Origin of the sequence: Sulfitobacter sp. AS59, from assembly GCF_038899995.1 — a bacterium.
In the GTDB taxonomy this organism is placed as follows: Bacteria; Pseudomonadota; Alphaproteobacteria; order Rhodobacterales; family Rhodobacteraceae; genus Sulfitobacter.
On sequence record NZ_JBBMQK010000003.1, the window covers coordinates 228,349 to 286,019 of the forward strand.

52 protein-coding genes (2 of these 52 only partly in view) are annotated in these 57,671 nt (G+C 56.6%); 29 read left to right on the plus strand and 23 right to left on the minus strand.

Going from position 1 to position 57,671, the window contains the following annotated elements; translation table 11 throughout:
- Both argE and WNY39_RS08590 read right to left on the minus strand, forming a co-directional pair.
- On the minus strand, positions 1–370 hold the beginning of the coding sequence (gene argE, locus WNY39_RS08585; RefSeq protein WP_342845152.1) for an acetylornithine deacetylase. Its footprint begins 785 nt before the window's first position; only the first 370 of its 1,155 coding nucleotides appear in the window; the start codon lies at positions 368–370; the stop codon falls past the left edge of the window.
- Positions 367–1,548 (minus strand): M24 family metallopeptidase, encoded by a 1,182-nt coding sequence (locus WNY39_RS08590; RefSeq protein WP_342845153.1) that lies wholly within the window; start codon positions 1,546–1,548, stop codon positions 367–369. Before WNY39_RS08590 ends, argE begins: the two co-directional genes overlap by 4 nt.
- A gap of 253 nt (positions 1,549–1,801) precedes the next feature.
- Here WNY39_RS08590 and WNY39_RS08595 point away from each other — a divergent pair, with 253 nt between their 5' ends.
- From WNY39_RS08595 to WNY39_RS08610, 4 genes are all read left to right on the plus strand, one after another.
- Positions 1,802–2,902: an ABC transporter ATP-binding protein gene (locus tag WNY39_RS08595; RefSeq protein WP_219580187.1), complete on the plus strand. Its 1,101-nt coding sequence runs from the start codon at positions 1,802–1,804 to the stop codon at positions 2,900–2,902.
- A gap of 111 nt (positions 2,903–3,013) precedes the next feature.
- A complete protein-coding gene (locus WNY39_RS08600; RefSeq protein WP_341232698.1) occupies positions 3,014–4,129 on the plus strand; it encodes an extracellular solute-binding protein in 1,116 nt (371 codons plus the stop codon).
- 99 nt (positions 4,130–4,228) lie between these two features.
- Positions 4,229–5,926, plus strand: coding sequence for an ABC transporter permease (locus WNY39_RS08605; RefSeq protein ID WP_342845154.1), 1,698 nt, complete (start codon positions 4,229–4,231; stop codon positions 5,924–5,926).
- A 4-nt stretch (positions 5,927–5,930) separates the two neighbouring features.
- A complete protein-coding gene (locus tag WNY39_RS08610) occupies positions 5,931–7,109 on the plus strand; it encodes an ABC transporter permease (protein ID WP_342845155.1) in 1,179 nt (392 codons plus the stop codon).
- 72 nt (positions 7,110–7,181) lie between these two features.
- Here the strand turns inward: WNY39_RS08610 and WNY39_RS08615 are convergent, their stop codons facing one another.
- The 5 genes from WNY39_RS08615 to dapE form a co-directional block, all read right to left on the minus strand.
- The gene (locus tag WNY39_RS08615; RefSeq protein WP_342845156.1) at positions 7,182–8,411 is read right to left on the minus strand and encodes a lytic murein transglycosylase; all 1,230 of its coding nucleotides are present in this window, start codon (positions 8,409–8,411) and stop codon (positions 7,182–7,184) included.
- 82 nt (positions 8,412–8,493) lie between these two features.
- Positions 8,494–10,761: a ribonuclease R gene (rnr, locus tag WNY39_RS08620; protein ID WP_342845157.1), complete on the minus strand. Its 2,268-nt coding sequence runs from the start codon at positions 10,759–10,761 to the stop codon at positions 8,494–8,496.
- A gap of 3 nt (positions 10,762–10,764) precedes the next feature.
- A complete protein-coding gene (locus WNY39_RS08625; RefSeq protein WP_342845398.1) occupies positions 10,765–11,346 on the minus strand; it encodes a TIGR04282 family arsenosugar biosynthesis glycosyltransferase in 582 nt (193 codons plus the stop codon).
- Positions 11,347–11,366: 20 nt separating this feature from the next.
- Positions 11,367–11,789: a GNAT family N-acetyltransferase gene (locus WNY39_RS08630; RefSeq protein WP_342845158.1), complete on the minus strand. Its 423-nt coding sequence runs from the start codon at positions 11,787–11,789 to the stop codon at positions 11,367–11,369.
- A complete protein-coding gene (gene dapE, locus WNY39_RS08635; protein ID WP_342845159.1) occupies positions 11,786–12,931 on the minus strand; it encodes a succinyl-diaminopimelate desuccinylase in 1,146 nt (381 codons plus the stop codon). The genes WNY39_RS08630 and dapE overlap by 4 nt, the downstream gene beginning before the upstream one ends.
- Before the next feature lie 365 nt (positions 12,932–13,296).
- On the opposite strand from dapE, the gene WNY39_RS08640 reads away from it, so the two are divergent.
- Positions 13,297–14,391, plus strand: coding sequence for a Hint domain-containing protein (locus WNY39_RS08640; RefSeq protein WP_342845160.1), 1,095 nt, complete (start codon positions 13,297–13,299; stop codon positions 14,389–14,391).
- Here WNY39_RS08640 and WNY39_RS08645 read toward each other — a convergent pair whose 3' ends face one another.
- The 3 genes from WNY39_RS08645 to dapD form a co-directional block, all read right to left on the minus strand.
- Positions 14,392–14,730: a hypothetical protein gene (locus WNY39_RS08645; protein ID WP_341232706.1), complete on the minus strand. Its 339-nt coding sequence runs from the start codon at positions 14,728–14,730 to the stop codon at positions 14,392–14,394.
- 61 nt (positions 14,731–14,791) lie between these two features.
- Complete coding sequence (locus WNY39_RS08650) at positions 14,792–15,043, minus strand: GlsB/YeaQ/YmgE family stress response membrane protein (protein WP_342845161.1); 252 nt, start codon at positions 15,041–15,043, stop codon at positions 14,792–14,794.
- Positions 15,044–15,107: 64 nt separating this feature from the next.
- On the minus strand, positions 15,108–15,935 hold the full coding sequence (gene dapD / locus WNY39_RS08655) for a 2,3,4,5-tetrahydropyridine-2,6-dicarboxylate N-succinyltransferase (RefSeq protein WP_342845162.1): 828 nt from the start codon (positions 15,933–15,935) through the stop codon (positions 15,108–15,110).
- Between the two features lie 140 nt (positions 15,936–16,075).
- Here dapD and WNY39_RS08660 point away from each other — a divergent pair, with 140 nt between their 5' ends.
- Entirely contained in the window at positions 16,076–16,918 is an 843-nt protein-coding gene (locus tag WNY39_RS08660) for an LOG family protein (RefSeq protein WP_342845163.1), read from the plus strand.
- Between the two features lie 15 nt (positions 16,919–16,933).
- Here the strand turns inward: WNY39_RS08660 and WNY39_RS08665 are convergent, their stop codons facing one another.
- From WNY39_RS08665 to WNY39_RS08675, 3 genes are all read right to left on the minus strand, one after another.
- Entirely contained in the window at positions 16,934–17,146 is a 213-nt protein-coding gene (locus tag WNY39_RS08665) for a hypothetical protein (protein ID WP_341232710.1), read from the minus strand.
- A gap of 205 nt (positions 17,147–17,351) precedes the next feature.
- Positions 17,352–18,527 (minus strand): 23S rRNA (adenine(2503)-C(2))-methyltransferase RlmN, encoded by a 1,176-nt coding sequence (gene rlmN / locus WNY39_RS08670; RefSeq protein ID WP_342845164.1) that lies wholly within the window; start codon positions 18,525–18,527, stop codon positions 17,352–17,354.
- Between the two features lie 169 nt (positions 18,528–18,696).
- Positions 18,697–19,227 carry an invasion associated locus B family protein gene (locus WNY39_RS08675; RefSeq protein ID WP_342845165.1) on the minus strand — a complete coding sequence of 177 codons (531 nt, stop codon included), beginning with the start codon at positions 19,225–19,227 and terminating at the stop codon, positions 18,697–18,699.
- Between the two features lie 174 nt (positions 19,228–19,401).
- Here WNY39_RS08675 and WNY39_RS08680 point away from each other — a divergent pair, with 174 nt between their 5' ends.
- Positions 19,402–20,382, plus strand: a complete 981-nt coding sequence (locus tag WNY39_RS08680; RefSeq protein ID WP_342845166.1) for an asparaginase — start codon at positions 19,402–19,404, stop codon at positions 20,380–20,382.
- Between the two features lie 70 nt (positions 20,383–20,452).
- Here WNY39_RS08680 and serB read toward each other — a convergent pair whose 3' ends face one another.
- On the minus strand, positions 20,453–21,328 hold the full coding sequence (serB, locus tag WNY39_RS08685) for a phosphoserine phosphatase SerB (RefSeq protein ID WP_342845167.1): 876 nt from the start codon (positions 21,326–21,328) through the stop codon (positions 20,453–20,455).
- Between the two features lie 156 nt (positions 21,329–21,484).
- Between serB and WNY39_RS08690 the strand changes: the two genes are divergently transcribed.
- The 3 genes from WNY39_RS08690 to WNY39_RS08700 all read left to right on the plus strand — a co-directional run bounded on the left by WNY39_RS08690 (position 21,485) and on the right by WNY39_RS08700 (position 25,253).
- The gene (locus tag WNY39_RS08690) at positions 21,485–22,624 is read left to right on the plus strand and encodes a phosphoserine transaminase (protein WP_342845168.1); all 1,140 of its coding nucleotides are present in this window, start codon (positions 21,485–21,487) and stop codon (positions 22,622–22,624) included.
- Between the two features lie 81 nt (positions 22,625–22,705).
- On the plus strand, positions 22,706–24,301 hold the full coding sequence (serA, locus tag WNY39_RS08695; RefSeq protein WP_342845169.1) for a phosphoglycerate dehydrogenase: 1,596 nt from the start codon (positions 22,706–22,708) through the stop codon (positions 24,299–24,301).
- Between the two features lie 217 nt (positions 24,302–24,518).
- Positions 24,519–25,253, plus strand: coding sequence for a metallophosphoesterase family protein (locus WNY39_RS08700; RefSeq protein WP_342845170.1), 735 nt, complete (start codon positions 24,519–24,521; stop codon positions 25,251–25,253).
- 59 nt (positions 25,254–25,312) lie between these two features.
- On the opposite strand, the gene tdh is transcribed toward WNY39_RS08700, so the two are convergent.
- From tdh to ubiE, 5 genes are all read right to left on the minus strand, one after another.
- Complete coding sequence (tdh, locus tag WNY39_RS08705) at positions 25,313–26,356, minus strand: L-threonine 3-dehydrogenase (RefSeq protein ID WP_342845171.1); 1,044 nt, start codon at positions 26,354–26,356, stop codon at positions 25,313–25,315.
- Entirely contained in the window at positions 26,353–27,540 is a 1,188-nt protein-coding gene (locus WNY39_RS08710) for a glycine C-acetyltransferase (RefSeq protein ID WP_342845172.1), read from the minus strand. Before WNY39_RS08710 ends, tdh begins: the two co-directional genes overlap by 4 nt.
- Positions 27,541–27,634: 94 nt before the next feature.
- Positions 27,635–28,201 (minus strand): XRE family transcriptional regulator, encoded by a 567-nt coding sequence (locus WNY39_RS08715; protein ID WP_341232720.1) that lies wholly within the window; start codon positions 28,199–28,201, stop codon positions 27,635–27,637.
- A gap of 114 nt (positions 28,202–28,315) precedes the next feature.
- Positions 28,316–29,848 carry a 2-polyprenylphenol 6-hydroxylase gene (gene ubiB, locus WNY39_RS08720; protein ID WP_341232721.1) on the minus strand — a complete coding sequence of 511 codons (1,533 nt, stop codon included), beginning with the start codon at positions 29,846–29,848 and terminating at the stop codon, positions 28,316–28,318.
- Between the two features lies 1 nt (position 29,849).
- Positions 29,850–30,602, minus strand: a complete 753-nt coding sequence (gene ubiE / locus WNY39_RS08725) for a bifunctional demethylmenaquinone methyltransferase/2-methoxy-6-polyprenyl-1,4-benzoquinol methylase UbiE (RefSeq protein ID WP_342845173.1) — start codon at positions 30,600–30,602, stop codon at positions 29,850–29,852.
- A gap of 89 nt (positions 30,603–30,691) precedes the next feature.
- Between ubiE and mutM the strand changes: the two genes are divergently transcribed.
- The 8 genes from mutM to gyrB all read left to right on the plus strand — a co-directional run bounded on the left by mutM (position 30,692) and on the right by gyrB (position 40,216).
- Positions 30,692–31,543, plus strand: coding sequence for a bifunctional DNA-formamidopyrimidine glycosylase/DNA-(apurinic or apyrimidinic site) lyase (gene mutM / locus WNY39_RS08730; protein WP_342845174.1), 852 nt, complete (start codon positions 30,692–30,694; stop codon positions 31,541–31,543).
- A 64-nt stretch (positions 31,544–31,607) separates the two neighbouring features.
- Positions 31,608–32,384, plus strand: a complete 777-nt coding sequence (locus tag WNY39_RS08735) for an enoyl-CoA hydratase (protein WP_341232724.1) — start codon at positions 31,608–31,610, stop codon at positions 32,382–32,384.
- Between the two features lie 169 nt (positions 32,385–32,553).
- A complete protein-coding gene (gene rpsT / locus WNY39_RS08740) occupies positions 32,554–32,817 on the plus strand; it encodes a 30S ribosomal protein S20 (protein WP_093916616.1) in 264 nt (87 codons plus the stop codon).
- A gap of 519 nt (positions 32,818–33,336) precedes the next feature.
- Positions 33,337–34,695, plus strand: a complete 1,359-nt coding sequence (dnaA, locus tag WNY39_RS08745) for a chromosomal replication initiator protein DnaA (protein WP_342845175.1) — start codon at positions 33,337–33,339, stop codon at positions 34,693–34,695.
- A gap of 134 nt (positions 34,696–34,829) precedes the next feature.
- Positions 34,830–35,948: a DNA polymerase III subunit beta gene (dnaN, locus tag WNY39_RS08750; RefSeq protein WP_342845176.1), complete on the plus strand. Its 1,119-nt coding sequence runs from the start codon at positions 34,830–34,832 to the stop codon at positions 35,946–35,948.
- Between the two features lie 60 nt (positions 35,949–36,008).
- On the plus strand, positions 36,009–37,106 hold the full coding sequence (gene recF, locus WNY39_RS08755; RefSeq protein ID WP_342845177.1) for a DNA replication/repair protein RecF: 1,098 nt from the start codon (positions 36,009–36,011) through the stop codon (positions 37,104–37,106).
- Positions 37,103–37,723, plus strand: a complete 621-nt coding sequence (locus WNY39_RS08760) for a LysE family translocator (RefSeq protein WP_342845178.1) — start codon at positions 37,103–37,105, stop codon at positions 37,721–37,723. The genes recF and WNY39_RS08760 overlap by 4 nt, the downstream gene beginning before the upstream one ends.
- Before the next feature lie 78 nt (positions 37,724–37,801).
- A complete protein-coding gene (gene gyrB / locus WNY39_RS08765) occupies positions 37,802–40,216 on the plus strand; it encodes a DNA topoisomerase (ATP-hydrolyzing) subunit B (protein ID WP_342845179.1) in 2,415 nt (804 codons plus the stop codon).
- Positions 40,217–40,273: 57 nt separating this feature from the next.
- Here gyrB and WNY39_RS08770 read toward each other — a convergent pair whose 3' ends face one another.
- Positions 40,274–40,918, minus strand: coding sequence for an acyltransferase (locus WNY39_RS08770; RefSeq protein WP_342845180.1), 645 nt, complete (start codon positions 40,916–40,918; stop codon positions 40,274–40,276).
- A gap of 134 nt (positions 40,919–41,052) precedes the next feature.
- Here WNY39_RS08770 and WNY39_RS08775 point away from each other — a divergent pair, with 134 nt between their 5' ends.
- From WNY39_RS08775 to WNY39_RS08785, 3 genes are read left to right on the plus strand one after another with little or no spacing between them, the layout of a single operon-like run.
- Complete coding sequence (locus WNY39_RS08775; protein ID WP_342845181.1) at positions 41,053–43,551, plus strand: glycosyltransferase; 2,499 nt, start codon at positions 41,053–41,055, stop codon at positions 43,549–43,551.
- Entirely contained in the window at positions 43,551–44,285 is a 735-nt protein-coding gene (locus WNY39_RS08780) for a CatB-related O-acetyltransferase (RefSeq protein WP_342845182.1), read from the plus strand. The genes WNY39_RS08775 and WNY39_RS08780 overlap by 1 nt, the downstream gene beginning before the upstream one ends.
- Positions 44,282–45,043, plus strand: coding sequence for a sulfotransferase family 2 domain-containing protein (locus tag WNY39_RS08785; RefSeq protein ID WP_342845183.1), 762 nt, complete (start codon positions 44,282–44,284; stop codon positions 45,041–45,043). The genes WNY39_RS08780 and WNY39_RS08785 overlap by 4 nt, the downstream gene beginning before the upstream one ends.
- Before the next feature lie 8 nt (positions 45,044–45,051).
- On the opposite strand, the gene WNY39_RS08790 is transcribed toward WNY39_RS08785, so the two are convergent.
- Positions 45,052–45,969 carry a glycosyltransferase family 2 protein gene (locus WNY39_RS08790; protein ID WP_342845184.1) on the minus strand — a complete coding sequence of 306 codons (918 nt, stop codon included), beginning with the start codon at positions 45,967–45,969 and terminating at the stop codon, positions 45,052–45,054.
- A gap of 87 nt (positions 45,970–46,056) precedes the next feature.
- On the opposite strand from WNY39_RS08790, the gene WNY39_RS08795 reads away from it, so the two are divergent.
- The 4 genes from WNY39_RS08795 to WNY39_RS08810 are packed head-to-tail and all read left to right on the plus strand — an operon-like array spanning position 46,057 to position 49,828.
- On the plus strand, positions 46,057–47,406 hold the full coding sequence (locus tag WNY39_RS08795; protein ID WP_342845185.1) for a capsule biosynthesis protein: 1,350 nt from the start codon (positions 46,057–46,059) through the stop codon (positions 47,404–47,406).
- Between the two features lie 10 nt (positions 47,407–47,416).
- Positions 47,417–48,073 carry an ABC transporter ATP-binding protein gene (locus WNY39_RS08800; RefSeq protein WP_342845186.1) on the plus strand — a complete coding sequence of 219 codons (657 nt, stop codon included), beginning with the start codon at positions 47,417–47,419 and terminating at the stop codon, positions 48,071–48,073.
- Between the two features lie 28 nt (positions 48,074–48,101).
- The gene (locus WNY39_RS08805) at positions 48,102–49,016 is read left to right on the plus strand and encodes a sulfotransferase (protein ID WP_342845187.1); all 915 of its coding nucleotides are present in this window, start codon (positions 48,102–48,104) and stop codon (positions 49,014–49,016) included.
- Entirely contained in the window at positions 49,016–49,828 is an 813-nt protein-coding gene (locus tag WNY39_RS08810) for an ABC transporter permease (RefSeq protein WP_342845188.1), read from the plus strand. Before WNY39_RS08805 ends, WNY39_RS08810 begins: the two co-directional genes overlap by 1 nt.
- A gap of 18 nt (positions 49,829–49,846) precedes the next feature.
- On the opposite strand, the gene WNY39_RS08815 is transcribed toward WNY39_RS08810, so the two are convergent.
- Both WNY39_RS08815 and WNY39_RS08820 read right to left on the minus strand, forming a co-directional pair.
- Positions 49,847–52,339, minus strand: coding sequence for a calcium-binding protein (locus WNY39_RS08815; protein ID WP_342845189.1), 2,493 nt, complete (start codon positions 52,337–52,339; stop codon positions 49,847–49,849).
- 123 nt (positions 52,340–52,462) lie between these two features.
- The gene (locus WNY39_RS08820; protein WP_342845190.1) at positions 52,463–53,863 is read right to left on the minus strand and encodes a DUF2793 domain-containing protein; all 1,401 of its coding nucleotides are present in this window, start codon (positions 53,861–53,863) and stop codon (positions 52,463–52,465) included.
- A gap of 142 nt (positions 53,864–54,005) precedes the next feature.
- On the opposite strand from WNY39_RS08820, the gene WNY39_RS08825 reads away from it, so the two are divergent.
- From WNY39_RS08825 to WNY39_RS08840, 4 genes are all read left to right on the plus strand, one after another.
- Complete coding sequence (locus WNY39_RS08825) at positions 54,006–54,779, plus strand: enoyl-CoA hydratase-related protein (RefSeq protein WP_342845191.1); 774 nt, start codon at positions 54,006–54,008, stop codon at positions 54,777–54,779.
- A gap of 10 nt (positions 54,780–54,789) precedes the next feature.
- Complete coding sequence (locus WNY39_RS08830; protein ID WP_342845192.1) at positions 54,790–55,935, plus strand: CaiB/BaiF CoA-transferase family protein; 1,146 nt, start codon at positions 54,790–54,792, stop codon at positions 55,933–55,935.
- Positions 55,936–56,102: 167 nt separating this feature from the next.
- Positions 56,103–56,621, plus strand: a complete 519-nt coding sequence (gene idi, locus WNY39_RS08835) for an isopentenyl-diphosphate delta-isomerase (RefSeq protein WP_342845193.1) — start codon at positions 56,103–56,105, stop codon at positions 56,619–56,621.
- Positions 56,622–56,890: 269 nt separating this feature from the next.
- Positions 56,891–57,671, plus strand: the 5' portion of a protein-coding gene (locus tag WNY39_RS08840) for a carbohydrate kinase (protein WP_342845194.1). 143 nt of this gene lie beyond the right edge of the window; 781 of the gene's 924 nt are visible here — the first part of the coding sequence; its start codon is at positions 56,891–56,893; its stop codon lies beyond the right edge, outside the window.

The window sequence follows — 57,671 nt, forward strand, 5'->3', positions numbered from 1 at the left end:
GCGGCAAGGCGGCATAGTGTTCCGCCATCACAACAGTTGCCGCTATAAACCCCTTCATATCGCAGGTGCCGCGGCCGTAAAGCCGCCCATCGGCCTGACGCATCTGGAACGGGTCGCTTGACCAATCCTGATCGGTCACCGGCACGACATCGGAATGCCCCGACAGCAACACGCCGCCCGGCGCATCCGGCCCCAATGACCCGAACAACGTGGCCTTGGACCCGGTTTCATCGCCAAAGATATGGGTCCGTGCGCCCAGCGATTGCAGCCTGCCGGACAGGTCGATGATCAGTTCAAGATTGCTATCGGTTGAAACGGTCGGGTACGCGATCAGCCGGTCCAGCAGATCAACGGTGGCTTGCAGCGTCATTTTACGAACATCTGCCGGGGTCTGTTGCAGAACGTCTCGGCAGCGCCATCTTCGCGGATACGGATGCTTTCGGTGATCTCGATCCCCCAATCCTTCATCCAAAGACCGGGCATGAAATGGAAGGTCATGTTCGGCTCAAGCACGGTCTCATCCTCGGCGCGCAGCGATATCGTGCGTTCGCCCCAATCCGGTGGATAGCTCAGGCCGATGGGATAACCGCAGCGCGCGCCGCGTTCGATCCCCGCCTTTTCCAGCGGCGCTGCCAGCGCATTTGCAACATCGCAGGCGCGGTTTCCAGCGCGGGCTTTTTTCAAACCGGCTTCCAACCCTTCGACCAATGCCGCCTCGGCGCGCTTCAGGAAATCGGGCGGCGTGCCTAGGAACAGCGTCCGGCAGAACGGTGCGTGATATCGGCGATAGCACCCTGAGATTTCAAAGAATGTCGCCTCGCCCGTCGCAAAGGGTCTGCCATCCCATGTCAAATGCGGCGCGGCGGCGTCTGACCCTGATGGCAGCAAAGGAACGATCGCAGGGTAATCCCCCCACGCCCCGTCAACGCCGCGAATTGCGTCGCGATAAATCTCGGCAACGATTTCATTCTTCGGCACGCCCGGTTCAACCCGTTCAAGCAGCCCATCAACGATTTTTTCGGAAATCAACGCTGCTTTGCGCATAAACGCCAGTTCCGGTTCGGATTTAACCGTGCGCTTCCAATTCACCAACGCCGTGGCATCAACCACCTGCGCCTTGGGCAGGCTTTCACACAGCGATGCATGCGCCTTGGCGGAATAATAGTAGTTGTCCATTTCGACGCCGATGCGCCCCGCCTCTACCCCCGCCGCTGCCAGATGAACCGCGAGGTCTTGCATCGGGTGCCGTTCGGTAGATTGTACAAAGCCATCCGCGTAACCCCGCACAGAATCGGGGCCCATCCACACCGTTCGCAACGCGCCATTGGTGTCTTGGTTGCGGCCCCACCAGATCGGATCGGCGTCCGGCAAAACAATTACGCCTTGATGCACATAAAATGACCATCCGTCGTATCCGGTTAGCCACGCCTGGTTGCTGGGGTCCGTCACAAACAAGGCGTCCAAGCCCCGCGCCGCCATTTCGCTGCGCACCAGCTCTAGGCGGCGGCTATATTCTATTGGGGAAAATGGAAGGTCGATGGCCGGCATTATTGATATCCTTAAACAACGTATCAAAGACCAGCTTGGGCCAGCTTTTCGACAGCAGCAATGAAATAACGAAACCAAACCTGCCTAATCTGCAGTCAGATCAACTGAATTTGCTAAATTTGCGGGAATTTGTCCTGCAATTGCACGGTTTTCCATCAAACCCGTGATAATTGGTTGCAAACTACAACCCGGACGGTTTTAACTTTCTGTCAACAAGGGCGCATGAACGTCAAAATAAACGGGGAGCCAGCTTTTGGCAGATACTTCAGCAACAAATGCGTTTGTCGAATTCGAACGCGTGCAGAAAAGCTATGACGGTGAAAATCTTGTCGTCAAAGACCTGAACCTGTCGATGCCAAAGGGCGAATTTCTGACAATGCTAGGGCCATCGGGGTCGGGCAAGACGACTTGCCTCATGATGCTCGCAGGGTTTGAAACAGCCACCCACGGCGATATTCGCCTTGATGGGAAATCAATCAACAACATCCCACCACACAAACGCGGCATTGGCATGGTGTTCCAAAACTATGCCTTGTTCCCGCATATGACAGTTGCCGAAAACCTGTCCTTCCCGTTGGAAGTCCGCAAGATGGGCAAGTCCGACCGTGAAGAAAAAGTAAAGATCGCGCTGGATCGCGTGCAGATGGGTGACTTTGGCGGTCGCCGTCCTGCGCAGCTTTCTGGTGGTCAACAGCAGCGTGTGGCTTTGGCCCGTGCCTTGGTGTTTGAACCCGAACTGGTCCTGATGGATGAACCGCTTGGTGCCTTGGACAAACAACTGCGTGAAACCTTGCAGTTTGAAATCACGCATCTTGCGCATGAACTGGGCATCACCGTGGTTTACGTGACCCACGACCAAACCGAAGCGCTGACAATGTCAGACCGTGTTGCGGTTTTCGAAAACGGTCGCATCCAGCAACTGGCACCGCCAGATTTGTTGTATGAAGAGCCCGAGAACAGCTTCGTCGCGCAATTCATCGGCGAAAACAACACGCTGGAAGGCGTTGTAAAAGAGATTAAAGGCGGCACCTGTCTGGTGCAACTGGACGGTGGCGGCCTGATCGAGGCCAAACCGATCAACGTGACTCAAGCAGGCGAACGCACCCGCGTATCGATCCGCCCGGAACGCGTTGAGTTTAACAAAGATCGCATGCCAGAAGGCGCGCACACCCTGAAAGCCGAAGTGCTGGAATTCGTCTATATGGGCGACATTTTCCGCACCCGCCTGCGTGTCGCTGGCACCGACAACTTTATTATCAAAACCCGCAACGCACCCGATCAGGTGCGCTTGAAGCCGGGCCAACAAATCGAAATCGGTTGGCTGGCAGAGGATTGCCGTGCGCTTGACGCTTAACGTCGAGAGACGGACTGCGGCCCTGATTTAGGGTCGCACACCAAGAGGCTGTGGTTAAGCCCGTTATCACATCCTCAAGAACTAAACGGGCAATAGTTGGGAGACTATCTAATGAAATTTACAACAACGCTACTCGCTTCTTCTGCGATTGTTGGCGCTGGTACATTGGCCTTTGCCGATGCACACGGCAACATGGCCAAAGAGATGACACTTGTTTCCTGGGGTGGCGCATACCAAGCCAGCCAAGATAAAGCATATGTTCAGCCCTATCTGGAAATGCACCCCGACGTGACAGCCGTTTGGGACGAAAGCTCGGCTGAAGCCGTGGCCAAACTGCGCGCCATGAACGAAGCTGGCAACGTAACATGGGATCTGGTCGACGTCGTAGCGGCTGATGCCATTCGTCTGTGCGACGAAGGCCTTGCCATGGAAATCGATGCCGACGAAGTGCTGGCCGCAGCACCCGATGGCACATCCGCATCCGACGACTTTGGCGATCTGCTGGTCAGCGACTGCTTTATCCCGCAAATCGTATACTCGACCACATTCGGTTACCGCACAGACATGGTAGGCGACACGCCTCCTTCGAAAATCTGTGACGTTTTCGATCTGGAAGCGTACCCAGGCAAGCGTTCCTTGGAAAAGCGTCCAATCAACAACATGGAATGGGCCCTGCTTTGTGACGGCGTAGACAAGGCCGACGTATATGACGTTCTGGCCACACCAGAAGGTCAGGAAAAGGCACTGGCCAAACTGGACACCATCAAAGACGACGTTATCTGGTGGTCCGCTGGCGCTGACACGCCTCAGCTGTTGGCCGATGGCGAAATCGTTATGGGTTCCACATATAACGGTCGCCTGTTCAGCGTGATCGAAGAGCAAAAGCAACCCGTTGCAATGCTTTGGGATGCTCAGGTGTTTGACCTTGACGGTTGGATCATTCCAGCAGGCCTGCCAGATGACCGTCTGGCCCGCGTCATGGACTTTGTAAAATACGCGACAGACACACAGCGTCTGGCCGATCAGTCCAAATACATCAGCTACGGTCCTGCACGTTTGTCCTCCGCTCCTTTGGTGGGTCAGCACGCAGACATGGGCATCGACATGGCACCGCACATGCCAACCGATCCAGCGAATGCTCAAAACACGTTCCTGTATAACTACGAGTTCTGGGCCGACTACCGCGACGATATCGACGCGAAGTTCCAGGCATGGTTGGCGCAATAAGCGTCTAGACCTATCGGAGAGGGCCAGCTTGGCCCTCTCCACCCCAAAACGTTTATACCTTTTCCGATTTTCACGACGATCCAACCCTATGGGGCCGATATGAGCGATGTAAACAACGCGACCACAGCACCAAATTCTGCCCTCGAGGCAGAACGCGCCGAAGAAGAATACACCGGCCCAATGCTTGCCGCCGATGGCACACCGCTCAAGCGCAGCCTGAACCGCGCATTACGCCGCCAAAAGATCAGCGCGCTTTTACTCATCGCGCCTTTGCTGATCTTTGTGTTGGTCACGTTCATTGCACCAATCGCAGATATGTTGTTTCGATCGGTCGAAAACCAGATCGTCCAAGAGACCCTCCCCCGCACCACAACCGAGTTGAAAAACTGGGACAGTGAAGGCGGCGAATTACCCGATCAAACAGTCTATAAATCGCTCTACCAAGACATCTATGTCGCCCAGGAACGCAAATTGCACACGCGTCTGGGGTCTCGTCTTAACTATGAACTGACCGGCGCGTCGTCCTTGTTCCGTAAATCGGGCCGCGGCGTTGATGACATCGGCGAAGTCTACCAAGACCAGTTCGAAGACCTGAACGCCTTTTGGAAAAAGGGCGAAAACTGGAATGATGTTCTAGCGTCTGACGCGTGGCTTGCCGCCATGAAAGACTGGAAGAAAGCCTCAGGCGACGCGCAGCCACTTTTTGAAATGCGCGACGGTATCGCCGATATCCTGCCGGAAACAGCCAGCTACTATCTGCTCTTTGCCGATTTCGTCCAGAACGAGGACGAAGACAACCTGTACAAAGAAGATCCATGGCCGCTGATCTATTCCGCCTTCTATGATGACCTGAACGGGCCAACAGCTGCACAAATCGCCAGCTACGCGGGGCCCGGTGCCACCGAACTGGCCCAAGCCGCCACAGCCGCGCCAAGCTTTGCCACAGTCGATTACATGCAAGCCTTTTCCGATATCGACAAAGACTGGGGAGAGTTGCCGATCTGGCAAACCATTTCGACCTACAGCCCGAAATTTACAAACGGGTATTTCCTGAACGCGGTGGACATGCAGAAAACCCCTGATGGCCCTGCACTGCGCCCCGAAGATGAACGCATCTACTGGACCCTGTTCAAGCGGACGCTGTTCATGTCAGTCTGCATTACACTTAGCTGTATTTTGCTGGGCTACCCTATCGGCTGGATCTTGGCCAACCTGCCCGCACGCACCGCAAACCTGCTGATGATCCTTGTGCTCTTGCCATTCTGGACATCGCTCCTCGTGCGCACCTCCGCTTGGAAGGTCATGTTGCAACAACAAGGGGTCATAAATGATACGCTGGTCTGGCTGGGTGTTGTCGCCGATGACAGCCGATTGGCATTGATCAACAACCAAACCGGCACGATTATTGCGATGACGCATATCTTGCTGCCCTTTATGATCTTGCCTTTGTATTCGGTGATGAAAACCGTACCACCCAGCTATTTGCGTGCTGCGAAATCCCTGGGGGCCACCAACTGGACAGCCTTCTGGCGGGTCTACTTCCCGCAATCTGTACCGGGCATCGGGGCCGGGTCGATCCTCGTTTTCATCCTGTCGATCGGCTATTACATCACACCCGAGATCGTCGGCGGCAGAACCGGTACCTTTATCTCGAACCGCATCGCCTACCACATCTCCAGCTCTCTGAACTGGGGTCTCGCGGCGGCGTTGGGTGCCATCCTGCTCGCGGTCGTTCTGGGCCTCTACTATGCCTATGACAAAATCGTCGGCATCGATAACGTGAAACTGGGGGGCTAAGGACATGGTCGCACTCACACCAATCTCTCGCAAACCCGTTTCATTCTATGTGCCAGTGGTCGCAGCCGCAGGGGCCATCGCCGGTCTCTTTGTTGGTACCGCCAACGGCAGTGGTTTTCTGGGCGTTATCGTCGGGGCCATCCTCGCCGGCGCGCTGGCCTTTGTGCTCACGCAGATCGTTAAACACGAAAAACTTGGTCGCTGGGCCACTACGATTATCGTCGCAATTGTCGGCTATTTCATGGCGGGTATCCCGGGCCTCGTTATCGGTGCTGCTTTTGGGTGGTTCTTTGGCTGGTTCAGTTTCTGGCTATTCGAGGGACGCTACCGCGCCAAAGTCGCCCCCTATCTGACCCCCGGTCAGGTGTTGTGGCACTTTGCATTTCGGGTGATCTGCGGGGCGATCTTTATCTTCCTCATCACACCAATTCTGGTCGTGATGCCCCTCAGCTTCAACGCCGAGAATTTCTTTACCTTCACCCCGGAAATGCTCAGCTTTGATCCGGCTGGTTACTCGCTCAAACACTACCGCGATTTCTTTAACAGCTCCGACTGGCAAGGTGCCGTGATGAACTCGATCAAGATCGCACCGGCAGCGACACTCCTCTCGGTCTCCTTCGGCACGCTTGCCGCAATCGGCCTTAGTCAGCCACACGTGCCGTTCCGCCGTGCGATCATGGCAATCCTGATCTCGCCAATGATTGTACCGCTGATCATTTCCGCCGCTGGCATGTACTTCTTCTACAGCCGCGTTGGCCTGCAAGGCACCTACCTCGGCGTGGTTCTCGCCCACGCGGCCTTGGGCATCCCCTTTGTCATCATCACCGTCACGGCAACACTGGTGGGCTTTGACCGCTCGCTTACCCGCGCGGCTGCAAACATGGGCGCGAATCCCGTCACGACCTTCTTCCGCGTGCAAATGCCACTGATCTTGCCGGGTGTAATCTCGGGTGGTCTCTTCGCCTTCATCACCTCATTCGACGAAGTCGTCGTGGTGCTCTTCGTTGGCTCCGCAGGCCAGAAAACCCTGCCATGGCAAATGTTCACCGGCTTGCGTGAACAAATCAGCCCAACCATCTTGGCGGTTGCAACCATTCTGGTGGGCATCTCGATCTGCTTGCTGACAGTGGTTGAATTGCTCCGCCGCCGTTCGGAACGTCTGCGCGGGATGTCCCCCGCCTAAACTCTTCCAAATGGACTAAAATCCTCGCCGAAGGCATGCCCAAAACCCGCAGGGGTTTTGGGTTTTTCTTTTCTACCGTGCCGCCCGAACACGCTCCAACAGCCGCAGCGACGCATAGCCATCCGGCAATAGCCCCTGCGCTGTTTGGAAATTCCGCACCGCATTGATCGTCAACGGGCCAATTTTGGCGTCAATCTTTACCGTATCGAACCCAAGCGCGGTGAGCTGCGTTTGCAGCTCAATCCGCTCGTCATAGGTCAGCGCCCGATCTTGCAGCGGCCAACTATGCGCAATCGGTGCACCCCCGGCGATCCTGTCGCTTAGATGGCCAACACCGATCACATAGGCATCCGCGGTATTATACCGCTCGATCACCTCGAAATTCGAAAAGATCATGAATGCCGCACCCTCAGCACCACCCGGCAGCAAAATGGACGCAGGGCCATGATCGGGAACGGTGCCGCCGCGGGTATTCGTGACACCAATCGCCGCCCATTCTGCGGGCGTTTTCAGAATTTTGCGGTCCGCCAGCAGATAGTCGAACCCGTCAGGCAGCGTCACCTCAACACCCCAAGGCTGCCCAAAGGTCCAACCGAAATGTTTTAGATAGGCCGCCGTCGATGCCAGCGCATCACGGGGGTCATCGCCCCAGATGTCACGCTTGCCATCTTTGGTGAAATCCACGGCGTAGCGCTGAAAGGACGATGGCATAAATTGCGTATGCCCCATCGCGCCAGCCCAACTGCCGGTCATCTTGGCAGGGCTGGTATCGCCCGCCTGCAGGATTTTCAAAGCCTCCAAAAGCTCGGCTTCAAAGAACGCCTGCCGCCGCCCGTCATAGGCCAAAGACGCAAGCGAACCGATCACGCCATCCCTGCCTCGAAACGTCCCGTAAGCGCTTTCCAGCCCCCAAATGGCGACAACCACTTCTTTATCTACACCGTATTGCGCTTCGATTTCCGCAAGCGCAGCGCCCTGACGTTCAAGCGCCGCTTTGCCGTTTGCGATCCTTAAATCCGAGGTCGCGGTTTCCAGATAATCCCAGATGGTTTTGGTAAATTCGGATTGGTTGCGGTCACGGCGAATGACGTTTTCGTCATATGTGACGCCTTTGATCGCCGCATCGAACACTGCAGCATCGATCCCAGCTGCCAATGCACGTGGGCGAAAATCAACCAACCAGAGTTGGAGGCCCGCATCATCCCCTGCCACACTCTGATCTGCAACTGTTTGCGCCACGACAGGACCAACCCCGGCCCCCAAGGCGAACAACGCGGCCAATACCCAAACCCGAACACTCATTATCAGTTTCCTACCCTGCTTCTGACCTCAAGCGTATCGGCAAACTGACGCCCCAGAAAGCCCCGCCAAGGTCATGCGCAGACTACCGCCGTGTCCGTTTCACCTTGCGTTTGACCTTGTCGGCCTTCCGCTTGGCTTTGACACCTTTGCGCTTCGGGTTGGTTCGCCCGGCTGGCCCGCGCCCACCACGCCCGCCTTGTGGCAGCGCCTTGCCGTCCAGTGTCAGCAGCTCAAGCGCGATACCGCCTGTGACAGGTACAGCTTCGGTCAAACGCACGGTTACACGCTGGCCAATGCCGATCAAAATCCCGGTATCAGACCCCATCAGGGTGTTCGCCTCGGGGTCGAAATGGAAATATTCCCGACCCAAGGACCGCATCGGCAGCAGACCATCCGCACCGGTTTCATCCAGCTTCACAAAGGCCCCGAACCGCGCGATACCGCTGATCCGGCCCGAGAACTCATTGCCCACACGTTCAGACAGATACGCGGCAAGATAGCGGTCGGTCGTGTCCCGCTCAGCCGTCATTGAACGACGTTCGGTGTCCGAGATATGTGCGCCGGTTTGTTCAATTTCTTCAATGTCTTGGGGCGACAGGCCATCCTTGCCCCAGCCATGCGCAGTGATCAGAGCACGGTGAACAATCAGATCGGAATAACGCCGGATAGGCGAGGTGAAATGCGCATAAGACCGCAGCGCCAGACCAAAATGCCCGATATGCGCGGGGCCGTAATAGGCTTGGGTCATCGACCGTAGGGTCGACAGGTTAATCAACTCGGCATCGTCCGAACCCGCCGCATCGTTCAGCAACTTGTTCAGATGGCGCGTATGCAAAACCTGACCCTTGCCCAGCGTGTATCCCGCCGCCTGCGCCGTTTCACGCAAGGCATCCAGCTTGGCCAAAGTCGGTTCTTCGTGAATGCGGAACAGCAGCGGTGTTTTCTTTGCCACCAAGGTTTCGGCGGCGGCGACATTTGCCAACACCATGAATTCCTCGATCAGACGATGTGCATCCAACCGATCCTTGAAATTCACCGATTTAACGGTCCCGTCCGGGTCCAGCTCAATCCGCCGCTCTGGCAGGTCCAGATCAAGGGGCTCGCGCTCGGCTCTAGCCGTTTTCAGCGCGGCATAGGCGGCATAAATCGGCTTTAGAACAGGCTCTAGCAAAGGCCCTGTGCGGTCATTTGGTCGGCCTTCGATGGCCTCCTGCACTTCCTCATAATGCAGCGACGCGGGGGATCGCATCAAACCACGGTGAAAGCTGTGGCTGACCTTTTGACCCTTGGCATCCAGCACCATACGCACAGCGATACAGGCACGCGGCACGCCCTCGTGCAGGGAACACAGATCGCCCGACAAACGGTCGGGCAACATCGGCACCACACGGTCGGGGAAATAGGTGGAATTGCCGCGCTTACGCGCCTCGCGGTCCAGCGCCGATCCGGGTGTGACATAGGCCGACACATCCGCAATCGCGACCCAAACCACATGGCCGCCCTCGTTCTTGGGGTCCTCATCCGCATGGGCATAGCACGCATCATCATGATCCCGCGCATCGGACGGATCGATCGTAATCAGCGGCATATCACGCAGGTCTTCGCGACCTTTCAAGCCTACGGGCTTGGCCGCGTCAGCCTCGGCGATCACATCATCCGGGAAGGCATCTGGGATACCGTGCTGGTGAATGGCGATCAGCGATACGGCCTTGGGCGCAGACGGGTCGCCTAAACGGTCGACGATCCGCGCGCGCGGCAGGCCCATACGGCCCTTGGGGCCAGCTTGTTCGGCCTCGACCAACTCGCCATCTTTGGCCCCGTAAGTCGCGTCGGATGCAACGGTCCATTCCTTGTCGCCACCTTTGTCGATGGGAACAATCCGGCCGCCTTCGGTTGTCTTGCGAAAGATGCCCAGCACCTTTTGCGGGTTAGCCCCGATCCGGCGGATCAATCGTGCCTCGTAATGGTAATCCTCGCCCGTGACCAAGGTCAGGCGCGCCAGAATGCGGTCGCCCGCCCCCAATGCGGGGTCGGATGCACGGGGAATGACCAGCACAACGGGTTCCACCCCTTCGCCTGCCCATTCCATCGGCTTGGCAAACAGATCGCCGTCATTGTCGGGGCCAATGATCTGCAACACAGACACCGGCGGCAGGCGATCAGGGTCGCTATAGCTACGTTTGCGCTTTTCAAGATGGCCGTCGGCTTCCAGCTCTTTCAGCACACGTTTAAGATCGATACGCGCAGCACCTTTGATCCCGAACGCCTTTGCGATGTCACGCTTGGCGGTCAGGGTTGGATTGGCGGCGATCCAATCAAGGATCTCGGGCTTGGATGGTATTTTGCTCATGCTTTAGCAGGTAGCACGCGTACCCCGGTTCGTCATGGGCAAATCGTCGATTGTATCTACGTCTTGCAAGGTCGTGATTATTGCAATGCGGTGATCTGGCAAGGTCGCGATGGTATCGGCCAGCGCATATTCCGACGACCAGCGCACGCCATCAAACAAACCCGGCGGCACAGCGCGGGTGCGTTTCAGCCCGATCAGCCAGTACCCGCCATCCGGCGCAGGCCCGAAAACGGCATCATGCCCGCCCAACGCCTGAAACGCCTTGGCAATTTCAGCGCGGGTAATGCCGGGAATATCCGCACCGATCACACAGACAGGCCCCGCCGGTGCCCCCCGCAACATCCGCGCCATTCGGTCGCCCAGATTGCCGTGGCCCTGCGGCACCCGCGCGATATGGTCGGGCCAAACGCGACTGGTTAGGCCCGCGCGATCAGGCGTCACAGCAAGCACCACGTTCCAGCGCGGGTCTTGGATGGTACGGATCAAGCGGCGGGTTTGATGGCGAAACCACCACGCGGCGGCGGTCATCCCCAGATCACGACCCAAGCGCGTTTTCACCCGACCGGGACGCGGTTCCTTGACCATGATAACCAGTGTGCCCTTTCTCAAAGCGACAGCACCATTTCGCGGTGATCGATCCCTGCATCATCAAAGATCGGCCCCTGCGCGACAAAGCCCAGTTTTTCATAAAAACCCAACGCATGAACCTGCGCGCCCAGTTTGACTGTTTTCACGCTTGAATGTTCACGTGCCACGTCAATCGCGGCGTGGATCAGGGCGGCCCCCAGCCCCGTCCCGCGATGTGATTTCAAGACACAAACACGGCCGATTTTGGCGACATCGCCCTTGATATGAAGGCGGGCCGTGCCAATCGGAATTGCGTTTTCCGTCGCCAAGATGTGAATACCATCAGCATCAAGATCATCCATTTCATCAGCTTCTGAAACGCCCTGTTCTTCGATGAACACGATCCGGCGCAGCAGATGACAACTGGCCAGATCATCGCTGACTGCAATCTCGATACTCATGCGAAATAATCCGTCAGAATCCGTGTGTAGATCGCCTTGAGCTGGTGAATTTGCGCGACTTCGACGTTTTCATCCACGGCATGCATGGATTGCCCGACAAGGCCAAATTCAACGACGGGACAGTGGTTTTTCACAAACCGCGCGTCAGATGTGCCGCCCGTCGTCGATAGTTCGGGCGTCACGCCAGTTTCGGCAGCAACCGCCTTGGACACCAGATCAGACAGAGCGCCCGGAGGTGTGATAAAGCTTTCGCCGGAAATTTTCACTTTCAATTCAATCACCACACCGAAAGCGTCGCGGATGGTGGCAACCTGATCTTCCAGCCACTTGGTCAGGCTTGCGCCGGAATGCGTGTCGTTGAACCGGATATTGACGGTCGCGCGGCACTCGGCAGGAATTACATTGGTGGCCGGATTTCCGGTATCAACCGTGACCACCGCCAGCGTGGACGGGTCAAAATGATCGGTCCCTTCATCAAGGGTGTGCGACGCAAGCTGATCCATCAAACGCATCATCGCAGGCAGCGGGTTATTGGCGCGGTGCGGATAGGCGGAATGGCCCTGCTTGCCTACGATACGGAAATGCGCGTTCAGCGATCCACGGCGGCCAATCTTGATCATCTCGCCCATTTTATTGGGGCATGTGGGTTCGCCCACCAGACAAACATCCATCCGCTCGCCAGCCTGCGCCATATAATCCAGCAAGGCACTGGTGCCATCAATGCCCTCAGCTTCCTCATCTCCGGTGATGGCCAGCACGATCGACCCGTCAGGCGGGGTGTCGCGCACGAAATCCACCGCAGCGGCAGCAAAGGCTGCAACGCCGGATTTCATATCCGTCGTGCCGCGCCCGTACATGACCCCGTCTTTGATTTCTGCGCCAAAGGGCGGATAGGTCCAATCCGTCTCATTCCCAATGGGCACCACATCCGTATGCCCGTTGAACCCGAAGCAGCGCGTGTTGCCCTTGTTGCCCCAGCGGGCGAACAGATTGCGAATACCGCCGCGATCCGCCCACGTACATTCAAACCCAGCGTCGCTTAGCAAATCATGCAGAATGTCCTGGGCCCCTGCATCCGCAGGCGTCACCGAAGGGCATTTCACCAGCTTTGCGGTAAGATCGACGGGGTCAATATGCGTCATTGTGGGATCCTTTAGGTATGATTTCTATTGGTTTCCCTACACTTGTGGCGAAAAAGGCGCGGTGCCAAGGGGGATGACACCGAAAATGATAACAGTCGGCCAATTTCCATGCTACCTTGGCCACAATAATATTACCCGAGGCAGGGCATCAGCAGGCGTGACACCGGAAAACCGGGTCATCCATCAAAACTAAATCTGGCCATTTGCGGGGGCAAACCCTGTGGGTCATGCTGATATCTGTCGCCTCATCTACGCGTTAAGGTGACAGGCATGATGGCAGCGTCAAAACATCCCAGAACAGCGATCCAACGGTATCGTACTGCCGCAGCACCAGTGTTTTGTTCTCTGACATCGTGGCCTGACCGATGACGTGGATCGCGCTGGCACATAACGAAGATCGACGGTTTTCGCCCCTAGGCCTAGGCACCGACAAACGTGACGCCCCCGTCTGCGGCACCGGTCAAGACGACATGCTCACGCGCGGCAGCATCATGTTCGAGACGCAGCAATCGCCCGACGGCAAACCACGGCTGTTACTTGGGTATAAATCAACCTTTCCATGGCTGCGCAGTCTGGCATTTCAGGCCATTCCGGGGGGCGGTGTCGCCTTGGTTCAGGTGCAGGGCGAAGACATCACCCATGCCGCGATCCAACACAAGGACAGCGGCCGCAACGACGTCATGCGCATTACCTATTCGTGGGACAGCACCGCGAAATGGGGCCGCCTCGCGATGGAGGATCCCGAAAGCAGCCACATCGTAACGGTTCCCGTTGCCAACCCAAAACCGATCTTGGTCGATGACCTGCGCAATATGGTGTTGGGCCGGGGCGATCAGGCAATTTCATCCGACGTGATTTTTGCGGCAGTTTCCGACCAGATTGAACCCATTGGCCCGATGCCGTCGCTTTTGCCGTCGACCCCGCTTGCCACGCCGTGGGGGTTCAAACCGCTGTCCACCCTCAAACGCGGCGACACTGTCACCACACAGGATTCAGGTGTCGTGCCAGTGTTGCAAACCGTCTCAAGAACCGTGCCGGCCTGCGGCAGCTTTGCCCCGATCCGGCTGCGCGCGCCGTATTTTGGGCTGCAACAAGACATTATCGTCGCCCCGGATCAACGGTTGGTCATCGATGGGCCCGAGGTCGAATATCTTTTCAGCAAAGAGGCGGTGCTGATCCCTGCACGCCATCTGGTCAACGGCTTTGCCGCCATGCAAGAAACCTGCGGACCGACGATCACCTATGCGCAGATTCTACTGCCCTCTCATGAAACGATGATCGCGGCAGGCACACCAGCAGAAAGCCTGTATATCGGTCGCATACGCCGCCAAGCTGATCAGATGGCCAGCAGTATTCTAGCCGGGTTCGACCGGAGCATGCTGCCCGAACATCATCAGCCTGCTCATACTGTGTTGAAACGGTTCGAAGCGATCACACTGGCCAGTCGCCGCGCGGCGTGATCAGTCGAAAAACGGCGTGATATGCGCAACGATGACCGAATTTTCGTCCAGCGCCCGCGCCATCAAAGCACGTTCATCCTCGTCAATCTCGTGACCTTCGGCCTCGCGTTCAGCCAAGGTGCCATATCCGGTCACATCCAGCGGGTTCGTATCCGCCTGCTTTAGGATCGCCACGGTTTCACGCACGGCCTCAGCCTCGTCTATGCCGGAGGCAAAGCACATCAACGCGGCACCTGTTGCCTTGTCGGGCAGCCCGTCACCGTCTTTGCGCCCGATCTCGACCAGCAAGGTATAGACCTGCTGGCGTGATGGTTTTTTGGGTTTTTTCTGGTCAGACATAAAAAGGGCCACCGCATAAAGATGCGGCAGCCCTAGCGTGTTCTGAAGCCTGTGAAAAGGGTCAGCTGCGCCCGCGCAGGGCACGCCAGGCCCAAATCACCAGACATGCACCGACCAAACCAACGAAAAGCTGGGTCAACCACGCATCAGCGGCATAGATATCCAGCAAACCAAGAATGAAGTTCAGCACAACAGCACCGATGATCCCCAAACCGATATTCGCCAGTATTCCGGTGTTCGCCTTCATGATCATGCTCGCGATCCAGCCCGCCATGCCACCGACGAAGATCGAGCCAATAAAACCTAAACCCATAACAGCACTCCTTTGTCATATGCCCTTGGCGATTGACCCGCCAAAGGCATCGTTTCGTTCCACCTTAGTCGCGCAGCAGTTCGTTGATCGACGTTTTCGAACGGGTCTTTTCATCGACGCGCTTGACGATCACGGCGCAATACAAGTTCACACCGTTTTTCGAAGGCATAGAACCCGCGACGACAACAGAACCTGCTGGTACTTCACCATACATGACTTCGCCGGTGTCACGGTCAAGAATTTTGGTGGACTGACCGATGAACACGCCCATGCCCAAAACGGACCCTTCGCGCACGATACAGCCTTCAACCACCTCAGAACGCGCGCCGATAAAGCAGTTGTCTTCGATGATTGTCGGACCCGCCTGCATGGGTTCCAGCACGCCGCCGATGCCGACACCGCCGGACAAGTGCACATTTTTACCGATCTGCGCGCAGGACCCGACTGTGGCCCACGTATCAACCATCGTGCCGCTGTCGACATAAGCGCCAATGTTCACAAAGGACGGCATCAAAACAACGCCCGGCGCGATATAGGCCGATTTGCGCACAACGCAGTTAGGAACGGCACGGAAACCGGCGGTTTTCCATTCGTCATCGCCCCAGCCTTTAAACTTGCTGTCGACCTTGTCCCACCAGCCTGCGCCTTGCGGGCCGCCGGTTTGGTGTTCCATGTCCTTGATACGAAAGCCCAACAAAACGGCCTTTTTCGCCCACTGGTTCACATGCCAATCACCATTTTCCTGCTTTTCAGCGACGCGCAGTTTGCCGCTATCCAGCGCGGCCAATGTGGCTTCGATCGCATCGCGCTGTTCGCCTTTGGTGGCAGACGTAATCGTGTCGCGGGCATCCCACGCAGCTTCGATTGCGGTTTCAAGTTGGGCGTTAGACATAAGGTTGGCTCCGGAATATGGGGTCAGGTGTTGCGCATGGCTATACCCCCGTCACGTTGTGCACGCAATCATAACGGCTGGCGTGGTCATTTACACCGAACGCAGGCATGCTATCTGCAACGATCAAACCGGAGAATTTGATGACCGACCACACACGCCACCCTTTGCGCGACGCCGTTGCAGACAGCGCCAAAGCAAAGGAAGTCCCCGACACGCCGCAAACCCGCGCACCCGCGTATCGCCTTGCCTTTACCGATCAGGAGTTCATGGGCCATGACGCGCTGCGCCCCGTCAGGTTGCAGCTAGAGCTGCTGAAGCCCGAGATGGGGCTAGACGCCCATGGCGTCACGTCGACAATTGTATTGTTTGGCGGCGCACGCATTCCCAGACCTGCCGACAAAGACAAGGCGCGCACCAAAACGCTGGCCGATCTTTCGCATTTCTATGAAGAAGCACGCGAATTTTCGCGGCTGATGACCCTGAAATCGATGGAGAGCGGGAACCAAGAGAACGTTATCGTCACAGGCGGCGGCCCCGGCGTGATGGAGGCAGGCAATCGCGGTGCATCAGAGGCAGGCGGGCAATCCATCGGGTTGAACATCGTGCTGCCGTTTGAACAGGCCCCGAACGCATATGTCACGCCAGAGCTGTGCTTTAACTTTCACTACTTCGCGATCCGCAAAATGCATTTCCTCATGCGGGCGCGGGCGATTTGCGTTTTTCCGGGGGGCTTTGGCACCATGGACGAAACATTCGAGGCGCTGACCCTTATTCAAACCGGCCGCATGTCGCGGGTGCCGTTTTTGCTGTTTGGTCGCGCCTTCTGGGAAAAGATCATTAACTGGGAAGCACTGGCCGATGCCGGCACCATCTCGGCCGAGGATCTTGACCTGTTCAGGTTTGTTGAAACCGCAGATGAGGCGATGCACGTGATTGATAATTGGGAACCCGCACCCGCGCGGGATGCGTTGCCCGGCAGGTAGTGCGCGGCGCGTCGATCAGGCGCACAGCTCGGGTGGTAAGGTACATACCTTTACGTGATGCGGAAGGGTCTCAAGGATGTGACCATTTTCCGTATCACGTACGTGGTACCCGAACCCTGCCAACCGATGCTTCCACTCGCGAAACGACAGTGCACGCTCGCGTTCACGCATGATCAACGCCATCACTTCGGCGGTGATGAAGGCGTCATTTTGAATGATAATAGCCATTACTGATTGCTCCCGGTTGTGAGGTTGATGGAAGCAATATCTTTGGGGCGATGTTTTAATGTCCCCTAAACGGCGGGGGCGCAATGTTGGGTTAAGGGCAGATGCACCGAAATTAATATCGCCGAATTTAGCAAACTTTCACCACGCAACAGCATTCGCTGCCGCCGCATGGCTGGGCAAACAAGATGTCATCAGCTTTGCAGGCTTACAAACCTGCGTCTGCCTCGATCTGCTTGCGTGATTTGCGGGCGCGCTCGGTCGCTGATTTCAACTGACCGCAAGCCGCCATAATATCCTCGCCCCGTGGTTTGCGAACGGGGGATGCATAGCCTGCCTTATAAACAATCTCGGAAAACGCACGAATCCGGTTATTCGACGACCGCTTGTAAGGCGCGCCGGGCCATTCGTTAAATGGGATCAGGTTGATTTTCGCAGGTATCCCACGGATCAATTCAATCAAGCGATACGCATCCGCGTCGCTGTCATTCACCCCGTCCAGCATCACATATTCAAAGGTGATCCGCTCAGAATTGCTTACCTTTGGGTACACCCGCAACGCCTCGATCAGTTCAGCGATATTCCAACGTTTGTTGATCGGCACCAATGTGTTGCGCACCTCGTCCGTGGTGGCGTGGAATGACACCGCCAACTGGCAGCCGATTTCCTCAGCCGTTCGGGCAATTTCCGGCACCACACCTGACGTCGACAATGTAATCCGGCGCCGCGACAGCTGGATACCTTCGGGGTCCATCGCGATCTTCATCGCGTCGCGCACGTTCTCAAAGTTATAAAGCGGCTCGCCCATGCCCATCAGAACGATATTGGACAGTAAACGGGGCGCTTCGGTAATCGTACCGGGAACAGGCCATTCGCCCAGATCATCGCGTGCCACCATGACCTGGCCGATAATCTCGGCTGCGGTCAGATTGCGCACCAGCTTCTGCGTACCTGTGTGGCAGAACGAACAGGTCAATGTGCACCCAACCTGAGAGCTGACACACAATGTACCGCGCCCTTCCTCGGGGATATACACCACCTCGACCTCGTGCCCGCCTGCAATGCGCACCAGATATTTGCGTGTGCCATCTTCTGACACCTGCTTGGTCACAACCTCAGGCACCGCGATCACGAATTGTTCGGCCAGTTCAGCGCGAAACGCCTTGGACAGGTTGGTCATGTCCGCAAAATCGCGCGTGCCCCATTGGTAAATCCACTGCCAAATCTGACCGACCCGCATCTTGGCCTGCTTTTCTGGCGTACCGTGCGCGATCAAAACCTCACGCATCGCGTCACGTGTCAAACCGACAAGGTTAATCGGCCCGTCCGGCAATTTGCGCGGAATGGTCATAACATCTTGGGTGATCGGCGCGGTCGCAGACATGGGGATTCTCCGGGATGGGTTTCAGCGCTCTATATAGGCATTCGCGCCCAGATCAAAAGGAAAGGCACCTTTCGGCGGCCCTTGGCCGAGCGCGAGCCGACGATTCCGCCCTTAAAACGTGAAAAAGGCCCCGCTGGCGGCGAGGCCCCTTTCATAATCCCCTAAGGTCTTAGCCGCCGCAGCGCTTCGCCGCGTCCTCGACAGCCGCCGTAAAGCCAAGCAGCGAAAATGTATCTTTGGTTTGCGTGCCACGGCCGGAACGCGCGGTCATGATTGCAGTGGCACCGCGCTTCATCGCTGTAATGATTTTCTGGTCATCATCCGCGGTCGCTGGCCACGCCCATTCACCTTCGGTGAACAGCTCGAATGTGGTGCCGCTGATATCCATATTCACAGTTGAACCGGATGCGAACGGATACCCGCCGGTAAACGCAACCTGCCCCTTGGCCCCAGCGCTTGGGCGGTAAAAGACCATCAACAACGTCTGCCCACGGTTCACAGCAACCACACGTCCATCGCGCGAATTCACCATTTCCTTGGGCGTTGAAACGCCCCAGCATTCGGTCGGATTATCCTCGACGAACACGCTCCAGTCGGTTTCCGCGGCAACACGGTTTGTGCTTTGCGACTGCGCCAATACGCCCGTTCCGGCGAGCCCTGCCAACGCCAAGGCAAAGCCAATCGTTCTCAATGTCATCATTTACCTAGGCCTCCAGCCGCCATAATCCTCAACATTTCACCAACTCCACCGGCAGCCCTTCAGAAGGCGCTCTTTAAAGGAACTGTATTTATCTCGACAACAAGCATAATAACGTCAAACAGGCGACCGGCGAAACCCTGATTGGCAGGAATTCGCCCAAGAAAAGGACGAAACATGACCCAACCAGCCCCCTTTGCCGAGATTTGGCGCGGTGCCTTCCTTGAAAGCGTGCATTCCGGCCATGCGGTTGTGTGTGATGACAGCGGTCAAATCGTCCACGCATGGGGCAACCCCGAGGCGGTTATTCTCCCGCGTTCCTCGGCCAAGATGATCCAAGCATTGCCACTTATCCGTTCTGGTGCGGCAGATGCGATGGGGCTGGGCACGCAACATCTGGCCCTTGCCTGCGCGTCACATCAGGCGGCCGATTTGCACACCGGGATCATAGGCAAATGGCTGGATACAATGGGCCTTTCCGACAGCGATTTCCGCTGCGGGGCCGCGGTTCCCGGCGATATCGATGCGCGTGACGCCCTGATCCGCGCGTATGAACAACCCTGCCAAATCCACCACGAATGCTCCGGCAAACATGCGGGCTTTCTGACCGTGAACAAACACTTGGGCGGCGGTGCGGATTACGAAAAACCCGATCACCCCGTTCAACAGGCCTGCCTCGAAGCCTTCGAGGAAGTCACAGACCGCAGCACATTCGGCTATGGCATCGACGGATGTTCCGTGCCTAATTTTTCAACAACTCTGCATGGTATGGCCCGTGCGATGGCGCATTTTGCTGCCGCACCCGACGGCTCAGCCGAGGCACGCCTGCATCAGGCGATGCGCTTGCACCCTGAATTGGTGGCCGGCGAAACCCGTTCCTGCACCGATCTGATGCGCGCCATGGATGGAAAGGTCGCGATCAAAACCGGTGCCGAAGGGTTCTTTATCGCGATCCTGCCGGACCAAAAATTAGGCGTCGCCCTCAAAGCATCCTGTGGCACCCCCCGCGCCGCCGCCTGCGCCATCGCGTCCATTCTGGTGAAACTCGGGGCCCTTGACCCCAACCACCCCGAAGCACTGAAATACCGCAATGCCCCCATCATAAACCGGCGCGGCATTGTCACAGGCAGCCTGAAACCAGCGCCCACATTCGCCTAAAAGGCGCATTGCCCCATTCCAAATGGTCTAAAATCCCGGGGTATGGGGCAGCGCCCCATGCACCTATCGATTATGCGATAAATTCGTCTTTGGCATAGCCTTGCACATATAAAAGCGCCGTCAGATCGCCAAAGTTAATCCGCACATCGCATTCCGCCGCCACAGCGGGTTTGGCATGCAAGGCAACGCCCATGCCCGCACGGTGCAACATACCCAGATCATTCGCGCCATCCCCTACGGCCAGCACGTCGGCCTCGGCCAAACCCAGTTGCGCGGTGATCCCTTCCAACGCATCTACCTTGGCCTGCTTGCCCAAAATCGGATCACGCACATGTCCGGTCAGCTTACCACCTTCAACCAACAGCGTATTCGCCCGGTTTTCATCAAAGCCTAGCGCCTGCGCGACTGAGGCTGTGAATGCCGTAAATCCGCCCGACACCAGTGCGGCATAGGCCCCGTTCGCCTTCATCGTCGCCAGCAGCGTTTTGCCGCCCGGCATATAGGTAATTCGCTGCTCCAGAACCTGTCCGATAACAGCTTCGTCCAAGCCCGCAAGCAGCCCCACGCGTTCCCGCAGCGCCCCTTCAAAATCCAGCTCACCGTTCATCGCCCGCGCTGTGATGTCCTTGACCCGGTCACCAACGCCCGCTTCGTCGGCCAGCTCATCAATGCATTCCTGCTGGATCATCGTGCTGTCCATATCGGCCAGCAGCATTTTCTTGCGCCGCCCTTCGGCGGGCACGATGATCAAATCAACGCCCATCCCCTGACACTCGGCCCAGATATCCCAGCGGTTTGCGGGCATGCGCAACATATCAAAGCTAGCCGCCTCATCCGGGGCCAGCCAAACGGCATCACCACCCCCCCATGCATTGCGCAAACTATCAACCAAAGCGGCATCCAGCCTTGGTTGATCAGGGGAGGTTAACAAAGTCACACTATGCATCGTCGAGTTTCCGATCCGCGTCAGAGCTGTCGTAAAAAGCCAATCAAGCGGCGTTCTAGCGGCATTTTCACGCTTGTGCCAGACCGCGCGCCCCTCTAGACGCAGCGGTGGGACACCCTTCCCCAACGAAGGGCGCTTATCTGAAAGGGTAGCTAAATGGCTATTAAGACTCCGACCTCGCGGCCGATGAATCCGCGTTTCTCCTCTGGCCCGTGTGCCAAACCCCCCGCATATGATCTGACCAAGCTTGCAAGCGCGCCTTTGGGCCGCAGCCACCGCGCTGCACCGGGCAAAGCCAAATTGCTTGAGGCGATCGAAACCACCCGTGAAATTCTGGGTGTACCGGCTGATTATAAAATCGGCATCGTGCCCGCCTCCGATACCGGTGCCTACGAGATGGCCATGTGGACCATGCTGGGCGAACGCCCCGCTGAAATGGTCGCGTGGGAATCGTTCGGCGCGGGCTGGGTCACGGACGCAGTCAAACAGCTGAAAATCGAACATTCTGTCCACACCGCTGATTACGGTCAGATCGTGGATATGGCGTCGCTCAACTATGACAACGATGTTTGCTTTACCTGGAACGGCACCACATCCGGCGTGCGCATGCCCTCAGGTGACGTGATCCCGGCAGACCGCAAGGGCCTGACCCTGTGCGATGCAACATCCGCCGCCTTCGCGATGGATCTGCCGTGGGACAAGCTGGATGTCACCACCTTTAGCTGGCAGAAAGTGCTCGGCGGCGAAGCGGCGCATGGTATGCTGATCCTCAGCCCACGCGCAGTGGAACGCCTCGAAAACTATACTCCCGCATGGCCCCTGCCCAAGATTTTCCGCCTCACCAAAGGTGGCAAACTGATCGACGGCATCTTTAAGGGTGAAACCATCAACACGCCTTCCATGCTCTGCGTAGAAGACTACTTGCTGGCGCTGGACTGGGCGAAATCCGTTGGTGGCTTGCAAGGATTGATCGGCCGCGCCGATGCCAACACCGCAGCAATTGCCAAATTCGTGGAAGACCACGATTGGATCGACTTCCTTGCTACCGATCCGGCGACACGGTCCAACACATCTGTCTGCCTCAAGTTCACGGATGACCGCATTACAGACGGTGCCGCATTCGCCAAAGCCGTTGCAAAACGTCTGGCCGACGAAGATGTGGCGCTTGACGTGGGTGCCTACCGCGATGCCCCTCCGGGCCTGCGCATCTGGTGCGGCGGCACGGTTGAAACCTCGGATATCGAGGCGATGCTGCCGTGGCTTGCTTGGGCGTTTGAGTCCGAAATCAACGCATAATTCCGGGTTCTCCACCCTGCGCAAAACGTAGGGTGGGTGCCAACCCAAACCCCCATTCTATCTTATAAAGGAGCGCCAAACATGGCCCCCAAAGTTCTCATTTCCGACAAGCTCTCGGACGCCGCCGTTCAAATCTTCAAAGACCGCGGCATTGACGTCGATTTCCAACCCGATCTGGGCAAGGACAAAGAAAAACTCGCCGCCGTCATTGGCAATTACGACGGTCTTGCCATCCGCTCGGCGACCAAAGTGACCGAAACGATCCTCGCGAACGCGACCAACCTCAAGGTCATCGCCCGCGCCGGTATCGGCACCGACAATATCGACAAAGACGCCGCATCGAAAAAAGGTGTGATCGTCATGAACACGCCTTTCGGCAACATGATCACCACCGCCGAACATGCCATCGCGATGATGTTCGCTGTCGCGCGCCAAATCCCCGAAGCATCCGCATCGACCCACGCGGGAAAATGGGAAAAATCCAAGTTTATGGGTGTGGAGCTGACAGGCAAAACCCTTGGCGTGATCGGCGCGGGTAACATCGGCGGTATCGTTTGCGATCGCGCACGCGGCCTGAAGATGAAAGTCGTGGCCTATGACCCCTTCCTAAGCGAAGAAAAGGCCCAGAAAATTGGCGTCGAAAAGGTCGAGCTTGACGAACTGCTGGCCCGCGCCGATTTCATCACGCTGCACGTGCCCTATACTGACCAAACCGCCAACATCCTGTCCAAGGAAGCCTTGGCCAAGACCAAGAAAGGCGTTCGCATCATCAACTGTGCCCGTGGTGGTCTGGTGGACGAGGAAGCCTTGGCCGAAGCGTTGAAATCCGGCCATGTCGCCGGCGCGGCATTCGATGTGTTCAAGGAAGAGCCCGCAACCGAAAACCCGTTGTTCGGCCTGCCAAACGTGGTCTGCACCCCGCACCTAGGCGCTGCGACGACGGAAGCACAAGAAAACGTGGCCCTGCAAGTCGCCGAACAAATGTCCGACTATCTGCTGACCGGCGCGGTTTCCAACGCGTTGAACATGCCATCGGTTACGGCTGAAGAAGCCAAAGTTATGGGCCCATGGATCACATTGACCGGCCACCTTGGTGCGTTCATCGGCCAGATGACGGACGAGCCGATCAAGGCGATCAACATCCTGTACGATGGCCAAGTGTCCGAAATGAACCTGAACGCACTGAACTGCGCCGTGGTTGCCGGCATCATGAAACGCGCCAATCCTGACGTGAACATGGTCAGCGCGCCCGTGGTTGCCCGTGAAAAAGGCATCCAGATCAGCACAACGAACCAAGATAAATCCGGCGTGTTCGACGGCTATGTCAAAGTAACGGTGGTGACCGAAAAGCGTGAACGCTCAATCGCGGGCACGGTATTCTCGGATGGCAAACCCCGCTTCATCCAGATCAAAGGCATCAACATCGACGCTGAAATCGGTGCGCATATGCTCTATACCACCAACGAAGATGTCCCCGGTATCATCGGGACATTGGGCCAGACGCTTGGCGCAAACGGTGTGAACATCGCGAACTTTACCCTGGGCCGCTCGGTCGCCAAGGGCGAAGCGATTGCCCTGCTCTATATCGACGATGTGGTTCCCCCAGCGACAATCAAAGCGTTGCAAGACACAGGGCTCTTCACCCAAGTCAAAGAGCTTGAATTCGACGTCGCCTAAACCTTGGCTGACGACTAAAAAATCAAAGCGCCCCCTCAAGGGGCGCTTCTTTGTTTTCATCTATTGGCATCCAGATTGTCGCTCGGGCCAAGGCGTGCGTTCTACACTCCTGTAAACGCCTAAAGGTGCCCCGTTTCTTGCTGCAAAAACGCTGGCTCGGCTTTCCCTTTCCAGGCGGATCAGGCATCATACCCCCAAGCAAAAAGGAAACGCGTTTATGTCCACGCCCATCTATGCCGTCGGCGATATCCACGGCCAACTCGACGATCTGCACCGCGTGTTGGAACTGATCGAAACTGATGGCGGCACAGACGCTGAAATCGTGTTTCTAGGGGACTACGTTGATCGCGGCCCCGACAGCAAAGGCGTCGTTGATCTGCTGATGAACGGCATCACCGGCGGCCGCAACTGGACTGCGATCCGTGGCAATCATGATCGCTATTTCACCCGTTTTCTGGACGATCAAACGGTGTTTGACCCCGCCACACGGGCCGATCTGTTCTGGATGAACCCACGTTTGGGCGGCGACAAAACCCTGCTGTCCTACGGCGTCGAGGGCGAAGATTACGCACCCGTCGATCCCATCCACCAAGCCGCACTTGAGGCGGTTCCACAAGCACACCGCGATTTCCTAGACAATCTGCCAAACATCCACACGACCGAAAATCTGATTTTCGCCCATGCAGGCCTGCGCCACGGTGTCCCGATCGAGGATCAAATCGAAGACGACCTGATCTGGATTCGCGGCGACTGGCTAACGGAATACCATGACTTCGGCCGCCCGGTCGTGCACGGACATACCGCCGTCGACTACCCCGAACACCACGGTTACCGCATCAACCTTGATGCCGGCGCGGGCTATTTCAAACCGCTTCAGGCCGCCGTCTTTGAAGGGTCAGACGTCCATGTCATATCCGACAAAGGCAGGGTTCCCCTTCACCCGAAAAGCTAATTCCAAATGGACCTAAATCCCGGGGGAGACCCGGCAGCGCCGGGGCGGGGGCTGGCCCCCTAAACCCCGGTCCAGTCCAGAACCACCTTGCCGGACAACCCCGATTTCATCGCCGTAAACCCGGCCTCAAAATCATCCGCACCAAAGCGATGTGTTATGATCTTTGATACGTCCAAGCCGTTTTCCAGCATGGCAATCATCTTATACCAGGTTTCGAAAATCTCGCGGCCATAGACGCCCTTGATGGTAATCGCCTTGAATACGATACGGCTCCAATCGACCGGTGATTTTCCGGGTGGGATGCCTAACATGGCGATGCGACCGCCCATGGTCATCGCCTCGAACATTTGATCCAGCGCCATCTGGTTGCCAGACATCTCCATCCCGACGTCAAAACCTTGCTTCATCTTCAGCTTGGCAATGACATCGCGCAGGTCTTCCTGCGCAACGTTCACCGGGGTCACATCTGCGACCTGCGCGGCCAATTCCAGCCTTGCAGGATTAACGTCCGTGATCGCAACATGCCGCGCGCCAACGTGACGCGCGACGGCAGCGGCCATAATCCCGATGGGGCCTGCACCCGTAATCAACACATCCTCGCCCACCAGATCAAAGCTCAGCGCGGTGTGAACAGCATTGCCAAGCGGATCGAGGATCGCCCCGATGTCATCCGAAATCTCGTCCGGCAGAGGCACCACGTTAAAGGCAGGCAAACGCAAATATTGCGCAAAGGCCCCTTGTTCATTCACACCAATACCGCGTGTCGCAGGATCAAGGTGAAACTTGCCAGACCGCGACTGCCGGGATGTTTTGCCGATCAAATGCCCCTCGCCCGAACAGCGCTGGCCGATACTCAGATCAGTCACATTGCGACCAAGCTCCACAATCTCTCCGGCAAATTCATGGCCCGTAATCAGTGGTACGGGCACCGTGTCTTTGGCCCAATCGTCCCAGTTCCAAATATGAATGTCGGTCCCGCAGATGCCGGTTTTATTAATCTTGATCAGCACATCGTCCGGCCCGATTTCAGGCACCGGGGCGCGGGTCATCCACAACCCTTCGCGCGGCTCTGACTTGCACAGCGCTTTCATCTGGTTGCTCATGTCAAAACACCACAAGCTTTGCCCGCCACCTCGAACGCGACCAACGCGCGGTCTAGTTCATCCTTGGTCAATGCCGCATTCATTTGCGTCCTGATTCGGGCCTGCCCCCGTGGAACAACCGGGAAGAAAAAGCCGCTGACATAGACGCCTTCCTCGAACAACTTGGCCGCCATATCCTGCGCCAATTGGGCCTCGCCCAGCATCACAGGAATGATGGGATGTTCGCCGGGCAGCAGATCAAAACCCAACTCCGTCAACCCTTTACGCCAATAGGCCGCGTTCTCGAATAGCTGCGTGCGCAGGTCATCGCCTTGCTCGACCAGCTCCAACGCTTTGATACCGGCCATCACAATCGACGGCGGCAAAGAGTTCGAGAACAGATAGGGCCGTGCGCGTTGGCGCAGCAGATCAATCACGGGCTGCGGCCCAGCAATATAGCCACCGATCGCCCCACCAAGCGCCTTGCCCAGCGTACCTGTCAGAATATCCACATCAACGCCGAAATGCGCCGGCGTTCCCGCACCTTTCGGCCCCATGAACCCGGTCGAATGGCAATCATCGACCATCACCAGCGCCTCATATTTTTCGGCCAGTCGGGTCACTTCGGGCAGATTGGCCAGATAGCCATCCATGCTGAATACACCATCTGTCGCGATCATAATGAAACGCGCACCTTCGTCGCGGGCCAGCTTCAGCTGCCCCTCCAGGTCGTTCATGTCAGAGTTCGCATAGCGATAGCGCTTGGCCTTGCACAGCCGGATACCATCAATGATCGACGCATGGTTCAGACTATCCGAAACGATTGCATCTTCGGGTCCGAAAAGCGGCTCGAACAGGCCGCCATTTGCATCGAAACAAGCAGCGAACAGAATAGAATCATCCTTATCCAAAAACTTCGCCAGTTTCTGTTCAAGCTCGCGGTGGATGTCTTGGGTGCCACAGATAAAGCGGACGGATGCCATGCCGAAACCTTTGGGTTCCATGGCATCTTGGGCGGCTTTAATCAGGTCAGGATGGTCGGCCAAGCCCAGGTAATTATTGGCACAAAGGTTGATGACCTCGTGCCCCCCGACGGTGATATTGCCCGACTGAGGCGAGGTAATGAGCCGCTCGCGTTTCATCATGCCATCGGCGTCGATCTGGGAAAGCGTGGTCGCAATGTGATCTAGATAGGCTTGGGTCATGGCAAAGCTCCTTTTTCAAAGCTTCTACCATAACGGAATGCGATCCGGGAATAGGGGAAATCCTATATGGCGGAAAAATTCCTATATTATGGAATCAGGCGTCCTGAACGACCAAGAATGCGCGCACCGGCCCATCAATCGCCTTGATCACATGCGGCACATCGGCTGGGTAGCGTGCCGTGTCACCGGTATGGATGACGTTTTCGGCATCTCCACTTTGAACGCCAGCCGTGCCTTGGATAACCGTCAGATGTTCGCGCGCGCCACGAGTATGGGGCTGGCTATCCAGAACGCCGCCCTCGTCGATCAACAGCTCGTAAACCTCATGTTTTCCGGCCTCTTCGGGCGGCGAGAGGATTCGAATATGGCAACCTGATCCCAAATTATGGATCGTCGGGACTTCAGCCGCGCGCAGCACTTCGATCTGGGCCGGGCTTTGCGTGTTGTCCAAAAGGCCGGCAAAATCGACCTGCAAGGCGCGTGTCAGGTTCCAAAGCGTGGCAATGGTCGGGCTGCTTTCGCCCCGCTCAATCTGGCTGACCATCGACCGGGACACGCCCGAAAGCTTGGCCACCGCATCAAGGCTGAGACCTTGGCCGGTGCGGGCCGATTTAAGCCGCGCGGGAAGTTGGGTCAAAATGGCGTCAGATTTATCCGTCATAGTGGATAACTGCACATCAGGCATCACCCCTGTCAATGGGAATGTCTTTTGCGAAGCGCCGGGGGCTTTGCGCCCCCGGACCCCCGCAGGATATTTACAAGCCAGAGAAGAGGGTTAGAAGAACCAGTCCGCAAGTGCTGCAACAGCCAATGCGGCCGTGGCACCAAGGATGGCCGCAACCGCGATCCAGCGTTTAAAGCCGTTTCTGGGCTGCTCTTCCTCTTTCTGTTGGCGGATCAAGGCGGTTTCGACCAGGCTGGGCAAGCGGGGGCCGAAACGTGCCAAAACGCGCGCCGTGTTGGCCAGATCACGGATGACGGCCTTGGGACCGATGGATTTAGAAATGTAATCGGACACAATCGGGCTGGAGACTTGCCAGATGTTGATATGCGGGTTGAGCGAGCGCGCCACCCCTTCGACCACAACCATTGTGCGTTGCAGCAGGATCAGTTCGGTACGGGTTTCCATGCCAAAACGTTCGGTGACTTCAAACAGATAGGTCAGCAATCGGGCCATCGAGATGCGCGTGGCGTCCATCCCGAAAATCGGCTCGCCCACCGCACGCAGGGCGCGGGCGAATTCATCGACGTCTTTGTCGGCGGGCACATAGCCTGCTTCGAAGTGAACCTCGGCCACGCGTTTGTAGTCACGGCGGATGAAGCCGAACAGGATTTCCGCGTAAACACGACGGGTGTATTCATCAATATGGCCCATGATCCCGAAATCATAGGCAATGATATTGCCGTTCGGCGCGACCTTGAGGTTGCCCTGATGCATATCTGCATGGAAATACCCGTCGCGCAGCGCGTGATTCAGGAAGAGTTGCAACACACGATCGCCAAGGGCCACACGGTCGTGGCCCGCCGCGTCAATCGCCGCATTATCGCCCATGGGAACGCCATCGGCCCATTCAAGGGTCATCACCCGGCGGGCAGAAAATTCCCAATTGATCGCAGGCAGCTGAAAGCCTGCGTCGTCTTTGGTGTTCGCAGCAAATTCAGACGCGGCGGAAGATTCAAGCCGCAGGTCAAGTTCGCCGCGCACAACGCCATCGAAATGTTCAATCACCTCAGTCGGGTGCAAACGGCGCGACCCGGGAGAGAAAATTTCGACCATGCGCGCGGCAAGATAAAAGGCGTCGATGTCCCTGCGAAAGGCCTTTTCGATACCGGGGCGCAGAACCTTTACCGCGACGTCCTGTCCGGTTTCGGCCACTGTGGCGCGGTGGACCTGCGCAATTGAGGCAGCGGCAACAGGTTCGCTGAACTCGGAAAAAATCGCATCGACGGGCTGGCCCAGCTCTTTTTCGACCTCGGCCTTGGCCTTTTCAATCGAGAACGGCGGCAGCTTGTCCTGGAGCACGCGCAATTGCACGGCCAGCTCATCACCCACGACATCAGGACGGGTCGACAGAACCTGACCGAATTTGATGTAGGCAGGCCCAAGCGCGGTCAGCGCACGGGTCGCGGGCGGCATCGACGGATCACCGGCATAGCCCAAAAACTTGAACGGTTTGCCAAGCGCCTTGGCAACGAAACGCAGCGCCGGGGTGGCATCAAACGCATCCAGCACGACGTTCATCGCGCCCGTGCGTTCCAGCGTGGCGCCCGTGCGGATCAGCCGCCAAATGTTGTGAGGTCCGCGCATGTTACAGTTTCCAGCCAGAGTGCAGCGCCGCAACGCCCAGTGTCAGATTACGGTATTTTGCCTGCTCGAACCCGGCTGCCTTGACCATGCCCAGGAATGTTTCCTGATCGGGGAAGTTTCGAATGGATTCAACGAGGTATTGATAGCTGTCGCGATCATTCGCAATCAACTGGCCCATGCGGGGGATCACATTAAAGCTGTAGAGATCATAAGCTTTTTGCATCATCGGGTTCGGCAATTGGCTGAACTCAAGCACCATCAAACGGCCACCGGGACGCAGCACGCGGTAAGCTTCGTTCAGGGCCTCTTGGGGGCGGGTCACGTTGCGGATGCCAAAGCTGATTGTATAGACGTCAAAGGTATTGTCTTCGAACGGCAGCGCCATCGCGTCGCCCACGACCCAATCGAGGCTGTCGACCATGGCCGCAGCTTCGGCACGTTTGCGGCCTTCGACCAGCATGGGTTCGGTCAGGTCCAACACCGTCGCATGGCCCGACCCAGCACGTTGAAGGAACTTGAACGACACATCGCCCGTACCGCCAGCCACATCTAACAGCTTTTGACCGGCACGCGGGGCCAACCAATCCATCATCGCCTCTTTCCAGATACGGTGGATTCCAACGCTCATCACGTCGTTCATCACATCATATTTACTGGCGACAGAGTTAAAGACACCCTGCACGCGTCCGGCTTTGTCGCCTTCGGCCACGGTTTCAAAGCCAAAATGGGTGGTTTTGTCGCTATCGTTTGTCATGGGGTCTTGTGGTCCTTTGATCTGCACCTTTGTTATAGGGCGTGCGGGGCCGTGTACAATGCGCCCCTTTTGTCACAGGGAAATGAACCATGCCTGAACTACCCGAGGTCGAAACAGTACGACGCGGTCTGTCCCCCGTGATGGAGGGGCAGGTGATCGCACGTGCCGACATCAATCGCCCCGATCTGCGATGGCCCTTTCCACCCGATATGGCCGCGCGGTTGACCGGCTACAAGGTCGAGCGTTTGCGCAGGCGGTCGAAATACATCCTTGCCGATTTATCATCGGGGGAATCACTGCTTATTCATCTGGGTATGTCGGGGCGGATGCTGATTTCGGGCGATCCGTTGGGGCAATTCGTGCATGACCACCCGTCACCCGAAAAGCATGATCATGTGGTTTTGCACATGGCAAACGGGGCGCGGGTGACATTCAATGACCCACGGCGTTTCGGTGCGATGGACCTGCTGGATACCCAGAATGCGGAAGCCCATAAGTTGCTGTCTTCAATCGGGCCCGAACCCTTGGGCAATGATTTTCACGAGGCGCATTTGGTTGCCGCGTTGAGCGGTCGGAATATGCCGATCAAATCCGCGCTTTTGGATCAACGCATCGTGGCCGGTTTGGGAAATATTTATGTCTGTGAAACGCTTTACCGGGCGGGCATTCACCCTGCGCGCAAAGCCGGGCGTATATCGGCAGCACGTGTGGCGGGGTTGGTGCCCATCATCCGCCAAGTGCTAGAAGAAGCCATTGAGGCGGGGGGATCAACCTTGCGCGACTTTAAACAGGCGGATGGCGAATTGGGGTATTTCCAACACAGCTTTGATGTCTATGGCCGCGAGGGGCAGCCCTGCCGCAGCGAGGGGTGCAGCCACCAGATCAGCAGAATCGTTCAGTCGGGCAGATCGTCCTTCTACTGCGCGCAATGCCAAAGATAACTTGAAACGGGCAGCGCCCGTGATATTCACATGTTTCAAAGTGTAACAAGCGAAAGCATTCTTGATGGCTTATGAAACGATCACGGTCGATGTAGAAAATCACGTAGCATTGGTTACGTTGAACCGGCCGGACGCAATGAATGCCTTGAACGACGTGCTCATGAAAGAGCTTGCTGATGCGCTGAAGGCCGCGCAGGACAACGAAAAAGTGCGCTGCATCGTCATCACAGGATCCGAGAAAGCATTCGCCGCAGGGGCCGATATTGCGATGATGCGCGACAAAAGCTTTGTCGATGTGTTTACCGATGATCTTTTCACGCCGGAAACGGATCAGATTATGCGGGTTCGCAAACCGATTATTGCAGCCGTTTCGGGCTATGCCCTTGGCGGGGGCTGTGAACTGGCGATGATGTGCGATTTTATCATCTGTTCCGAGACCGCCAAATTCGGCCAGCCCGAGATTAACCTGGGCGTCGTTGCCGGTATCGGTGGCACCCAGCGTCTGACCCGCGCAATCGGCAAATCCAAAGCAATGGATATGAACCTGACCGGCCGCTTTATGGACGCCACCGAGGCAGAGCGCGCAGGGCTGGTTTCACGAGTCGTACCTGTGAAAAAGCTGATGGAAGAAGCCATGGGTGCCGCAGCCAAAATCGCCGAGAAGTCGATGATCTCGACCATGGTGGTCAAAGAATCCGTGAACCGCGCATTCGAAGTGCCGCTGCGCGAAGGCCTGCTGTTTGAACGCCGCGTTTTCCATTCGCTTTTCGCGACCGAAGATCAAAAAGAAGGCATGTCCGCATTCCTTGAAAAACGCGAGGCGCAATTCCGCGACAAGTAAAAACATCTTGCGGGTTTGCAAAGCCCGCGATGTTCGACTATAGGCCACCTTAATACATGCGCGTGCAGCCCGCTCTGGCTAGAATCACCTTATCGGATAATGGATCCGGTCGTTGGGTTTGTGTCGCGTATCCGCAATTTGAACAGACCTAAGATGAAGGATGATCCTCATGGCAAATACACCACAGGCAAAGAAACGCGCCCGTCAAAACGAAGCCCGTTTCCAAATCAACAAAGCCCGTCGTTCGCGCATCCGCACGTTCCTGCGCAAAGTTGAAGAAGCAATCGAATCCGGTGACAAGGAAGCTTCCGTAGCGGCACTTCGCGCTGCTCAGCCTGAATTGATGCGCGGTGTTACAAAAGGTGTGTTCCACAAGAACACAGCCTCGCGGAAAATGTCGCGTCTTGCGTCACGCGTAAAAGCACTGGGCTAAATCACAAAAATTTCAGCTAAGTTGTTGAAAGAATAAGGCATCGCTTTGCGGTGCCTTTTTTTGATTCTAGCGACACGCATTACGGGAAGGAGATTCTTTTCGACCAATCACTGAGTCAAGTTTGAAGATGTGTTGAACGAACGCCTTTTACATTGCTAGAAGTGTTGAGCGCGATTCACTTCGCATGGGGGGATAGGCCCGGACGGACCGTTGCATTTGCTAGGATGCAGTTGTTCAGACGGGGATATTTCGGAACGCCTTGCTAGGGGCACCCGAATATCTCGCAGATGTTGCTTACCGCACATTTGCCCTGTCTTTGATACTTCGAACGGTGCGTTCGACAGCAGTGCTGGTTTTTTAGGCCGGCAGCCCTGTCGAAATGAACCTTGTAAAATTTGTCCGAAGGACGTTTGACCGGTTTTCTGATGGGACCGGAATGGTGGTCTGATGCCTTCTGATAAGAGTAACACGTGCGGTCAGCCTTTCCGGTTGTCGCTGACGATTGGGACAGTTGGGTAAATGACGCAAGAGCAGTGGGCAAAAATCAGAAATCGCCTATTAAAGACGGTTGGGCAAAATAACTTTACAACATGGATCGATCCCCTTTCCTTGGGCACCACAGAAGACGGCGTAAGCACGCTGTTCGTCCCGACAAATTTTTTCGGCAACTATGTTAGCCAGAATTTTGCCGACCTCATTTTGCATGAAATGCAGAACGAAGAAGACGGAATCACACGTCTGAAATTCGCAGTGGGCAATTGTGAAAAACCCGCCGCGGCCGAGGTTTCGCAACCCGCCGTCAAACCCGCCCCTGTGCAGGCCGCCAACAATAATACCTTGAATACAGCCCCTTTGGACGCCCGATTTAGCTTTGACAACTTTGTGGTCGGCAAACCGAACGAACTGGCACATGCCGCGGCGCGCCGTGTTGCCGAAGGTGGCCCTGTCACCTTTAACCCGCTGTTTTTGTATGGCGGCGTCGGTCTGGGTAAAACCCACCTGATGCACGCGATTGCCCAGGAATTGCACATCCGTAAACCGGAATTGAACGTGCTGTACCTGTCCGCCGAACAGTTCATGTACCGCTTTGTCCAAGCCTTGCGGGATCGCAAGATGATGGATTTCAAGGAAATTTTCCGCTCCGTCGACGTGTTGATGGTGGATGACGTTCAATTCATCGCGGGCAAAGACAGCACGCAAGAAGAATTCTTTCACACCTTCAACGCGCTGGTCGATCAGAACAAACAGATCATCATTTCCGCTGATCGCGCCCCCGGCGAGATCAAGGATCTTGAGGACCGCGTGAAATCCCGCCTTCAATGCGGTCTGGTCGTCGATCTGCATCCCACCGACTATGAGCTGCGCTTGGGCATTCTGCAAAGCAAGGTGGAAAACCAGCAAAAGAACTATCCCGGCCTTGAGGTCGAAGCCGGCGTTCTTGAATTCCTTGCTCACCGCATCACGACAAACGTGCGCGTTCTCGAGGGTGCCCTGACCCGTCTGTTTGCGTTTGCGTCGCTTGTGGGTCGCGAAATTAACATGGACCTGACCCAAGACTGTCTGGCCGATGTTCTGCGCGCCTCTGAACGCAAAATCAGCATCGAAGAGATCCAGCGCAAGGTTTCCGACCATTACAATATCCGTCTTAGCGATATGGTCGGCCCAAAACGTCTGCGCAGTTATGCCCGCCCCCGTCAGGTGGCCATGTATCTGTCCAAAAAGCTGACCAGCCGGTCATTGCCGGAAATTGGCCGCCGCTTTGGCGGTCGCGATCACACGACAGTCATGCACGGCGTAAAACGCATAGAAGAGCTCAAGCTAAGTGACGGCCAAATCGCTGAAGATCTGGAATTGCTGCGCCGCGCATTAGAGGCGTAAACCCTATATCCTTGGCAGAACTGGAGCGAAGGCCTTGACGGGCCTTTGTTTCGCGCTGAAAAGTCAATAAAACCCTTGTGAATACATTGGTATCGGGTAATTTGCCCTCCCGGACTGCCGGAATGGAGATGGATATGAAATTCAGCATCGAACGCGCCGCGCTGCTTAAAGCTGTGTCACAGGCTCAATCAGTGGTCGAGCGCCGGAATACCATTCCGATCCTTGCCAACGTACTGATCGAAGCGGAAGGCAGCGATGCCTCGTTCCGTGCCACCGATCTGGACATCGAAGTGGTCGATAAAGCCCCCGCTCAGGTCGAGCGTGCAGGTGCCACCACCGTTTCCGCCACAACCTTGCACGAGATTGTGCGCAAGCTGCCAGATGGTGCGTTGATCACATTGACCTCCGACAGCGCCGCTGGCCGCCTGACGGTCGAAGCGGGCCGCTCGAACTTTTCGCTGGCGACATTGCCGCGCGAAGATTTCCCGGTGATGGCCACATCCGAATACCAATCGAATTTCAAGGCACCGGCACCCGTGCTGCGCCGCTTGTTCGACAAATCGAAATTCGCCATCTCGACCGAAGAAACGCGGTATTACCTGAACGGCGTTTACATGCACATTTCCGAAAGCGAAGGCAGCAAAGTTTTGCGCTGCGTCGCCACCGACGGTCACCGTCTGGCCCGGATTGATGCACCAATGCCCGATGGCGCGGCAGACATGCCCGGCGTGATCGTCCCGCGCAAAACCGTCGGCGAATTGCGCAAGCTGCTGGACGATGACGAGATGGAAATCGCGGTATCGGTATCCGAGACCAAGATCCGCTTTGCCACACCCGACATCACACTGACCTCCAAGGTTATCGACGGTACGTTCCCCGATTACACACGCGTTATCCCCCAAGGGAACACGCGCAAAATGGAAGTCGACGCCAGCGATTTCGCCCGCGCGGTTGACCGTGTTGCAACGGTTAGCTCCGAGCGGTCCCGCGCCGTAAAACTGCAACTGGACGAAGACCGTCTGGTTCTATCGGTTAACGCGCCAGACAGCGGTGCCGCCGAAGAAGAACTGGTGGTTGCCTATGCAGACGAGCGGCTGGAGATCGGTTTCAACGCGAAATACCTGCTTGAGATCGCCAGCCAGGTAGACCGCGAAAACGCCGTGTTCCTGTTCAACTCGTCCGGTGATCCGACATTGATGCGCGAAGGCAATGATATGTCTGCCGTTTATGTCGTCATGCCGATGCGTGTGTAAGGCGGCGGAATTTTTCAAAAATTCCGGTCCGTTTTCTTTAAAAGAAAACGGCAATAAACGATGACACAGCTTTTTATCTCAAATTTGTCGCTGTCGCATTTCAGGTCCCATAAACGGGCTGTGATCGAAAGCGATGCGCGTTCCGTTGCTGTTCACGGGCCCAATGGCGCGGGCAAAACCAACATCCTCGAAGCTGTTTCGCTTTTGTCCCCCGGGCGCGGCCTGCGTCGATCCAGCGCCCTCGACATGACCCGGCGACCCGAAGCGCTTGGCTGGAAACTGACAGCTGTGGTGCATTCCTTGGGTCAGGTTCACGAGATCGAGGTTTGGTCCGAAAACGGTGCCGCACGGCAAGTGCGCATCGACGGCAAAGCCACACCCCAAACCGGGCTTGGCCGCATCGCACGCGTGCTATGGCTGATCCCCTCCATGGACCGGCTCTGGATCGAAGGGGCCGACGGGCGGCGGCGTTTCCTGGATCGAATGACGCTCAGCTTTCTGCCGGATCATGCGGAACAGTCCCTTGCCTATGAAAAGGCCATGCGCGAACGCAATCGGTTGCTCAAGGACATGGTGCGCGAGCCGTCTTGGTACATCGCCCTTGAACAGCAGCTTGCCGAAGCCGGGGCTGCGATCCACGCCAATAGGTTGGCCGCGCTCGAAGCTATTACCGAAGCCCAGAATCAGGCCGAAACCGCATTCCCGACCGCAACACTCACGCTGGTCTGCGATATGCCCACATCGGCGGCAGACCTGCGCACAGCACTTGCCGATAACCGAATGCGCGACCTTTCGGCGGGGCGTACATTGATCGGCCCGCACCGCGCGGATCTTGAGGGCGTATATGCCGCCAAAGATGTGCCCGCACGCGACTGTTCTACGGGGGAGCAAAAAGCGCTGCTTGTGTCGCTGATCCTTGCGAATGCCCGTGCGTTGGCAGCCGATTTTGGGGCCCCGCCGCTGCTTTTGCTAGACGAAGTCGCAGCACATCTGGACGCAAACCGCCGCGCGGCGCTTTATGATGAAATCGCCGCCCTTGGCGCGCAGGCGTGGATGACGGGCACCGGGGCCGAGCTGTTTGACACGCTGGGCGACCGCGCGCAAACCCTTGAAGTGACTGAAACCGATGGCATTTCTGACGTGAGGATGCAGCCATGACAATCGCCTTGCCTGACCTGCTGCTTTACTGCGGTGCCTTGATTATCCTGTTCCTGACGCCCGGCCCCGTCTGGCTGGCGATCATGGCGCGCGCATTGTCCGGCGGGTTCAAATCAGCGTGGCCGCTGGCCTTGGGTGTGTCGGTCGGCGACATGGTCTGGCCCTTGGTCGCGGTGCTGGGCATCAGCTGGATCCTATCGGTCTTTGACGTTTTCATGCTTGGCATGCGCTGGATCGCTTGCGGTGTTTTCATCGTCATGGGCGGTCTGTTGATCCGCCATGCTGGCGATAAAATCGACCGCGACAGCCGCCTGACAAAACCCGGTGCCTGGTCCGGCTTTGCTGCCGGTTTGCTGGCGATCCTAGGCAACCCAAAGGCGGTTCTGTTCTACATGGGGGTCTTGCCCGGCTTTTTCGATCTGCGCGTGATCACATGGCCGGACGTTGCCGCGATTATCCTTGTCTCGGTCGCAATTCCGCTGGTCGGCAACCTTGCCATTGCCGGTTTCGTTGGCAAAATGCGCACCCTTATGACCAATCCGGCGACGCTGAAACGTATCAATATCGTGGCTGGCAGCCTGCTTATTCTGGTGGGCATTTTGATCCCCTTCCTTTGACACAAAATCTTGTGGCTAGGACGTGACAGTAGTGGCAAAAACCACTATAAAATGGGCAACAAAAGAAGGTTTCCCAGAATGTCAGACGCAGATCAGATTCCAGAGGAATATGGTGCAGATTCTATCAAAGTTCTCAAAGGGTTAGAAGCTGTCCGCAAGCGTCCCGGTATGTATATCGGTGATACGGATGATGGCTCTGGTCTGCACCATATGGTGTATGAGGTCGTCGATAACGGCATCGACGAGGCATTGGCCGGTCACGCAGATGCTGTGAACGTGACAATCCACGAAGATAACTCCGTTTCAGTCAGCGACAACGGGCGCGGTATTCCTGTTGGCATCCACCAAGAAGAAGGCGTTTCGGCAGCCGAGGTTATCATGACCCAGCTGCACGCTGGCGGTAAGTTCGACAGCAACTCCTACAAGGTGTCCGGCGGTCTGCACGGCGTGGGCGTTTCGGTTGTGAACGCCCTGTCCGACTGGCTGGAACTGCGCATCTGGCGCGAAGGCAAGGAACACGTGGCCCGTTTTGAAGGCGGTTTCACCAAAGAGCACCTGTCCGTGGTCGGCCCAACCGATCGCACCGGTACCGAAGTGCGCTTTATGGCGTCGACCGACACGTTTTCGAACCTCGAATACAACTTTGAAACGCTGGAAAAACGCCTGCGCGAACTGGCATTTCTGAACTCGGGCGTGCGGATCATCCTAACCGATGAACGCCCCGCCGAACCCCTGCGCACCGAACTGTTTTACGAAGGCGGCGTTAAGGAATTTGTTAAATACCTCGACCGTTCGAAATCCGCCGTGATGCCGGAACCGATTTTCATCACCGGAGAGAAAGACGACATCGGAGTAGAAGTCGCCATGTGGTGGAACGACAGCTATCACGAGAATGTCCTGCCCTTTACCAACAACATCCCCCAACGCGATGGCGGCACCCATATGGCCGGTTTCCGCGGGGCGTTGACCCGTACGATCAACAACTATGCTCAATCGTCTGGCATCGCGAAAAAGGAAAAAGTCACCTTTACCGGCGACGATGCCCGTGAGGGGCTGACCTGCGTGTTGTCTGTCAAAGTACCGGACCCCAAGTTCAGCTCGCAAACCAAAGACAAGCTGGTCAGCTCCGAAGTGCGCCCCGCTGTTGAAGGTCTGGTGAACGAAAAGCTGGCCGAATGGTTCGAAGAGAACCCACAAGTCGCGAAAATGGTGGTTAGCAAGATCATCGAGGCCGCCCACGCCCGCGAAGCGGCCCGTAAGGCCCGCGATCTGACCCGCCGCAAAACCGCGATGGACGTGAATTTCTTGGCTGGCAAGCTCAAGGATTGCTCGGAAAAAGACCCGTCAAAGACCGAACTCTTCCTAGTGGAGGGTGATTCCGCTGGAGGATCAGCTCAAACCGGACGTGACCGCCAGACGCAGGCAATTCTGCCCCTGAAAGGTAAAATTCTGAACGTCGAACGCGCGCGTTTTGACCGGATGCTTGGAAGCCAAGAAATCGGCAACCTTGTGATGGCTCTTGGCACCGGTATTGGCCGCGACGAATTCAATATCGACAAGCTGCGCTATCATAAAATCGTCATCATGACCGATGCTGACGTCGACGGCGCACACATCCGTACATTGTTGCTGACATTCTTCTACCGTCAAATGCCGCAACTTATTGAAAACGGTCACCTTTATATCGCCCAACCGCCACTTTACAAAGTGTCACGCGGCAAGTCCGAAGTGTACCTGAAAGACCAGGCCGCCATGGAGGATTACCTAATTCAGCAAGGCATTGATGGTGCGATGCTGCGGCAAGGCAATGGCGAGGAAATCACCGGTCAGGATCTGGCCCGCGTTGTCGATCTGGCACGTCAAATGCGTCGGGTGCTTGAGGCATTTCCGACCCATTACCCCCGTCACATTCTGGAACAAGCCGCGATTGCGGGCGCTTTCGTGCCCGGTGCGGTGGATGCAGATTTGCAGGGAGTCGCCGACAAGGTCGCTGAACGTTTGAACCTGATCGCGCTGGAATGGGAACGTGGCTGGCAAGGTCGCATTACCCAAGATCACGGCGTACGTCTAGCCCGCATTCTGCGCGGCGTCGAAGAGGTACGTACCCTTGATGGCAGATTGCTCCGCTCCGGCGAGGCAAAGCGGTCAGGCGGCTTCACCCAGCACCTGCAAGACGTCTATAACCTACCCGCAAAGCTGGTCCGCAAAGACCGCTCCCAGATGATCTACGGCCCGATGGACCTCCTCGAAGCGATCCTTGCGGAGGGCGAGAAAGGCCTGTCCCTGCAGCGTTACAAAGGATTGGGAGAGATGAACCCCGACCAGCTGTGGGAAACAACGCTGGACCCCGACGCGCGCACCTTGCTGCAAGTCCGCGTGGAAGACATGGCCGAAGCCGACGACCTGTTTACCAAACTCATGGGCGACGTCGTCGAACCCCGCCGCGAATTCATCCAGCAGAACGCGCTGAACGTCGAAAACCTCGATTTTTAGAGGTGTTGTAGGGAAGCACATAAAATTGCGTGGCGCGCATAAACTTGCGCGTCGTGCCTATTCCCGCTCAGCGGCCGCCCCTTCGGTCTCTGGCGACAGCGGCAAACGCCTGCGGTCCCATGTGACCCCGCTGCGCATCACGCGCGCGGGGGTGCCCACGGCAAGCGAGTTGGCCGGGATCGCACCGCACACCATTGCGCGGCTTCCGATAATGCTATCCTGACCGATTTGCGCACCCTTCATGACCCGCACCCCATGCGCCAGCCAAACGTGATCGCCGATCAAGATATCACGTGGCGGGTTTAGCCTCCTGCCAGTTTCGACGTCTAAAATCGAATGCATGTCGCTGACATCCATCGTGATATCGCCCGACAACATGCAGTCATCCCCAAGCGTGATATGACCCGCCTCGTGCAGCGATATATGCGCCATCATCATGGTCGTATTGCAGCCAATCCGGATATGACTTTGCCCAGCGCGGCACCGGATACTGCCATTTATCAAACAATTCTCACCAACCGTGATCGAGCAGGCGTTGTTTCTAAGCTCGATCATACCGTTGCCCAGAACCGTATGCGCCCCGATGACGAGGTGATTATCGCGGCCCTTGATGTGGATTTGAAACCCGTCGGCCCGCTTTACCGACGCGTCGATATCAACCTGATTGTTCAGACCACTGTCGGTAATGTTTGGGCCGCTCATGACAGCACAGGCGGCCCAAACGGTGCCCCTGCGCCTTGTGGAAATGCCGCTACTTGCACTTTTAACCTCACCTTAAGCACGCGCGTGCTGATCTGAAATTCAATCTAAAGAACTTAGAATCGAAAAGACTGATTTTGTATAAACAGCTCGCCGCTCTTTTTGCCCGCTACACCACTGCGCATCTTAAGGCGCGGGGAAAGCCGCACGCCTTTTACGCAGCCGATGGGCAAATCATTGGTGCCGTCGATCTGGTTTCACTGGCCGATGGGCATCTTCGGGTGGCGGGGTGGGCTTGCGCGAACGAGGTTGTTTTACACATGAACGGGATCACAGCCAGCGCTTGGCCCGCTCTGCGCAGGGATGATGTTGCCAAGGCATATGGGCTGGGTGCCAAGTTGGGTTTTGACATTTCTGTGCCGCTCGGCCCGCTAAGGCTGGCAGAAATCGCCCGCTTTGGGATCGAACTTCAGGGCGCTGACCCGGCCCAACCCACGATTGGCCGGCCCCTGCCCTTGCACCATCTTCGTTGGGTCCAACTGTGCATCTTCGTTCGCTTTATATGGGCAATGCTTGGTCAACTGCCGTCAACAATCGGCTGGATCGCCACCCGCAACCCGAAATACCGCGCGCGGATCAAGCAAGGCCTGAATCTTACCACGCTGCCGCAATCGGCCGAACTTGACCCCGCGCTATTTAGCGATATGCGCAGCCCCACACCGTTCACAGCAGACGACAGCATTACGATTATAATGCCTGTTTTCAACGCCTTCGACCTTCTGCAAGAGGCGCTGACCCGGGTTCAGGAACATACCGATCTGCCGTGGCGTCTGATCCTGGTCGAAGATGCGTCGACAGACAGCTGCGTACGTCCCTTTCTGAGGGAATGGAAAACCAAAAACCCAGATCAAGTTATCTTGCTTGAGAACAAGGAAAACCTCGGCTTTATCCGCAGTGTAAACCGTGCTTTCGATCAGGCGCTTTTGTGGTCCGATCCAGTGGTTTTGCTGAACTCTGACGCGTTGGTTCCTGCCGGTTGGGCGTCCCGACTGATCGCACCCATAAAGCTGCGTAAAAACGTTGCAACTGTCACCCCCATGTCCAACAACGCCGAGGTTTTTTCGGTCCCGTTGATCTGCCACCCCCAAGATTTAACCACCGGACAAGCAGACATTATCGACCGGACGGCGGCATCCCTAAACCAGTCAGCTGGGCAGGCCGACATGCCCACGGGCGTCGGCTTTTGCATGGCGATCAACTTTGCGTATCTTGTCAAAAACCCAAGCTTTGACACCGCATATGGGCGTGGCTACGGCGAAGAAGTTGATTGGTGTCAGCGGGTTAAAGCAATAGGCGGTCAACATCTAAGCGCAGGCAACCTTTTCGTCGAACACCGCGGCGGTGAAAGCTTTGGTAGCAAGGAAAAGCAGCAGCTTATCGCGGAGAACAACCAAAGGGTCCGGCAGAGATTTCCACGTTTTGACAGTGATGTTCAACGCTTTGTTCAGTCTGATCCGCTGCGTTCGACCCGACTGGCGCTTGGCCTCGCGTGGCTTGGGGCGCAGGATGTGTATCCGGTATCCATCTATCTTGCCCACAGTATGGGCGGCGGTGCCGATGCGTATCTTGCCAATCGGATTGCCACGAAGCACCACGCCTTGGGGCGGTCAGCCGTGGTGCTGCGGGTCGGCGGTAAACAACGCTGGCAGCTGGAACTGGTGACACCCGACGGCACAATTTCGGGCCACACAAACAGCCTTGATTACGTGCTGCAAATGTTGGCCCCGATCGCGCGCCGGCGCATCATTTATTCCTGCGGCGTTGGTGACCATGATCCCGCCACCCTGCCCGACGCGTTGTTCAAAATCAGCAATAATGGCCGACACACGATCGAGGTTTTGCTGCATGATTACTTCATCATATCCCCGTCCTATACGTTGTTGGATGACGCCGGGATTTATCACGGCGTTCCCACGCCTCAGCACGGCCAAGCCCTTTTAAATTCTCAGCAAATACCGCTGCAAGACTGGCAAGAGTCTTGGTCCACCCTGCTGGATCACGCGAAAGATATCGTTGCATTCTCGTCCAGCAGCGCAGAGATTTTGACAACGGCCTATCCCGCGATTGCAGGCAGGGTTTCAATCAAGCCGCATCGGCTTTTGCACCCTGTTCCCCTGATCCCGCCACGCCCTGACGGGGCACAGCGTGTGGTCGGCGTGCTTGGGGATATCGGCCTTCAGAAAGGTGCGGGGCTGATCCAGGACCTCGCGCTGAGCCTTGAGCAAAACAACATCGGCCTCGCCATTATTGGTAACTTCGACACGTCGCATCCGATCCCGTCCCGAATCCCGATACATGGGGGATACCGGATTGAGAATCTTCACCATATTTGCGACCGATACGGCATCACAGACTGGCTTGTCCCGTCGATCTGGCCGGAAACATTTTCGTTCACCACCCACGAGGCATTGGCAACGGGCCTGCCGGTTCACGCCTTTAACGTCGGTGCGCAAGGCCAGGCCGTAACCGACGCCGACAACGGTTTCCCGATCCCTTTTACCAAAGGTGAATGGCAAGGCGCGAATCTCAGGGATCATTTTGCCAAAATACCCTATTCGATAGAAAGCGCCGCGTGATGGCACAGATATCCATACCAATCAAAAAGCTGCACGCAGCCGGAATAGAGGTTTTGAACCGGAGTGGCCCGAATGTAAGCCTCCCCGAGCACTGCATCATCGAAACGCCGGCCAGCTTGAAATGGACCCAATACGAGCATTCCATCGAATTAGGGGCATTTTCCTATCAAGTTTCGGGATACTGTTTCGCAGCGCGCATTGGGCGATATTGTTCATTTGGCGAAGGCGTTCAAATTGGCCGACAAAACCACCCGACCCATTGGGCATCGACCAGCCCCGCCTTTTATCTGGGTGACAAACTGTTTGATCTGGGCGACGGGTTTGACGCCGCTGAACATTATCACAACTATAAATTTACCTTCAAAGGCCCGCCAACCAAGTTAAAAATCACGAAAATCGGGAATGATGTCTGGATTGGCCACGGGGCCTATGTTGCCGCTGGGGTTTCAATTGGTGACGGTGCCATAATCGGTGCCCATGCTGTTGTAACGCGCGATGTTCCGGCCTTTGCGGTCGTCGCCGGGAATCCCGCAACCATTAAGAAAATGCGACTGCCGCCCACGCTAATCACTCCGATGCTGCGCAGCCAATGGTGGCAGTTCGCCCCCTGGCAAATGGATCATCTTGACCCGTCAGAACCAGCCGATTTTTGCAAAGGTATCCACCAGATGCAGGGGGATACGGCCCCCTACCAGCCAGAGAGAATTGACCTTAGAAAAGGCATGCCCGCGTGAAGAAAATCATCTTTCTTCATATCCCCAAAACCGCCGGCCAAACCGTCCATTCAGAGCTGGTCCGCGTGATCGGAGAGGGTTGCACATCGCCGATCAGGGTGCACACTCAAGCCGCCGATGACGGGCAATTTCCGCCGGGCTATACGCTGTATTCCGGACATCTGGATTGGGTGGACTTGGGTCAATTCAACACAGATCGCTTTGCCTTTACTATCCTGCGCGACCCGCTTGAAAGGATTGCGTCATTCTATTTCTATCTGCTTGAAAAATCGCAGGGTTTAGATGTCGATGCCCTGAACACCCCTGCGAATGCGGGGCTAAAAAAGATCAAGGAAAACACCGCCGACGACTACTTCTTTGGGGGGGATGCGGGTTGGCAACAATTCATTCGCGATCACTATGACAACTTTTACTGCTCGTATTTCGTGACGCACAAGATTCGCGGTGCCGCGCAGATCGCGGATATCCCGACAAACGCGCTGATACCATTGGCGCAAAAGGGCGCGGCGCAACTTGACCGCATCTATTCGATCGAAGGCCTTGCGGCCCTTGAACAGGATATTGCCGAGCTTACCGGCCAACAGATTTCAATTGTCGAAAAACGGATAAATCCGGGGCCGAAACTTCAAGGTACCAAACGATGGCCCCAACTTTTGGAACGGATAGAAAGCGACGCGAACAAACAAAAGCTTGCAGATTTCACCGCCCATGATGCCAAACTGATGCAGCAGCTTCGCATTCAAGGCGCGCTGTCATGAGCCGCGCTTTACAGCTTGCCCAGCCGTGCAAGAACCCGCAGAGCAAAATCACCCCCCAGTGTTTGACGATAAACGCCAATCGATTGTGGGGCCGCCCGCCAATCCGACGCCGGTTGCGCGCGCCAGTCGATAAAGTCGAACAAAACACGACGGCTTTGCCCGGTCAAAACCGGCGACAAATCGGACAGAACGCGCAGATTTCGGTCAATCCAGCCTGCAAATACGGCGCGCAACAAAATCGCGGCACGATGCCCGGCATGGGTCCGGTTGGACCCGAGCAGATTATTGTCGTGCTGACGATACAAAACCCCGGGCTTGGCATCATGGATGACATCGAACCCGGCGCCGGTCACCGTTTGGTACACCCACCAATCATGGAAAGGGATGCCAGCATCCAACGCGAAAGGCAGGGTATCAGCCAAAAATTCGGTCACATCAGGGGGCAACACAATCGTATTGCCACGCAGGATATTCTGCACCAACGCATTTCCAAACCCGAAGGGGCGCTGATAATCCGGCGACATGCCAATCGGGTTCAGGGCTGCATCTGTATAGATGCTTCGGCTGGCATAAATTTGCGCCCCCGTCCCGCGCCAAATCATATCGACGGCACGCGCCAATTTATGGGGCATCCACACGTCATCCTGATCGGCGAATGCAACCCACGCCCGCGTCAGTTCAGGGCGTGCCAGCAGCGTCATGAAATTTTGCGCACACCCCTGACCCGGCCCCGTTACCAACCGAATATCGCGATCCGGATGCGCGACGATAAACCGGTTCACACAAGCCAACGTATCATCCGTCGAGCCGTCATCGCTGATCCACAGGGTCCAGTCGCGATGGGTTTGGGCATGAATGGATTGCAGCTGCGCCCGAATATAGGACCCGCCATTTTTGGTGCACAGCAAGATATGAATATGTGGCAAATGCAAAACCCCGAACCCCTCACCGCGACAGATTACGTGCCCCCAGAAAGCACAGATCGCTTAACAATCGGTGATCGGGTTTAGCGAATGACGCGCACGCATCCCCAAACCGCTGAACGGGCCCGAAACCTTCCTCATGATGTGCGCAAGGCGTTAAAAGTGCGCGAGCGTAAGGCAGCATTGGCCCGCATAGAGGAGCAACGCGGTATCAAAAAGGCCGCGATTGCTGCGAAGGGTCAGCAGCTTAATGTCGTAAGGCCCGACGGAAACCTACCCGCGGTCCCCCGGCAGCCGGATTTGGTTGCGTCCCCGGTGCGTGCCGCCCGGATTAAACCGCGCCATCGGGTCATTTTTCTAAGCTTTGTGATCTGCGTGTTGGGCACGAACCTGATTGCCGCGTGGTACCTATGGGAACGCGCGGCGGATCGCTTTGTCTCTGTCGCGGGGTTTTCAGTCCGGACGGAGGATTCGAGTTCAGCGATCGAACTGCTTGGCGGTATGGCAGAGCTGTCTGGATCAGGGTCGCCGGACGAAGATATTCTATACGAATTTATTCAAAGTCAGGATTTGGTGAAAACCGTCGATGACGCGCTTGATTTGCGCCGCCTATGGTCAAAGGCAGACCCGAAAATCGACCCCGTGTTCAGCTATCACCCCCCGGGATCAATCGAAGATCTAACGGATTACTGGCTGCGCATGGTCAACGTCTATCACGACAGCAGCACCGGGTTGATCGAGCTTGAGGTACAGGCATTCACGCCGCAAGACGCCCAAAACATCGCGCGCTTCATCTATGATGAGAGCAGCCGGATGATCAACCGATTGTCCGATATCGCCCGTGAAGACGCGACGCGCCTCGCCCGGGAAGAGCTTGAGACCGCGGTTCAGCGGCTCAAAACCGCTCGGTCCGAGATGAGCAAATTTCGCAATCTGAACCAAGTGGTATCCCCCGCATCGACGCTTTCGATCCAGACGGGGCTGCTGTCATCGCTTGAGATGCAATTGGCCGAAACCCTTATCAATCTGGACATGCTTGGCCAGATCAGCACCCCGACAGACCCCCGCGTTAAACAGGCGATACGACGTCAGGGCGTAATCGAACAGCGCCTGAAACAGGAACGCGCAAAGCTGGGAATCGGTAGTGAAAACGGCAAGGCGAACAATGCCTTGGTCGATCAGGTGGGCGAGTTTGAAAGCCTTATGGTGGATCGCGAATTCGCCGAACAATCCTATGCCGCAGCCCTTGTCGCATATGATGTCGCCGTCGTGGAATCGCGCCGCCAAAGCCGGTATTTGGCGGCCCATATCAAACCAACCCTTGCGGAAACATCGATTTACCCGGACCGGCTGCTGACCATGGCGCTTATCGCATTATTCAGCCTACTGATCTGGGCAATTTTCGTGATGGTTGGCTATTCATTAAGGGATCGGCGCTAGAAATAAGGCGATGATCCAGCTGCATAGCCTATCGAAATCCTATTATCTGAACGGCAATCGAAAGGTGGTCGCAGATCGGATCAACGCGACCTTTCCCAGCCGGGTTTCCGTCGGGTTGCTGGGGCGGAACGGCGCGGGAAAATCAACCTTGTTGCGTATCATCGCGGGCACGGCCGACCCGACATCGGGCGAGGTATTGAGCGATGGAAATGTGTCATTTCCCGTTGGCTTTGCCGGGTCATTTCACCCCGATATGACCGGCGCGCAAAATACCCGTTTCGTCGCGCGTATCTATGGCGCGAACAGTGACGCGCTTATGGATTATGTCGCCGATTTCGCCGAGCTGGGGCGTCAATTCCACGCGCCAATCCGGTCATATTCATCAGGCATGCGGTCACGTCTGGCCTTTGGTGTGTCGATGGGCCTGACCTTTGACACCTACCTGATTGACGAAATAACCGCCGTAGGCGACGCAGCGTTCAAGCGCAAAAGCAAAAGCGTCTTTGCCGACCGGATGTCGCGGGCCGGGTCTATTTTTGTAAGCCATTCCATGGGGTTAATGCGTGAAATGTGCGACGCAGGGGCCGTTCTTGAGAATGGCAAGCTGATTTACTTTGACGATATTAACGAAGCGATAGAACTGCACAGCTACAACATGAAACCCTGACCTCATGCTTTTGGACACGGTGCCATTTATGCCCAACCCCGCCTTTCCACCAACGGCCACAATGGTATTTTGCATTGGCGCGCAAAAGGCCGGAACGACGTGGCTGTATGATGCGTTGCGGCGCAGCGATCAGGTGCATTTTTCCCGCAACAAGGAACTGCATTATTTCGACGTCATCGCCGGCAAGGCGCAGCAGGTATTTAACATGCGCGTGCAGGCGACCTCGATCCTGGCCAAGCGGCTGATCCCGCAACTTGGTGAACGCAATCGTGCAAATCTGCGCCAATTGCGCGACCTTACCGATCTGTTGGAAATCTACACATCCGAGGCGGGCGATCATTCCGCCTATCTTAGCTATCTGCTTGAGGGATACAAAAACCAGCCTGTGGTCTGCGACATCACACCGGCCTATGCGATCTTGGATCGCGAAACCTTTGCGCAAATGGGGCAAATCGGATCAGCTAAGTTCATTTTCATTCTGCGTGATCCAATTGATCGGATGTGGTCGCAAATCAGGATGGCGATTAAGGCCGCGCCCCCGCCTCACACCTCGTTTCAAGAGGCTTGTATCGCCCGTGCGCAACAGCTGATCGACACCGGCCGCTTGCCAAAAGTTGAGCGGGCCGATTACCGGGGTACAATGACCGAGCTTGAGGCAGCAGTACCCCCAGAGCGTATCAAATACCTATTTTATGAAGACATGTTTAACCCTGAAAGCATGAATGACCTCTGCGATTTTCTGGGGATTGAACCGATTGCCGTAGATCCTGAATCCCACAGCAACCGGGGTGCCACGGCAACCATGCCCGCTGATATTCGCGCGGGTTTTTGCGAGGCCTTTTCCCCGCAATATGCGTTCATCCACGAACGGTTTCGCGGGCGGGTTCCCGATGGCTGGGCCGCGGAATTCCGGCCGGATGTTGACGTGAACCGATCTGCCTGATGTCCGCCAGACCCACCACCACGCCATTACGTCGCATCAACCGCCCGCAACATTTCATGGCGGCGCGCACAATCAGCGCCCTGATACTGCGCGAAATGACAACCAGCTATGGCCGGTCTCCGGGTGGCTATCTTTGGGCATTGGCAGAACCCGCATTGGGGGTCGCGCTTTTGTCAGCGATCTTTTCAATCGGCTTTCGCAACCCGATGCTGGGCACAAATTTTGCGATGTTTTATGCAACCGGCCTGCTGCCATTTTTAATGTTTAACGATCTCAGTACAAAAACAGCACAGGCCATTAACTATTCAAAACAACTGCTCGCCTACCCTCGTGTGACCTTCATCGACGCCATCGCAGGCCGGTTCATTCTGAATTTTCTCACTCAAATCCTTGTCTGCTTTATCGTGTTTTCTGGCATCACGCTGTGCTTTGAAACCCGCACCACCCTTGTATGGGAAACGCTCATGTCGGCGCTGGCGATGACGGCCTGTTTTGGTCTGGGAATCGGAACATTCAACTGCTTCCTCATGTCCATGTTTCCCGTCTGGCAGCGCATTTACAGTATTCTCACCCGGCCATTGCTGTTGATTTCCGGCGTGATTTTCACGTTAGAAGCGGTGCCGCAGCCCTATCAAAACTGGCTTTGGTATAATCCGCTTGTCCATATTATCGGGACGGTGCGCGCCGGGTTTTACAACAGCTATGACGCGACATATGCCAACCCGATCTATGTCTATGCGATTTCAATCCTGCTTGGGTTTTTCGGATTGGTCTTTCTGCGCCGCTATCACCGCGATATTATGGAGCTTTGAGCGGGGAATTCTCCACGCTCACATGATCTCAAAATCGTTATCCAGAACATTGATCGAGGTCACATTCAGCAGCTCAAGCGTGTTGCCATTCCCAAAGTCAAACGAAACAAATCCATCGTTATTCAAGCTGGCATATTCGGCCAGTTGCGACAGGCTCCGCGCGCCACCGCCCCACAACATTGCATCCAGAACCAGCGTATCGATTTCGTTCTGAAAATCGACGATCCGGTCTTCGCCGGACCCGAAATGAAACCGGTCAGCGCCGATCCCACCGGACAGGATATCATCGCCATAGCCACCGTCCAAAGTGTCATGACCTGCGTTTCCTTTTAGCAGGTCGTTCCCTGCCCCGCCGGCAAGCAAATCCGACCCATTATCGCCTTGCAAACGGTCATTTCCATCACCGCCATCAAGGGTATCGTTGTTGATACCGCCCGCCAGCAGGTCATCGCCGCTTTCGCCCTGCAATTTGTCGGCACCGGCGTTGCCGTACAGCTTATCCTTGCCATTGCCCCCGAAAAGCTCGTCCGACCCTGCGCTGCCTGACAAGGTATCATTGTCATTGCCCCCCGACAGATAGTCCGAATTCAGCCCGCCGGTCAGTTTGTCATCGCCATCGTCACCAAACAAGCGATCAGCGCCATTATTTCCGGTAATGACATCACTGCCATCCCCCCCGCCGATCACGTCATACCCGTCGCCACCGTATATAAGATCGTCGCCACCATCGCCGCGCATCGTATCCCAACCGATCCCGCCCCATATCTGGTCAACGCCGGTGCCGCCTTCGATCATGTCACTACCGCCATTCCCGTACAGGTCGTCATTGCCGGCATCCCCCTTGATCGTATCATCGCCACCCATGCCATATATCGTATCGTTCGCCGCCAGCCCTTGAATAAGGTCCGACGCGCTATCCCCCTCCAACCGGTCGGTTCCGGCGGTACCCATCAGGTTCAACGCCACAGGATTTGCTGGTGTAACGGGGCTGTCGGGTTCATCGGGCAGCACCATGTTTTGCGGAATATAGGACGTGCCTAATATGATCTGAGGAAGCAAATCCTCGTATGTGATCGGCTTGCCATCCGCGCTTTTCAGGGTCAGGTTTTCGTCCCCCAACGTCAGAACCGCGCCCGTGCTGGTCGACTGGAACGCCGATTCTGGAATGCTGCGCACAAGGGGCCAGCCCGACAGGTCAAGCATGTCCTGCTTTGTATCAAAATCGCTGATGGTATCGGCGGTGCCATCAGCCGTCATAATAAAACGATCCGCCCCGGCACCGCCTGTCAAAAGGTCGGACCCGCTGCCATCCGAAAGAAAATCGTCGCCCACACCGCCTGATATGGTGTCGTTTCCCGCCTTCCCGGTCAGAAAATCATCGCCTGCCGTACCGTTCAGCAATTCCGCAGCACTCGTGCCAAAAACCGGCGTCGCCCGACCGGAAATGTCCAGGGTAAAGGCGCTTAACCCCGCCTCGGCACCGGATGCTGTGACGAGGTGCAGCATATTATTCTGGACGGAAAAGCTTAGCGTCGATGGCGCATCAAGGATCGTATCAACCGCATCAACGATGGTGCTGAGATGCAAAAGCCGCCCGTCTGGCGAAAGCTCAAAAACCGACACACCATCATCGGCCCCCGCTGCCGCGAGATAGGCCCGGTCGTTATGAACCACAGTTTCCAGATGCGTCACATCATCAAACCGCGTGTTCAAGGTATCAAGTAAATGATCCGTCAGCTGCATCGTTCCGTCAGCGCCCAACCGCACCACGGTCAGCGACCCGCTTTCAGAGGACCCCATCACGCCAAAGGACTGATCGCCGATCGCAACGAACGAAACAACACTTGGGCCCGCAATACCCACGCCATCCTCGGCCGAAATACGCGCGACCTCGGTCGGCCGCCCGCCGCTGTCTAACCTCATGCTGATCAATGCGTTTTCAGAGGCTGAAGCCACCAAAAGTTGCGGCGTACCCCCGACATCCGCAATGCTAAGCCCGGTCAGGGCGGTCTGCGATGGCGATCCTACGCCGCCGTTCTGTACCTCTGTGACCGACCCGTTATCATTGATCCGCCAGACCCCGACCGCATCAGAACCTCGGGTAATGCCGTATAAATACGGTTGCCCGCCAACAATCGCGACCTCGGCCCCCAGCATTTGCTGCGGCAATGTCGCGCCGGTTACAGCAGCGACATTGGAAAACTTGCCATCCGCGGCAAGATCGATTTTCGTGAGCGCCGCATTCTGCACGCCGGTCAGATACAGGCTATCGCCAACCAGCGTCATTTTGTTGACCGACCCGGATTGCGCGGCACCCGCTATGGCACGACTGTCCAATTGCGTTAGCCCGCCATCCGCACCGATACGATACGCCAGCAAATCACCGCCCCCGAACCGCGAAGTGGTATACAGAATCGACCCAGAAGGCGTATCAAAAACCACCATGTCGGTGACGCCGGTCAGAAAGGAATCCGATCTGCCCGGCAAAGTTGCTTTGTGTTCGAACGCCATTTGACCCATTCCCCAGATACTTACCCGGGGATGATATTGGTCAAAATTCGTTAACCGCTGATATTAGCTCTGTGGCAACTTAGTGACGTTCTTAGCCAATTCTATCAATTCGGACAGGCCGGTTTACAGATACACACCGCCCGTTTGCGTTGCCCCTGCAACGTCGCCCGGCAGAACCACACCGCCGCTATCAATCACCGCATTTGCAGACACTTCATACCGCGTACCTGTGGCGCTGCCCGCAAAGCTTTGCCCGGCAAAGCGGGCGACGCTGGCATGTGTGCAAACGTAAAACCCATCTACGAAATCAGGGGTGCCGGTCAACGTCACGGTTTGCCCGTTCCCATCAAACTGCGCACCATCAGATAGATACAGGTGATACCCCGCATCGCCGTCAATCAGACAACCACCTTCCAACGTCATCCTTGCCCCACGCAGTTCGACATGCCCGCCTGCCTCGCCAAAGTTAACGTTATCCAGCCGCAAATGGCTGTTCCCGCTCGCTGACACCACGGCGGCGGAACTGCTGGTATTTTGCAGCTTAAGCCCGCGCAAGGAGACCTCTCCCTGTGCGATGGCAAACGCCTGATCCACCGCATCCATCACGACCAGATCCGGTGTTCCGGTATCACCCTCAACAACCAAACGCCCGCCACCGACCAGGGCGCAATCGACGTTAACCGGTTGTGCCAAGCCATAGGTGCCATGCGCTAACTTCAGCGTGATGTCATTCCCGCCCGTGTCGACCCTCATCGCCGCCTCAACCGCCTTGGCAATCGATGCGAAGGCACCGGCCCCCGCAGTCAGACCATCATTCCCGTCATTCCCCATCGTCTGGTCGACATAGTAACTGCGCGGTGCAGTTAATATTTCGCGCCAACCCGCCACGGCAGTTTGAATGCGTCCGGTCTGGGCATCCACACGCAATGCTTCGATCCAGTTCGACCCATCCGCACTGACCTTGAGCGTGAAATCATCGCTTCCGGCGATGCCCATTTCGGCGCGCCCGCCCCACCCTGTCTGGAACAGCAGGCTGGCTGTATCCCCTTGGCCGGATTTGTTAATCTTGAGCTGATGCCCCCCACCCGCGTGGTTCAACAGCACAGCATCCGATGACACGGCCAGCTTGTTATAGCCGTCAAAGCTGGTTCCGATCCCCAGCCCCGGCAGATTGTTCAATTCGGGCTGCTGCCCGACCCATGTGGCACCGTCAAAAACGACCGCAGTGTTGGTGTCACGCACCTGCGCGCTCCACCCCTCCAGCGGCACAATAAATTGCCAGTTCGCGTCGACAAAAACAGCAATATTGCCGTCTTGCCCCGCCCAGTCGGCCTGACCGTTTGCGGCGACCAAATACCGGTCCCCCTCAACGGCAGTACTGGGCGGCACGGATTGATCCGCCGACAGAACAGCCAGCTGCACAACCGTATCCAGCAGTCTTAGCGCTTCGTTATGGGTCACATGCTTTTGCGCCTGTGCGGGCTGAATATAGGGCATCGAAAGGATCGGCGAAGTATCAGACATGTGCGGGCTCCGTGGGTTGGGCATCAGATCGCGGCCAAGCTGCGCTAAACCGGTTAACGCGCCGTAGGTCCACCGAACGCTCAGCACCCGTTTGCCTATCCCCCCGATCAATGCTTTGCTGCGCCCAATGCAGGAGGAAACCATGACAGACGGCCTAAAGATCGAAACCTCGGAAGGCGTGACAACGATTGCGCTGAACGACCCCACTACCCTTAATGCGCTGACCCCAAATCTGGCGGTCTCGCTTACCGCCGCTCTGGAAAGCGCGGCCAAGAACAGCCGCGCGATTATCCTGACTGGCTCGTCCCGCGCGTTTTGTTCCGGTGCGAATTTGCAGGCTCGTCCAGCCGCAAAGCCCGGTGAAATCAATGCCGGATCAGCGCTGGACGAAGCATATAACCCGCTGATGATGGCAATCCGCAATCTGGATGTGCCCCTGATCACCGCGATAAACGGACCGGCCGCTGGCATCGGTGCCTCAATCGCCATGGCGGGTGACATCATCGTCGCAGGTAAAAGCAGTTATTTCCTCGAAGCGTTTTCCCATATCGGCTTGGTCCCTGATGGCGGTGCCACATGGATGTTGGTGCGCAACGTTGGGCGTGTCCGCGCGGCTGAGCTTGCCCTGCTGGGTGAAAAGCTCCCCGCGCAACAGGCCTTTGACTGGGGCATGGTCACCAAGGTCGTGGAAGATGACGCCGTGATGCCCACCGCCCATGCATTCGCAACGCGCCTTGCAAACGGGCCGACCCACGCGCTTGGACTTATGCGGAAACTGCTCTGGCAAGCGGGCGATGGCAGCTTCCAAGACCAACTGGCCGAGGAACGCGACGCCCAAGCCTCCGCCGGGAAACATCCGCATTTTGCCGAAGGCGTCGCCGCATTCTTGGAAAAGCGCAAAGCCAATTTTGAATAGGAGCAACCCCATGCCCGGACCCCTCAAAGGTTTGCGGATTATTGAGTTTGCGGGCCTCGGTCCCGGCCCATTTGCCTGCATGATGCTTGCCGATCACGGGGCCGAGGTCATACGAATTGAACGCCCCGGCGGCACCAAAGGCGGCCCAGAAAGCGACGCGCGCACCGATATCCTGCTGCGGTCGCGCAAGCGCATCGCAATTGATATGAAGTCAGACAGTGGCAAGGCGGTTCTGCGCGATCTGATCGCAACCGCCGACGGCCTGATCGAAGGGTTCCGCCCCGGCGTGATGGAGCGGCTGGGCCTAGGTCCCGATGAAATGCTGCTGCTGAACCCCAAGCTGGTTTATGGCCGCATGACAGGGTGGGGCCAGACCGGCCCCTATGCCCGAATGGCCGGTCACGATATCAACTATATCGCGCTGTCCGGCGCGCTGCATGCCTTTGGCCGCAAAGGCGAAAAACCGACCCCGCCGATTAACATGATGGGTGATTTCGGCGGCGGTGCGATGATGTTGGCCTTTGGCATGGTGTCCGCCCTTTTGCATGTGCAACGTGGTGGCAACGGCACCGTGATCGACGCCGCAATGACCGACGGGTCCGCCCTGTTGATGTCGATGATCTACAGTTTTCATGGCCAAGGCTGGTGGAAGGACGAACGCGGCGTCAACATGCTGGACACCGGCGCGCATTTCTATGACGTCTACGAAACCCGTGACGGTAAATTCATCTCGCTAGGGTCGATTGAACCCCAGTTTTACGCCCGCATGTTGGAATTAACCGGCCTTGCCGATGATCCTGCGATGGCTGCCCAAACCGACCCGAACAAATGGGACGAAATGCGGGATAAGTTAACCAAAGTGATCGCGGAAAAAACCCGTGATGAATGGGATGCGATCATGACCGGATCAGACGCATGCTATGCACCGATATTATCCCTGACCGAGGCACCGGACCACCCCCACAACCAAGCCCGTACAACATTCACAACGGCAGGTGGCGTGCGCCAACCAACCCCTGCACCGCGCTATTCGTCAATCGCGACGGTGCCCCCGAAAATGCCCGACGGCCAAACACACACGCGGCAGATACTCGCGGATTTAGGCTATTCCGAGGACCAAATCGAACAAACCCTCGCCCAAGGCGACGTGTCTTAGCGGCCTAACTGCTGGACAATACCGAACCACACACCGTCAAACCCATGCGCGCCAGACGTTAAATGTACAAATCCCCGAAATACGGGCCTATATAGATCCCTGATGGGCACCGAATCTAGGATCAGAAAATTGGCATATTTAGGCCACCCAATCATACGGACACCGCTATGCGCGCGATGATTCCGGCATGGGTTAACGGGACATTGACCCCTGTTGAAAAGCTTGAGGTGCACCAACGTGGGCTGCGCCACAAAGCCATTTCGGTTTTCATCATGCGCGGCAGTGAAACCTTAATCCAGCGCCGCGCGCTGTCGAAATACCATACGCCCGGCCTGTGGGCCAACGCCTGTTGCACCCACCCGTTTTGGGATGAACCCGCATTGGCCTGTGCCAACCGGCGCCTCGACGAAGAGTTGGGGATTACAGGCCTGCGCCTGATGCACCGTGACCAGATCGAATACCGCGCGGATGTTGGCAATGACCTGATCGAACATGAGCTTGTTGATATCTACACAGCCGACGCCATCGCCCTGACCAGCGTCACGCCAAACCCGGAAGAGGTCATGGACACCGCGTGGATCGACCTTGAAGAGCTCGCACGCCAAACCCGTGAAGAGCCGCAGAAATTTACCCCATGGCTTCGCATCTATCTGGCCGAGCACAGAGAAAGCATATTTCCTGCTTAACCTTGTCGGGCCAATCGAAAACAGGCTCTAATATGCGGTTTAGAGCCTAATCCGTACTTCATATCTACAATACTGAAGTCGCAGACCTCTCATGAAGGCTGATCAATCACACATGTCGTCAGAGATCACTCAACAAGCCAAATTCGACCCTAAAATGCCATTTTGTCAAGATTTACGGCACCTCTGGTCAACGATAGTGCCCAACTTTTCTCTGGACCGTTAGCGCTCACACCCTTATCAAACTCCAAAGCCAATCGGTTGGAGGCACTATGATACTGTGTTGCGGAGAAGCATTGATCGACATGATCGAAGGGGATGGCGCGTTCACGCCCCATGTCGGTGGTGCCGTATTTAACACGGCCCGCGCATTGGGCCGGCTCGAGCAAAAGGTCGGCTTCGTCTCTGGCCTGTCGACCGATATGTTCGGCACCAAGCTCCAAGACGCCCTGCACGCCAGCCACGTCGATACATCGCATGTGATTTTTTCGGATCGCCCGACCACATTGGCCTTTGTCCAACTGTCAGGCGGGAATGCCACCTACACCTTCTATGATGAAAATACGGCGGGCCGCTCCCTTGATCCTGCCAATCTTCCGACGATCCCTGACACCGTCAGCGCGCTGTACTTTGGTGGCATCAGCTTGATCGGGATGCCCGCCGCCGATTTCTATGCCGCGCTGGCCGTCAATCAGGCAGATGATCGCGTGATCATGATTGATCCCAACATTCGCCCGCAATTCATCACCGACCCCGCCGCATACCGCGCGCGCTTGGCCAAAATGATCGCCGTGACCGACATTCTTAAGGTCTCGGATGATGATCTGAACTGGCTCATCGACGGCCCCGCCTCGCTGGATGACAAAGCAGCGGAAATTTTGGCTCAGGGTCCAAAGCTGGTGATCGTCACCAAAGGCAGCGACGGGGCTAAAGCATATCTTGCCAGCGGCCACAGCGCCGAAGCTGCCGCCCGCAAAGTCGACGTCGTTGATACCGTCGGTGCCGGCGATACCTTTAACGCCGGGGTGCTGGCGAAACTGTCCCAAATGGGCT

Coding starts and splice junctions, on each gene's coding strand:
- WNY39_RS08590 (WP_342845153.1), bottom strand. CDS start 1,548: ATGCCGGCCATCGACCTTCCATTTTCCCCAATAGAATATAGCCGCCGC.
- WNY39_RS08600 (WP_341232698.1), top strand. CDS start 3,014: ATGAAATTTACAACAACGCTACTCGCTTCTTCTGCGATTGTTGGCGCT.
- WNY39_RS08605 (WP_342845154.1), top strand. CDS start 4,229: ATGAGCGATGTAAACAACGCGACCACAGCACCAAATTCTGCCCTCGAG.
- WNY39_RS08610 (WP_342845155.1), top strand. CDS start 5,931: ATGGTCGCACTCACACCAATCTCTCGCAAACCCGTTTCATTCTATGTG.
- WNY39_RS08615 (WP_342845156.1), bottom strand. CDS start 8,411: ATGAGTGTTCGGGTTTGGGTATTGGCCGCGTTGTTCGCCTTGGGGGCC.
- rnr (WP_342845157.1), bottom strand. CDS start 10,761: ATGAGCAAAATACCATCCAAGCCCGAGATCCTTGATTGGATCGCCGCC.
- WNY39_RS08625 (WP_342845398.1), bottom strand. CDS start 11,346: ATGGTCAAGGAACCGCGTCCCGGTCGGGTGAAAACGCGCTTGGGTCGT.
- WNY39_RS08630 (WP_342845158.1), bottom strand. CDS start 11,789: ATGAGTATCGAGATTGCAGTCAGCGATGATCTGGCCAGTTGTCATCTG.
- dapE (WP_342845159.1), bottom strand. CDS start 12,931: ATGACGCATATTGACCCCGTCGATCTTACCGCAAAGCTGGTGAAATGC.
- WNY39_RS08640 (WP_342845160.1), top strand. CDS start 13,297: ATGACGTGGATCGCGCTGGCACATAACGAAGATCGACGGTTTTCGCCC.
- WNY39_RS08645 (WP_341232706.1), bottom strand. CDS start 14,730: ATGTCTGACCAGAAAAAACCCAAAAAACCATCACGCCAGCAGGTCTAT.
- WNY39_RS08650 (WP_342845161.1), bottom strand. CDS start 15,043: ATGGGTTTAGGTTTTATTGGCTCGATCTTCGTCGGTGGCATGGCGGGC.
- dapD (WP_342845162.1), bottom strand. CDS start 15,935: ATGTCTAACGCCCAACTTGAAACCGCAATCGAAGCTGCGTGGGATGCC.
- WNY39_RS08660 (WP_342845163.1), top strand. CDS start 16,076: ATGACCGACCACACACGCCACCCTTTGCGCGACGCCGTTGCAGACAGC.
- WNY39_RS08665 (WP_341232710.1), bottom strand. CDS start 17,146: ATGGCTATTATCATTCAAAATGACGCCTTCATCACCGCCGAAGTGATG.
- rlmN (WP_342845164.1), bottom strand. CDS start 18,527: ATGTCTGCGACCGCGCCGATCACCCAAGATGTTATGACCATTCCGCGC.
- WNY39_RS08675 (WP_342845165.1), bottom strand. CDS start 19,227: ATGATGACATTGAGAACGATTGGCTTTGCCTTGGCGTTGGCAGGGCTC.
- WNY39_RS08680 (WP_342845166.1), top strand. CDS start 19,402: ATGACCCAACCAGCCCCCTTTGCCGAGATTTGGCGCGGTGCCTTCCTT.
- serB (WP_342845167.1), bottom strand. CDS start 21,328: ATGCATAGTGTGACTTTGTTAACCTCCCCTGATCAACCAAGGCTGGAT.
- WNY39_RS08690 (WP_342845168.1), top strand. CDS start 21,485: ATGGCTATTAAGACTCCGACCTCGCGGCCGATGAATCCGCGTTTCTCC.
- serA (WP_342845169.1), top strand. CDS start 22,706: ATGGCCCCCAAAGTTCTCATTTCCGACAAGCTCTCGGACGCCGCCGTT.
- WNY39_RS08700 (WP_342845170.1), top strand. CDS start 24,519: ATGTCCACGCCCATCTATGCCGTCGGCGATATCCACGGCCAACTCGAC.
- tdh (WP_342845171.1), bottom strand. CDS start 26,356: ATGAGCAACCAGATGAAAGCGCTGTGCAAGTCAGAGCCGCGCGAAGGG.
- WNY39_RS08710 (WP_342845172.1), bottom strand. CDS start 27,540: ATGACCCAAGCCTATCTAGATCACATTGCGACCACGCTTTCCCAGATC.
- WNY39_RS08715 (WP_341232720.1), bottom strand. CDS start 28,201: ATGACGGATAAATCTGACGCCATTTTGACCCAACTTCCCGCGCGGCTT.
- ubiB (WP_341232721.1), bottom strand. CDS start 29,848: ATGCGCGGACCTCACAACATTTGGCGGCTGATCCGCACGGGCGCCACG.
- ubiE (WP_342845173.1), bottom strand. CDS start 30,602: ATGACAAACGATAGCGACAAAACCACCCATTTTGGCTTTGAAACCGTG.
- mutM (WP_342845174.1), top strand. CDS start 30,692: ATGCCTGAACTACCCGAGGTCGAAACAGTACGACGCGGTCTGTCCCCC.
- WNY39_RS08735 (WP_341232724.1), top strand. CDS start 31,608: ATGGCTTATGAAACGATCACGGTCGATGTAGAAAATCACGTAGCATTG.
- rpsT (WP_093916616.1), top strand. CDS start 32,554: ATGGCAAATACACCACAGGCAAAGAAACGCGCCCGTCAAAACGAAGCC.
- dnaA (WP_342845175.1), top strand. CDS start 33,337: ATGACGCAAGAGCAGTGGGCAAAAATCAGAAATCGCCTATTAAAGACG.
- dnaN (WP_342845176.1), top strand. CDS start 34,830: ATGAAATTCAGCATCGAACGCGCCGCGCTGCTTAAAGCTGTGTCACAG.
- recF (WP_342845177.1), top strand. CDS start 36,009: ATGACACAGCTTTTTATCTCAAATTTGTCGCTGTCGCATTTCAGGTCC.
- WNY39_RS08760 (WP_342845178.1), top strand. CDS start 37,103: ATGACAATCGCCTTGCCTGACCTGCTGCTTTACTGCGGTGCCTTGATT.
- gyrB (WP_342845179.1), top strand. CDS start 37,802: ATGTCAGACGCAGATCAGATTCCAGAGGAATATGGTGCAGATTCTATC.
- WNY39_RS08770 (WP_342845180.1), bottom strand. CDS start 40,918: ATGAGCGGCCCAAACATTACCGACAGTGGTCTGAACAATCAGGTTGAT.
- WNY39_RS08780 (WP_342845182.1), top strand. CDS start 43,551: ATGGCACAGATATCCATACCAATCAAAAAGCTGCACGCAGCCGGAATA.
- WNY39_RS08795 (WP_342845185.1), top strand. CDS start 46,057: ATGACGCGCACGCATCCCCAAACCGCTGAACGGGCCCGAAACCTTCCT.
- WNY39_RS08800 (WP_342845186.1), top strand. CDS start 47,417: ATGATCCAGCTGCATAGCCTATCGAAATCCTATTATCTGAACGGCAAT.
- WNY39_RS08805 (WP_342845187.1), top strand. CDS start 48,102: ATGCCCAACCCCGCCTTTCCACCAACGGCCACAATGGTATTTTGCATT.
- WNY39_RS08810 (WP_342845188.1), top strand. CDS start 49,016: ATGTCCGCCAGACCCACCACCACGCCATTACGTCGCATCAACCGCCCG.
- WNY39_RS08815 (WP_342845189.1), bottom strand. CDS start 52,339: ATGGCGTTCGAACACAAAGCAACTTTGCCGGGCAGATCGGATTCCTTT.
- WNY39_RS08820 (WP_342845190.1), bottom strand. CDS start 53,863: ATGTCTGATACTTCGCCGATCCTTTCGATGCCCTATATTCAGCCCGCA.
- WNY39_RS08825 (WP_342845191.1), top strand. CDS start 54,006: ATGACAGACGGCCTAAAGATCGAAACCTCGGAAGGCGTGACAACGATT.
- WNY39_RS08830 (WP_342845192.1), top strand. CDS start 54,790: ATGCCCGGACCCCTCAAAGGTTTGCGGATTATTGAGTTTGCGGGCCTC.
- idi (WP_342845193.1), top strand. CDS start 56,103: ATGCGCGCGATGATTCCGGCATGGGTTAACGGGACATTGACCCCTGTT.